Here is a 57,671-nt window from a genome sequence, read left to right on the forward strand (position 1 = left end):
CCTCCAGTTCTTCAAAGCGCTTCCGCTCGGCCCGTTGCCGACGAGCATCGCTTTTCTCAAAGGCGGCTGCACCGTTTTCGAAAAATTCTTTTTGCCACCGGTAAAATACCGTAGGATTGAGCAGATATTCGTCGCATAGGTCTGAGACCGACACTTTGTCAACAAGATGGCGCTTGATAATGGCAACCTTCTCGTTGGCTGAATAGTTTTTGCGTTTTCGTTTCATGGTGAATTCCTCCTTGTGAGTAAACTAACTCAAATGGGGGAATTCTCCAATTCGCGCTGAACCAAAACATGTTGATGTATTATGAACTCCACGTGTCTCATCATCACCATTTTTTTTGGGGGAAACAATTAATTCCTACAGAATGTTGAAAAAGCGGAAGTCTGGAGGTATAGTAGCCTCCGTCTTGCTCCTGTCTTAACGGTGGTGCAGTGTTCAGCGAATGTATCTCCGGTCGACAACGCGCAGTGGCCACGAATGGTTACGAAAGATCAGCGTACCCTTGAATGATGCTATCGAGCCGTCTGAATGAGTTCGTCCTGCTTGTAACGAAGTGAGCAATGAGTGTATGGAACAGGTGTCTTTCGTTTGGAGTTTTGCCGCTGCGTCTCAAGCACAATGTGGTGGAGGTCCTGAACGGGTATAGCGACACTATTGACGTGGACTGCATGGCGCAGCGAATTTTTGTGGGCACTTTCTGCGGGGCATGCTTATTAGCGGCGTGAGCTGTGGATTTTCTGCATAAAGGAATTACGCACCTTCGTAGAACAGAAGTATAAGATTTTCTTACTCAACCCCAAACCGGCCTGAGTCTACGGCCGGTTTTTTCTTTCATCACGCGACTATCATATGTGCGGAATCTGCGGTTTTAACTGGAATGATGAGATGCTGGCCCGTTCCATGGCGAGCACGCTTGCCCATCGTGGACCTGATCAGGAAGGGGTGTTTTGCGATGATCGGGTATCTCTGGCCCATCGCCGTCTGTCGATTATCGATCTGAGCGAAAACGGTCGTCAGCCGATGACCAACGAAGACGGCAGCGTGATCATCGTTTTCAACGGTGAGATCTATAATTTTGCCGAGCTTCGCGATGAACTGCAAAACAAAGGACATCGGTTCGCCAGCCGCTCCGATACCGAAGTGATCGTCCACGGCTATGAAGAATGGGGGGTCGACGCGATCAACCGGCTGCGCGGGATGTTCGCTTTTGCGCTGTGGGATACGAAGAAGAAGCGATTGTTGTTGGCCCGGGACCGGATCGGCATCAAACCGCTCTATTATTATCACGGCGCCGATCGTTTCATTTTTGCCTCGGAGATCAAGGCGATTCTGGAAGATCGGGGTGTCGAGAGGCGAGTCAATTTTCAAGCGCTCTACGATTATCTTGGTTTCGAGTTCGTACCTGCTCCGCAGACCATGTTCGAGGGTATCAGCAAGCTGCCGGCCGGACACTATCTCATTCTGGAAGACGGCCAAGTGAGCGTCAAGCAGTATTGGGATCTTTCTTTTCAGGGGCACGACGTGCCGCGGGATTTCGGTGAGGCCGTTGAAAAGATGCGGGAACATCTCGATTTTGCGGTCAAGTCGCATCTGGTGAGTGATGTCCCACTGGGTGTCTTCCTGTCGGGAGGTCTTGATTCCAGTTGCATCGTCGCACTGATGAGAAGGCATATCAACGGCCCGTTGAAAACCTTTACCATCGGCTACGAAGACAAGACCTTCAGTGAACTCGATTATGCCGATCTGGTTGCTCGCCACTGCGGAACAGAGCATCACGTCCTGATGCTTGACACGATGCGGCCGGAATACGTCGAGCAGACGCTGTATCACCTCGACGAACCGATGACCGATCTGTCTACCGTGCCGCTGTACCTGCTCTGCCGGCAGGCCAAAGAGCACGTGACGGTGTGCCTGTCCGGGGAAGGGGCCGACGAGAGCTTTGCCGGCTATGACCGTTTCAAGGCGAGCCGTCTGAACCGATGGTTCAGCCTGATGCCGCCGGTTGTCCGCAGGGAGATCATCGGCCGGATGGCCGCGCTGTTGCCGGATCAACCCCAGAAGAAAGGCGCCGTCAATATTCTCAAGCGTTTTGTCGAAGGGGCCAATCTCAATCCGGACGGCCAGCATCTCCGCTGGCAGTATTTTCTCAACGACCGTCTGGAAGATGGCCTGTTTAGCGAAGGCTTCAAGGCTGCCGTTCGTCGTGAGCCCTTTCGACAGGTAAAGGAGTATAGTGATCGCTGCGATGCCGGAAGGGATGCGCTGAATCGGGAGATTTATCTGGATATGCGCTTCATGATGACCGATTCGGTGCTGATGAAGGTTGACCGGATGTCGATGGCAAGTTCGTTGGAGATACGGGTGCCGCTGCTCGATCACGTGCTGGTTGAATATATGGCGGCTCTGCCGGGAGACTGGAAGCTGAAACGGATGACGACCAAATACATCTTCCGGGCTGCACTTGCCGGGCTACTGCCGGACAAGGTTGTTTATCGCGGCAAGCAGGGGTATAGTCTGCCGGTAAAGCATTTGCTGCGCGGTGATCTGAAACGGTATATGGTCGGTTTGCTGAAAGATTCTCGTTTGTTGCGGGAGCAGATGGATACCGCCTATATCGATCGACTGATCGATGAACATACCGCGATGAAGCACAACCACAACCATATTCTCTGGGCGCTGATCAACGTTGCCATCTGGCATAACCGGTTCTTCGATTGACCCCATGGCTGGAGGTCACCGTCGGCAACGAAACATTTCGCTTCGGCTGGAAAGAGCAGGGCAGAGCGATTTCGACGCAGGTGGCGGACCGGACGCCCAACATCTGTCCGGCCGGTGGAGATCCGGTTAAAGCCTGTTTTACTGTCGGCAGTTACAAGATGAGTCTGTAGTGATGGAAAAAACCCATGCAGCAGTAACCGGAAAGGGCTCGCCGTTGGCGAAGTATCAGCAGATCGTCGTTGGTAGTCGCTCGCTTGGTCGTCTGCTCTATTTCGAATTTTGCCAGCTGCTCTCCCTGCTGCCCGGGGCGCCCGGTATGATGCTGCGGAAACTGTTCTGGCCGCGACTCTTTGCCGCCTGCGGCAAAAAGACCGTTTTCGGACACGGTATCGTACTGCGGCATCCCGGCCGCATAAGGCTCGGCGATGCCGTGGTGATCAGCGAGTATTGCATTCTCGACGGCCGACACTCGCTGACGGATACTGTTATTGATGTCGGCGACGGGACGATCCTGTCCAACAACGTGATGCTCTCTTGCAAAGACGGCACCATCTCCATCGGGAGCCAGGTCGGCATTAACGCTTATACGGTGATCCAGTCGACCAACAACAATCCGGTTACCATCGGCGACGATTGCGTCATTGGTCAGCGGTGTCTGATGATCGGTGGTGGTAATTATGATATCTCCCAGCCCGGTGAATTGATCCGGAGTCAGCCGATCATGGCCGACGGCGGCGTCGCGGTGGCCGACAATGTCTGGCTCGGAGCCAATGTCACCGTACTGGGCGGAGTCAGCGTCGGCGAAGGCAGTGTTGCCGCCGCCGCTTCGGTAATCACCAGGTCCATCCCCGCTTTTTCCGTCTGCATGGGGGTGCCGGCCCGTGTCGTGAGACACCGATCGTAATATGCGCCGGCTCGCTCTTGTCGCCCTGAAACTGGCAGTGAGTCTGGGGCTGCTGTTCCTGCTCTATCGGCAGACGCCGATTGAGCAGATCAAGACATTGCTGGTATCGATAGAATTCGGCTATCTGCCGATCATCGCACTGCTGTTGCTGTTCAATACCATCATTTCCGCCTGGAAATGGCAGCTCTTTCTCAGGGCCGACGGCGTTGTCATCGGTCTTGGTGATCTGGTAGTCTCCTATATGAGCGGCACCTTTTGTAATCTGTTCCTGCCGTCCAATATTGGTGGCGACTCGTATCGGATCTACGATATCGCCCGGCGCAGCCGTGATGGGGCGCGCTCGGCGGCGTCGGTGTTTGCCGATCGGTTTTCCGGTTTTATCGCGCTGGTGGTGCTCAGCCTACTGTCGTCGGTGTATGTTTCGCTGCAATTTCGCTCGCCCGGCTTTATGCTGGTACCGCTTGGTTTGTTGGCTGCTTTTCTCGGTGTGCTCGTCGTCATTGCCCGGCAAACGCCGCTTCGCCGGCTGTTGGCGGTTTTCGGCCTGAATCGATTTGCCGTTATCGAGCGGTTGACCGAGAAACTGCTCATGTCGTTTGCCTGCTATCGGGCCAACACCGGACTGCTGGTGCAGGTAATGTTGCTTTCCTTCGCGTTTCAGGTTTCGCTGATCACCGTCGTCTACCTGATGGCCTGCGCTCTCGGGGCGCAGCTGCCATTTTTCTATTTTAGTGCATTCGTACCGCTGATCACCCTGATGGAGGCGCTGCCTATCTCCATCTACGGCGTCGGCATTCGCGATTACGGCTACGTCCTGTTCTTTACCAGGGTCGGTATGGGCGATATCGAAGCGAGGACCCTTGCGGTACTCTTTGTTGTGGTTGCGGTCTGTTATTCATTGATCGGTGGACTTTTCTTCCTGTATCGTATCTGGCAACAGCCGCGAGGTAATCCCACCGATGAGAAGAGGCGCCAGAGCGGTGATGCGCGATGATTGGGCAAGTAGAGGCCAAGCGATGATGCGGTTAGCTCCGCGGGAGGATCGGGTTTGAAAATTTCCGTCGTGATTCCGGTATATAACGAAGAACAGAACATCAGCCTGCTGTATCAGGAAACCAGGGAGGTTCTGGAGAGGCTCGATTGTTCCTCGGAGATCATTTTTATTGACGACGGCAGCAGTGACACGACATTAAGCGTGCTGCAGGCTATCGCCCAGGCAGATGACCGGGTGGTGGCGATCTCTTTCCGTCGCAATTTCGGACAAACGGCGGCGATGTCCGCAGGCTTCGATTATGCCACCGGCGAGGTGATTATTACCATGGACGGCGACCTGCAGAATGATCCCGCAGATATTCCCCGTCTGCTGCAGAAGATCGAGGAAGGCTACGATGTCGTGACCGGTTGGCGGTTCGACCGCAAGGACGCTTTTATCAACCGGCGCCTCCCGTCGATTATCGCCAACAAGATCATCTCCTGGACAACCCGGGTCTCTCTGCATGATTACGGCTGCACCCTGAAGGCCTTTCGTCGGGAGGTTATCAAAAACATTCGCCTCTACGGTGAAATGCATCGTTTTATCCCGGCGATCGCCAGCGGTATGGGCATTTCCTACACCGAGATCAAGGTCAATCACCGGCCGCGCCGATTCGGTACGACCAAGTATGGCATCTCGCGAACGATTCGTGTCATCCTCGATCTTATCACGGTCAAGTTCCTGCTCAGTTTCGCAACCCGGCCGATCCAGGTGTTCGGTCTGCTCGGCGTTGTTTCCGGCGGAGTCGGTTTTCTGCTGGCCCTGATCATGACCATCCAACGCCAGTTTTTTGATATGCCGCTGGCCGATCGGCCGCTGCTGCTGCTTGCCGTTGTCCTCATCTTCATCGGTATTCAGTTTATCTCGCTGGGGCTCATTGCCGAACTCCAGGCGCGAACCTACCATGAGTCGCAGCAGAAACCGGTCTATCACATTCGGGAAGTATTTCGCAGTTCCGCTTCGCACTCAAGCGAGTCTTCATGAGTTCACGGGTATCGACAGGGATTGACATTGTTATTCCCAACTGGAACGGCAAAATGCTGTTGCCGACATGCCTGAGGTCGCTGCAATCGCAACGGCGGCCGGAAATCCATATTATCGTCGTCGATAACGGTTCCACCGACGGTTCCGTATCGTTTGTCCGGGATACGTTTCCGTGGGTAGAGGTGATTTCGCTGCCTGAAAACAGAGGTTTTAGCGCCGCCGTTAATGCCGGTATCAAGGCCGGCAACCACCCGTGGGTGATGCTGCTCAACAATGACACCGAAGTGCATACCGACTGCCTCCAAACGCTTCTCGATCGGTGCCGGCGGCATGACGACGTGGAGATGTTTGCGTTGAAAATGTGTGGTTTCGAGCGGCGGGAAGTGCTTGACGGAGCGGGAGACGGGGTGCTGCGCGGCGGGGTCGGCTACCGCTTGGGTACGATGGAAATCGATGGTCCGGAGTATGATCTGAGCCGCGACGTGTTCGGCGCCTGTGCCGGAGCCGCGCTGTACCGGAGGAGCATCTTTGCCCGGATCGGTTTGTTCGACGAGGATTTCTTCGCCTATCTCGAGGATGTCGATATCAACCTTCGGGCGGTCCGGGCCGGGGTGCGCTGTCGTTATCTGCCGGAGGCCGTCGTCTATCATATCGGTAGCGCTTCGTCCGGTTCGAAGATCAACAGCTTCGTCGTGCGACTCTCAACCAGGAACAACATCTTCGTCATCGCCAAGAACTATTCGCCGGCGCTGCTGCTCAGGTTCTTGCCGGCCATTCTGGTCTACCAGCTGTTCTGGCTGCTGTTCGTGATCAAGAAACACCAATTTGTCGCCTATCTGCAGGGGTTGTGTCAGGCAGTGGTCAGATTGCCGGTTATGGTCCGGCGACGGGGGGTGCTGATGGACGTGCCCCGGCTCAGCGACCGCGAACTGGCCCGCCGGATCATCGAGTCGGAGCGACAGGTCGTTTCATCGATCATGGCCCGACGAGCGCAGCAGGGTAAAGGGAATCTGGCCCTGCGCTGGTACCTGCGGATATTCTGCTGATGAGTGATCGACCCGCTGCCCATATCTGTCCGGTGACGACCATTATCGTCACGCACGATTCACAGCCGGTGATAGGCCGCTGTCTGGCGGCCATCCGGGGCCAGATCGCACGGCCGGAACAGGTAGTTATCGTCGACAGCGGTTCACAAGAAAACAGCTATCTTCGGCGTTTGGAAAGTGACGATGTGCAGCTGCATTATGCCGACAATATCGGTTTTGCTGCAGCAAACAATCTTGGTGTTTCTTTGGCCTCGCCCGCTTCGCGCTACCTGCTTTTTCTCAACCCCGATGCCTTCATGTCGCCCGGCGTTCTCGCCGCGGCCGCGGCCATCATGGCCGAAAACGATAGGGTGGGCATCGTCGGCGGCCGGTTGACCGGGTATGACAGCGACCTGGATATACCGACCGGACGCCTCGATTCTACCGGAATCTTTCGCCGCTGGTACGGCAAGTGGTATGATCGCGGTCAGGGGCAGCCCGACGGTGCGAACTATCGCAGCGCGCAAACGGTACCGGCGTTGTGCGGGGCCTTTCTCTTCTGCCGGCGGCGGGCTGTGGATCCCGAACTGCCACAGCTCTTCGACGAAGCCTTTTTCCTCTACAAAGAGGATATCGATCTCTGCCTCCGGTTGCGCCGGCGGGGTTGGCAGTGCCGTTATGAGCCGAAACTGGGGGTATTCCACTGCCGGGGCTGGACTGCGGACCGCAAAAAGATGAGCCGTGGTGTGCGTCTCATGGCGGCCAGAAACGAGGTGCGATTGACCGTCAAGCATCGATCACCGTATATTGCCTGGGCACTGGCCAAATATCTGCTCGTCCGGGCGGCAGACCTCTGATTTACGATACGTTGACCATGACTGACGACACCCAGCAACAGGACCGTTCGGCAACGGCGACGATCTCGGTGATCATCCCGACCAAAAATGGTGCTGCGACGCTGCGGGAATTGCTTGCCGCGCTGCGCATCCAGACGCGTCGTCCCGACGAGATTCTGGTCATTGATTCCGCGTCCGATGATGACAGCGTCGCCGTTGCCGAAGCTTACGGGGCAATCGTGCACCGCATTGGCGCCGACGATTTTGATCACGGTGCCACGCGCAGTCTCGGAGCGAAGATGACCCATGGTGAGGTCCTGGTCTATTTTACCCAGGACGTGTTGCCGGCCGATCGGGCGGTGATCGAAAACCTCGTTGCACCGCTGCTGCGCCACAAGGACGTCGCCATGAGTTATGGCCGGCAGCTGCCGGCTTTTGGTGCCGATGAGCTGGCAGCGCATTTGCGCTGCTTCAACTATCCGCCGGAGCCTGCGATCCGGGAATTTGCCGATCGGGAACAACTTGGGCTGGCGGCGATCTTCGCCTCCAATTCCTGTGCCGCTTACCGGCGCAGCATGCTTGCCGAAACCGGCTTTTTCCCCGATGGACTGATTTTCGGTGAGGACACCTGGGTTGCCGGCCGGTTACTGATGTGCGGTTACAAGATTGCCTATGCAGCCGATGCTGCCGTTTATCACTCGCATAATCAATCGCGGCAAGATGAGTTTCGCCGCTATTTCGATATCGGCGTGTTGCATGAAACCGAAAACTGGCTGCTGACGACCTATGGTGGGGCCGGTGGCCGCGGTATACGCTACATTAAATCGGGAATTATCTCTCTTGGCGGTCGCCGAAGCTATAGTGCCCTGGCGGAATTTATGGTAAGAGTTGCCCTGAAATGGGTCGGCTATCAAATGGGACGCCGTTTTCGCCTGCTGCCGCGCAGCGTAGCGATTCGGCTGAGCCTGAATCGGAACTGGTGGAGCCGTCGCGCCATTGACTGACAGGTCCAACGGGACCTGCGAGACCGCAACAGAGATACGATAGATGATTTCAACCAATCTGCGCGAGCAGAGTTCCCTTATGGCCAGGCTCCTGCACCTGGTGGACTGCCTGCTGGTGGTCGGCTATCTCTGGGCGCTGGTAAACTGGTACCGGGTACCCTGGAGCGTTTACTATACCCGTCTGGCGATCATTACGTTCTGTCTGTGCCTGTTTTTCTTTCAGTCATTTCAACTCTATCGATCGTGGCGCGGCTGGAAGTTCTATCTTGAATTCTACGTAATTATCAAGGCGTGGGCGACAGTGATCGGCGTGCTGCTTTTCTATTTCTTCATCTTCAAGATCTCTATTGCTTACTCCCGTGTGGTGTTTCTGATCTGGTCGATCACCACCCCGGTGCTGTTGTTCTTCCTACATATGACGGCCCGCCGGATCCTTCGCTACTATCGGCGGCGGGGCAGGAATATTCGCCGGGCGGTCATTGTCGGGGCGGGCGATCTGGGTATCAGCCTGGCTAAAGAGTTGGAAACCATCCCCTGGGCCGGTATCGAGATCATGGGCTTCTTTGACGACAAGGTTGCCGAAGAACCGGAACTGACCGCCATGGGTAAGCCGGTGCTCGGCGATATTTCCAAACTCTCCGACTACCTGACCAGAAACGATATCGATTATGTCTATATAGCCTTGCCGATGCGGGCCGAGCGCAAAATATTCACCATCCTGCGCGAGTGCCGTTCGCTTGGCGCCCGCATCTACCTTGTGCCGGATCTCTATCTCTATGGTCTGCACCATGCCGAACTGCAATCGATCGGCAAGATGTTGATTCTCAATTTCAATCCGCATACCGAATGGAAACGGAGCTTTGATGTGATCTTCTCGCTGCTGGTCGTGATCGCTACGCTACCGTTGATGGCGGTCATTGCCGCGCTGATCAAGATTGAGGACCGTGGCCCGGTCATCTACCGGCACAAACGGATCACCGCCGCCGGTAAGGAGTTCGATTGTCTGAAGTTCCGGACCATGCGCGCCGGTGCCGATAGGGAACTGGCGGAGCTGCTCGCCGGAGACCCGCATCTCCGGGCTCAATGGCAGCAGACTTACAAACTGAAAAACGACCCCCGGATCACCAGAATCGGCAGGGTGCTCCGCCGTACCAGTCTCGACGAGCTGCCGCAATTTTTCAACGTGCTTCGCGGCGATATGAGCGTAGTCGGCGCCCGGCCGATCGTCGGAGGTGAGTTGCAGGAGTATTACAAGGAAAGCGCCGGACGCTATTGCTCGATGAAACCGGGGATCACCGGCCCCTGGCAGGTCAGTAAACGTTCCGATATCGATGATTACCAGCAGCGGGTAGACCTTGATGACTGGTATATTCTCAATTACTCGTTGTGGACCGACATCCGGATTATCATCCGGACCGTGTACATTATGTTTCGCGGCAACGGCGCCTATTGAGCACTTTGAGCGGTGTTGTGTAAACTCCGAATCGATCGGTGCTGCCGGAATACCGGCCAGTCTTGCCAGAGCCGTAAGAATGCCTATGATATAGCTGGTTATCTCACCATAAATGATCGACACAAAGGAGTCTCCCATGGACAGCAAAGCAGCACCGATCAGTATTTCACAGGTCAGGCAGGATGTGGCCTCGATCTTTCTTGCCAAGGTCTTTAACTGGATGGCGGTCGGCCTCGGTATCACCGGCCTGGTTGCCTACGCGACCGCCGCTACCGGATTGGCGGTGACCATTTCCCGGTCGCCGCTGTTTATCGTGCTGGCCATCGGCACCATTGGCCTGGTCTTTTTCCTGTCGGCCCGGATCAACAAGATTCAGGCCGGGACCGCTTCCGCGCTGTTTGTTGGCTACGCGGTGCTCAACGGACTGTTTTTTTCGACCCTGTTTCTCAGGTATACCGGATCATCCATTGCCGGCACCTTCCTGATTACCGCCGGTATGTTTGGGGCCATGGCCGTTTACGGACTGGTGACCAAACGTGATCTGTCCGGTTGGGGGTCGTTTCTGTTCATGGGCTTGATCGGTATCATCATCGCGATGGTCGTCAATATTTTCCTGCAGAGCCCGGCGGTCTACTGGGTTACCTCGATGATCGGCGTTCTGATCTTTACCGGGCTCACGGCCTATGACGTGCAGAAGATTAAACGCATGGGCGAGGAAGGGATCATGAGCCAGGGACAGGAGGCGATCGTCAAGGGTTCGATCATGGGCGCACTGGCCCTCTATCTCGATTTTATCAATCTGTTCCTGATGCTGCTGCGCTTTTTCGGCGGCTCCAGAAACTGATTCGCGCTTTTTTCCGTTACGGCCGGGTCCTGAGCGCTTTCAGAGGCCCGGCTTGCCGATGAGGCCGCCATGCACACCAGTTTTGCCGGGAAACGCATTGTTGTCGGAGTAACCGGCAGTATCGCCGCCTTCAAGGTCGCCGGCTGGGTCAGTACTCTGAGTAAAGAAGAGGCGCTGGTCGACGTGATCATGACCGTTTCGGCCAGGCAATTCATCACTCCGCTGACCTTTGCCTCTCTGTCCGGACGCCGGGTTTATGGTGATATGTTCGCCGACGAACAGAGCGGCTCGATGTCGCATATCGGCCTGGCCCGTGAAGCGGATTGTATCCTGGTGGCACCGGCGACCGCTCAGACCATCGCCCGTCTGGCGCACGGCATGGCCGATGACTTGCTGTCGACGACCATCCTTGCCGCAACGGTTCCGGTCATCGTCTGCCCGGCGATGAATGTGAAGATGTACGAGCATCCCGCCACCAGGCAAAACATCGCTGCGCTGCAGCAGCTGGGTTACCTGGTGATCGACCCGGAGAGCGGGGTGATGGCCTGCGGCGAACGGGGCAGCGGACGTTTGCCCGAATGGGATGTGGTCGAGGAATATGTTCTGCGAAAGCTTGCCGTTCAGGACCTGGCCGGTCAGGTTGTGCTGGTGACCGCCGGACCGACGCGCGAACCTTATGATCCGGCCCGTTTTCTCAGTAACCGTTCTTCCGGCAAGATGGGCTACGCCCTTGCCCGTACCGCCTTTCGCCGCGGTGCGGAGGTGATCCTGGTCAGCGGGCCGACCCACTTGAGCCCGCCGGCCGGGGTGCGGCTGGTCCAGGTGTCGACGGCACGACAGATGCACGAAGCGGTGCTGACCCATTATCAAGAGGCATCGGTAATCGTCAAGGCGGCCGCCGTGTCGGATTTCCGCAGCGCCGACGAGTATCGGGAAAAGATCAAAAAAGATCAGGGCGCACCGGTGCTCCGTCTCGAACCGAACCCCGATATTTTGCTGGAACTGGGAACGCTTCGTGACCCGCGACAGCAGCTGTTGGTCGGTTTTGCCGCCGAGAGTTCCAACTTCGAGCAGGAAGGGCGCAGAAAACTGGCGAAGAAAAACCTCGATCTGATTGCCGTCAACGATATCGGCAGTGCCCATTGTGGCTTTGAGACCGACGCCAATCGTCTGATCCTGATCGACAACGACGGGGTGACGGAATTACCGCACACCTCAAAGATGCGCAGTGCAGATCTGCTGTGGGACCATATCGTCGGCAACGGTCTGCTCCGGGAGCGACCGGTCCAGTCGCGCTGACCCGATGGCTGGACAAGTAACGCGGAGAGAATGGGATCGTCTGGGGAGCGTTCAAAGATAAGCAGGCTGCTGGCAGTCGGCAAAGAGTTTTTTTCCGGCGGCCTGACCCTATTTTTGCTTCGTCTTTGCGGGCGGAAACTGGTGCGCACCGGTGGCTGCCGGTGCTGTGGGGCATGCTGTGAGTGCATCAATCTGCGCGTCGGCGGCAGGTGGCTGAACTCGCCGGAACAATTCGAACGGGTCTGCCGCGATCATCCCGACTACCAACGTTTTACGGTCAGCGGCATCGATGATCAGGGACTAGTGCAGCTGAGCTGTACCTCGCTTCAGGATGACGGCCGGTGCGGTGATTATGAAAACCGTCCGGCGATCTGCAAATCGTTTCCCACCACGTCGCTCGTGCTCTGCGGCGGAGTTTTGCCGCCCGGTTGCGGTTTTGCCATCACCTCGGCCGTTCCGTTTGCCAAACGGTTGCGGACAGCGCACCGAAGAAATGCTCGAAAAAAAGATCCTTCTGCTTGAGCCATATTACGGCGGATCACATCGCCTGTTTCTCGACGGGTTGACAACCTGTCTGCCGGATCGCTTTGTCCTTCTTCATCTGCCGGCACGGAAATGGAAAATGCGGATGCAGCTTTCCGCTCCCTGGTTTGCCGCCCGGATAAAAGGATTACCGGTGCGAGAACGGGCATTTGATGCGGTGCTGGCATCGACCTTCACCGATCTGGCGGTGTTCCGAGCCCTGGTCGCCGGACTGCCCGGTTGGCGACCGGACTGCCGGTTTCTTGCCTATTTCCATGAGAACCAATTTCAATATCCGGGACGCCTGCCGAAAAGGACCAATCACCAGTTTACCGCAATCAACTTTACCACCGCGCTGGCCGCCGACGGTGTTGCCTTCAATTCGCACTATAATCGCCAGGGCTTTTTCCGGAACAGTTGGCTTTATGTCGAAAAGGCCGCCGATATCGATCTAGCCGATGAATTGACAGCGCTTGAGGAGAAGAGCCGGGTTATCTATCCCGGCATCCATTTTGGTGAAATTGATATGGTATCGACTGACACCATGCGGTGCGGGGAAATGCCACTGATTATCTGGAACCATCGCTGGGAGCATGATAAAAATCCGGAGGAATTTTTCGCGGTTTTGACCGCCTTACACCGGGACGGGATAGCCTTTCGCTGTTGCGTTCTCGGCCAGCAGTTTCGCGATGTGCCGCCATGCTTTGCTCGGGCGCGCCGGGAACTCGGACAACGGATCATCCATTTCGGCTATCTGTCGGAGCGAACGGACTACCTGGCGCTGCTCGCCCAGGGCGATATCGTCGTGTCCACCGCCCATCATGAATTCTTCGGGTTGGCCGTGATCGAAGCGGTACGGGCCGGTTGTCTGCCGGTCCTGCCGAATCGCCTGGCCTATCCGGAACTCTTTGTCGACACCTATCTCTACCCGGACGGTGGCCTTTATCAGCACCTGAAAGCAGCATTGCTGACCCGTCGCAGGCTGGGGGCACAGCGAGGCCGCGCCTTGACCGAACGCTTTTCCTGGCCTATGCAGGCCGGCGACTATCGTTGCTGGATCAACGGGGATTAAAAAAGATTCAAAAAAGCGGAGGAGTATGGCCGACAACATCGTACTGATCGGCTTCATGGCCGTCGGCAAAGGGCGTACCGCCCGGGAGCTGTCCAGGCAGACCGGTCGTTTTGCCGTCGATTGTGACGATTTGATCGAATCGCTGGTAAAAATGAACATTGCCGATATCTTTGCGACCCATGGCGAGCTGTATTTCCGGGCGCTGGAAGGGCGGGTGGCGCGATGGCTTGCCGAGTGCGTCAGCGCGACGATCGTCTCAACCGGTGGCGGTTTTGCGGCAGTCGCCGATCTGGGCAGGATCGGCACGATCGTCCATCTGCACAGCGAATTTGATGCGATTATTGCGGCGATTAGAGGTCATCCGCGGGCCAGGCAGAAAATTAAAAAGCGGCCGCTGCTGCAGGACCTGGACCAGGCGCGCCGTCTCTACGACCGGCGGCGACAGCTCTACCGGCAGGTCGCCGACCTGCAGATCGATGTGACCGGTCGCCCTGTTTCCCTGGTTGCCGCCGAAATCATCGAGCGGACCGGGTTGAAGGTGCCGCTTCCCGTCAGTGAGCGGTGAGCTGTCGCGCGAAATCGAGCATGCGCTGAATCGGGATCCGCGCCCGGGCGGCAAGCTCGGCTGACACCTGGATTTCATTGGCGCCGGTTTCCAGTACCGCGAGCAGGCTCTGCAGGGAGTTCATTCCCATCCACGGGCAGCGGGCGCAACTCAGGCAGGTGGCGCCTTCCCCTTCGGTTGGTGCCTCCAGTAACCGTTTGCCGGGTGCCAGCTGCCGCATCTTGTTGAAAATTCTTTTATCGGTGGCGACGATCAAGGTGTCGTTGGGCAGCGTTGCCGCCGCCTTGATCAGAGCGGTGGTGGAACCGACGACATCGGCCTGGGCGATGACCGCCTCCGGCGATTCGGGATGAACGAGAATTGCCGCTTCCGGGTGGAGCCGGCGGAGGCGCTGCAACGCGATTGAGCGAAATTCTTCATGGACGATGCAGGATCCCGGCCAGAGGACCATGTCGGCGCCGGTTTCCCTCTGGACGTAGCTGCCCAGGTAGCGGTCCGGGGCCCAGATAATCTTGTTGCCTTGTGCGGCCAGATGTTTGACGATCGGCAGGGCGATTCCCGAGGTGACCACCCAGTCGGATCGAGCTTTGACCTCGGCGCTGGTGTTGGCGTAGACGACCACGGTGTGTTCGGGATAACTGTCGCAGAAGCGGGCGAAGTCCTCGATTGGGCAGTTTTCGTCAAGTGAGCAGGTGGCGTTCAGGTCCGGCATTAGAACGCGCTTCTCGTTGCTCAGGATCTTGGCCGTCTCGCCCATGAAGCGAACTCCGGCGACGACCAGGGTGTCGGCCGGATGTTCACTGCCGAAGCGGGCCATCTCCAGGGAGTCGGCGACGCAGCCCCCGGTCTCTTCGGCCAGATCCTGAAGACGTGCATCGGTATAGTAGTGGGCGACCAACACCCCGTTCTGTTCTTTGAGCAATGTTGTGATGCGCGCCTTCATCGCCCGCTCGTCTTCGGGGGTCAGTTCCGGCCACTGGGGGTGAGGGGGGATGGAAATGGTCGGGGGATGGTAGGCGGCCAGGTGATCTTTTATATCGGACATCGCTCAAACTCTCTGAGGTGAACAGTGGGCAACAATAATGAGCCACGATGCATGGCGCCTCTGCCCAAGCTCTGCGTTACGCGAGAACAAGGTCTTCTCGCACTATCGCCTTTCTGCCTGCAGCACGGGAGCCTGAATTTTTCAAGCTCCCCTGAACTCGGGAGGCAAACCGCAACACTCACGTCAGCTTTTGCAGGCAAGCTGGCGATACAGGGGACCACTTTTTACTAGAAAATAGCCATTGCCGCAAGATCCTGCCCGTTTTTCCGAACATTTTCTCGGCATCTGCCTTCATCTTCAACGAGATTTTTTGATTTTCCCCACGACAGTGAGTCACAAGAACAATGAAAATCGGCTTCGCGGCCGATAAGGCCGGCCGGTCTTCGTGGGGAAAAAACGATTTTCGCAGCTGAGCAGAGAAGTGCCACCCGAGCGCCTCGCCGGCACAACTCGATACCAGGCCTGGGTGCAGAATAGTCCGTCCAGCATCTGGCTGTCGATAGGAATGGAGAAACACTCTTTGCTCTTGCGGAAAACCGTTATATCATGAATACAATCCGAACCGGCTGCTCCGCTGCTTTCCATCTTCCGAGCGGAGAAACGAGAAATTGAGGCGGGCGCAGCGCGGTACACACGGCAAACGAATCAATTATTGTTAAGGAAACCGTAATCTTGCAAATATCACACACTGTCGTCGGCATGATTTCCATCGTTGCCGCTGCCGTTTTGTGGGGGACAACCGGTACGGCGCAAGCACTGGCGCCGATCGAGAGTACACCGCAGATCATCGGCGCGCTGCGTCTCCTGGTCGGCGGAGTTGCCCTGGCGTTGGTCAGCTTAATGCGCAACGGTCCGTCGTTGGCCGCCATGCCGGTATGGCTCGCTGTCGGCGGCGGCCTGTTCGTGGCGCTCTATCAGCTCTGTTTCTTCTGGGGAGTCGCGTTGACCGGAGTTGCCGTCGGAACCATGGTCGGCATCGGTTCGGCACCGGTATTCGCAGGAGTCCTCGACACGTTGTTCATGAAAAGGCGACCGTCCGGCCAGTGGTACGTGGCGACACTGATGGCCCTGCTTGGCTGCATTATCTTGCTCGGCAATTCCGGACGGATCGAAGTTCATCCCTTGGGCATCGGCCTTGCCGCCGGTGCCGGACTGGCGTATGCCGTCTACACCATGTTCATGAAGAAGCTCCTTCCCGGCCGGCCGCCCGAATCGGTGGCGGCGGTGGTTTTTTGCATCGGTGCGGCGGCGCTGCTGCCGTTTCTCTTTACTGCCGATCTCTCCTGGATCGCCCGTCCTGCCGGATTGGCCGTGGTCATTCACCTCGGGGTGCTGGCGACTGCTCTTTCCTATTTCCTGTTTTGCCGGGGCCTTGAACACGTCCAGGTATCGACCGCCGTTACCCTGACCCTGGCGGAACCATTTACCGCCGGTCTGCTCGGTGTTGCGGTCCTCGGCGAACAGGTCGGCGGTGTCGGCTGGATCGGCCTGATTCTGATACTTTCCGGGTTGATTGTGCTGGCGCTGCCGTTCGGCCGGGCCACGAAGCTGAGCTCCAACCAAAGCTAGTACCGGGGCGGATATGACCAGGCAGGCGAAAGCCATGGTTTACGGCCTCACGGCCGTCCTCTGCTGGTCGACGGTGGCCAGTGCGTTTAAAATCAGTTTGCGATATCTGTCGGCAGCCGAACTGCTGTTTTATGCGACCGGTAGTTCGATCGTCCTGCTTTCAATCATCCTCCGCTGTCAGGGAAAATTTTTTCTGGTCAGGCAGGCCGACGGCGCCACTTGGCTACGATCGCTGGCGTTCGGGGCCGTCAATCCGTTCCTCTATTACCTGGTCCTGTTCAAGGCGTACGAAGTATTGCCGGCGCAACAGGCCCAGCCGATCAATTTTACCTGGGCCATCACGCTGACGCTGCTGTCGGTGCCGCTGCTCGGTCATCGTTTGCGCCTGCTCGAGCTGGCAGCTGTGTTGATCAGTTATTTCGGCGTCTATATCATTTCCAGCGAAGGGAACCTGTTCTCGTTTTCTTTCGCCCATCCGGTCGGCGTCGCATTGGTTCTGTGCTCGACGCTGATCTGGGCATTTTACTGGATCGCCGCGACCCGCGATGAACGTGACCCGATTGCCGGACTGCTGCTCAATTTTATCTGCAGCCTGCCGCTGATCGGCGGCTATCTTCTCGTCTTTGAGGAATTCAGAATGGTTCCGCTGGCCGGCCTGGCCGGTGCCGTTTATACCGGTTGCTTTGAAATGGGGATCGCCTATGTGGCCTGGCTGATGGCGATGAAGCTGACCAGCTCGACGGCACGGGTGGCCAACTTGATTTTCCTGGCACCGTTTCTGTCGCTGATTCTGATCCATTTCATCGTTGGCGAAGATATTTTGCCGTCATCTCTGGTCGGCTTGGTTTTTATCATGGCCGGGCTGATGGTACAGTCCCTTGCCGGGAAAAAGCGACTTCACAAGGACAGGTCTTGATCGCTTCGGGAAATCCTGGTTAATTCGGGAGGCTAGAAAGCACCGCGAATATCTGCTATGCTGTATCCGAAGGGATCCCTGAAACGCTGCCGGCGAGATCGATAACCGGTCGGCAGGCGGATATCTGCCCGGCTGCAGGCGAACGTGCCGGTCCGACAAGAGCTTTACCCCATCAGACAAAGTGAGCCAGGCAATGGAAGAACTTTCTAAATCACAGCGGGCACGATCCGCCATAGCCGCGTTCAAAACCCTTACCGATGCCCTTATCCTGACCGGATCCTATCAGCCGTCCGGAACCACCGGCCGCAAGTTGGAGGAAGCCTTGCGGCAGTTCAGCCCGGAGATCTACGGCTCGATGTCCGACCAGCGGGTGGTCGAACTCAAGGGACTCGAGTATGTCATCGACCGGTTGCCGCGCGGTATCGAAGAATGCAACAAGATCGTGCTGACCGCCCAGGAGGACCTGGAAGGGACCTCGTTCGAGGAGATCCGACCGCTCAAGCGGCGGCGGCTGTCCTATGTGGTGTCGCGCAAGGAGATCTGTTTTGTGATAACCAAGGGATCCACGGAAATCTATGACATCCTCACGCACCTGACGTTTCTCAATATCGAGGCGCAGAAGATCAGGACCCAGATCAACCGCCAGGGAAGCGAGGCCAGCCTGGAGTGGAGGGCCCTGCAGGAGATTGTCGACATCGAGGAGTTGGCAGAGGGGCCCGAGTTTGACCAGGCTCTCTGGAACCTTTCCATCATCCTCGGGCGCACCTATCGTGAGACGAGGCAGACCTATCACTACCTCGATCAGAACCGGGTCAAGGGCTTCAATAACGGGTTGTTTCGCATTATTCAACGACTCGGCAGCCGCATCCTTCGGGAGGAAGGGGGCGAGGAAGATCGGCTGACCATCTATTTTACGCCGTCGCTGCAGGATATTCTCGGCCATCATCGTTACGCCTCGCACTGGGCAATCGCTATCAAACAGCGTCTCTCAGCGCTGGCCTTGCAGGATCGGTCGATCCATGTCATCAGCGCCAATATGCACTCGTTTAGAAACATTATCTATGGGTATGGTGCCCTGCAGGAGATCGGCGTCAAGCCGGCCGACGATCTCTACGAGATGATTCATCAGCTTCGGGAATGCGACGCGGATATCGAGCGCTACGCGGCATCGTTTGGCTATACCAAACACGAGGATTCTTCAGGGTCCAATATCGACGTGCAGATCATCGATACCGGGCGCCTCACTGAAGCCTGCGTTCATCAAAACGTCCTGCTGTCCTGGGACTATATCAAAAAAGATCAACCGGTGATCCTGGTGATGGATTATGCCTTCGGTGCCCAGGCGTATGAAGTCATGGACGAGTTGCTCAGTCCCTTCGTGTCCGATCGCGGCGAATGGAACCTGCGCATCGAATCGATTTCAATCATGGGCAAGGCCGGCATCCTGCCTGGCAAGAAAGGTGATATCATGCTGGCCACGGCCCACGTGATGGAGGGAACACCGCACAACTATATCCTCGACAACGATCTGTCGCCTCACGATTTCAGCGGTGATCTTGACGTCTACTGCGGTCCGATGGTTACCGTCCTCGGAACCTCCCTGCAGAATCGTGATGTGCTGGAACGGTTTCACTCCTCGTCCTGGCGGGCGGTCGGTATCGAGATGGAAGGGGGGCATTATCAGCGGGCAATCAATGCGGCGATTATCCAGCGCCATATCCCGAAAACCATGAAAACGAGATATGCCTATTACGCCTCGGATAATCCGTTGATCAGCGGTGAGACGCTGGCCTCCGGCCCGATGGGTGATGAAGGGATCATGCCGACCTATCAGATTTCCAAGGTAATTGCCGAGAAAATTCTGCGTACCGACCATGTCCCCTAGCAAAGGTCCGAAAAGGATTTTTTACGCGTCACCGCTGCTGTTTGCCAGTGCCTGCGTATTGCTCACCGTCATCATCGGTGTCTTTGCCGTCAACAACGTGCGGCGGGAGAAACAATTGATGACCGCGGCCTTGTCACAGGAAGGGCAGGCGATTCTCAATCTGGTTGCGGCGAGTACCCGGGCTTCTCTGCGAAGATCGCTGATGCGCGGAGAGCTCGATGAACAGGTATGGCAGCAGACAATCCGGCAGGCCAGTGAAAACGGTTCGGACCACTCCGGAATCGACGCCCTCTATCTGGTGACGATGGCCGGCGATATCGTCGTCCACAGCGATCAGACCAGGGACGGCACGATAGTGGCCGATGAGATGATCGCCTTCCTGAGGCAACACGATGCACGGCAGGAACCGTTTCGCATCGTCAGCGGCGGTGACGGCCGGGAGGTCTTTCAGGTCGCGCTGCCGTTTGCCGTGGCCACTAACAACCAAATGATGCCGCACCCAATGGGACGCGGGAGGCAGGGGCGGCCGCTGGAGAGACTCTCGGCGCCGGATTTCCAGCGGTTTCTCGACCGCATCGGGCACCGCGAATACTTCTGGGTCGTCGAGCTTGGCCTTGAGACGTTTCACCAGGCCGTGCGGCAGCAGTTCATTCAGGTCGGTGTGCTGTCGCTCGTCCTGCTGCTGGTCGGTATCGGCGGTATCCTCTCCTTGATGACCTTGCAGGGGTTGCGCGGATCTCAAATCCGTTTGACGAAAATACGCGAATTTACCGATCTTCTCGTTTCTTCTTTGCCGGTCGGTTTGATCGCTACCGGGCCGGATGGCCGGGTGCGGACCTGCAACGCCAGCGCCTGTTCCATGTTGCGGCTGGAAGAAAAGCAGGTTCTGGGCAAACCGTCCGTTTCCGTGTTGCCCGAACGGTTTCGGGACCTGCTCTCTCCTGGGCAGATCATGACTGAAAAGACCCGGTGGGAAGTGACCCTGCCAGAGCGGGCTGGCGGAGCGACATCGCTCCATATCGTCAGGCTACCGCTCGAGGATCCGGATCGTGAGCAGGCCGGGATGCTCTTGCTGATTCAGGATCTCAGCCAGATTCGGGCGCTGGAGAGCGAATTGGCACGAGTGGAGCGAGACGCGGCTATCGGGAAAATGGCCGCCGGTGTCGCCCATGAGATCCGAAATCCGCTCAGCTCCATCAAAGGACTGGCCATTTTGCTCCAGGGGCGGTTGCATCAGGATGCGCTCGGCAGGGAAACCGTCGGTCTGCTGGTGACCGAAGTTGAACGGCTCAATCGCAGTATCGGTGAGCTGCTTGATTACGCCCGGCCGACGCAATTGCAGATCGCTCCGGTTGAGATAGATGCCGTGGTGGCCAAGGCCGTTGCCTTGCTGCGATCCGATGCGCTGGCAGCTGGTATTGAGGTAAAAGAGCACTATCGCTGTGGTGGTCGACAGCTTGCCGTCGACCAGGACCGGCTCATCCAGGTGGTGCTCAACCTCGGGCTTAACGCGATCCAGGCCATGGACCGGGGCGGGGTCCTGACTGTTGCCACCGATCGGGAAGGAGACAGGTTGAAAATAAGCATTATCGATGACGGTCCGGGAATTGCTCCCGAGCTGCTCGAAACCGTCTTCGATCCCTATGTCACCACCAAGCCGGAAGGAACCGGTCTCGGGCTGGCGTTATCCAGGAAAATCATTGACGATCACCACGGCAGGCTCACCCTGGACAGTACGGTGGGACAAGGGACCTCGGCCGTCATAGATCTGCCTTGCTAGCGAGTCGGCAGATCGGGCGATGATGGGGGTGGCGACGGGGGGTGTTCGGTGGCGGGCGGGGCGGTGGTAAACAACGTTTTGATTTTTGCAAAGATCAAGCAGATACCGCGCCAGAGCTTGGGGATCAGCCAGATCGACAGAATAATGAAGAGCACGAGGAGCACGAGAAACAGCGCCGGATAGTGCAGGGCGACGAACAGTCCGCCGATGACGCCGATATCTTCCGCGATGGAGGCTGCCCAATTGGTGAAGGGCTCCGGGGAGGTGTTGATCAAGACCCGTGAGCCGGCCTTGATCGTATGGCTGGTGGCGCTTATGGTGCCGCCGAGAATGCCGGCCGCGACGACGATAGCCGGATTGACCTCGCCGACGGCGCCGGCGGCCAGCATAACGCCGGCGGGGATACGGATAAAGGTGTGAATGGTGTCCCAGCCGGTGTCGACGCCCGGTGTCTTGTCGGCAAAGAATTCAACGGAATACATCAGCACCGCGGCGCCGATCACCAGCGGGTTCTGCAGGACCACCAGGGTCTCCGGCAAGACGATATTGCCGCTGCTGCCGAGCAGGCCGAGTACGCCGATCGTTGCGTAGAGATTGATGCCACTGGCCCAGGCGGCCCCCATGGTCAGTGCGATTGTCGCAATCACCTGTTGGTATGCGTCCATAATCCCTCCGCGTCTGGGTAGTACGTGGCGGTGCCCCGGAACGTATCATTGTGAAGATGTTTCAATGCGCCTTCCCGCCGGTTCACGGCTCAGTTTCCTGGTTGAGGCACTTGTTGAGAAATTCGCACTCCAGGGGTGACAGGTCGAAGTTCAGTTCGACGTGCTGAAGCAGGTCATGTCTCGATTTCTCCGGATATTGTTCCAGCAGATCGGCAAAGGCTCGGACGGCTTTTTTCAATTTGTCCGAGGCCAGCGGTGAATGGCACGGTGGCGAAGTCATGTTGTTACGCTCCCTGGCATGGTTTCAACACGACGCCGGCCAACGGTGGAACGGTGATCAGCGTGTGATAGTCGGCGCGGGCATGCGGCTCCGGGTAAGCGGTAAACGGCTGTTCCGGACAGATCGAACTGCCGTCGTAGATGGCGCTGTCTGAGCAGAAAACTGCCCGGTAATCGTTTCCCGTCGGTAGGCCGAGGCGATAGCCGGAGATGGTTTGCGGTGTGAAGTTGAGCAGACAGACGAGATGATCTTGCCCATCTGCGGCCAGCCGGGCAAATGAAATTATCGAATTGTCCTGATCTTCCAGGTCGATCCAGCTGAAGCCGCGGTAATCGTTGTCGAGTTGCCAGAGCGACGGGTTGGCTCGGTAAAAATGATTGAGGTCGCGGACGAAATCGATCAGCGAACGATGATCGCCGTCCTGTTCCGCCAGATGCCAGTCCAGACTGCGCTTGCAATACCATTCGGAGATCTGCCCGAATTCGCCGCCCATGAAGAGCAGCTTTTTGCCGGGGTGAAGATACATGCTCAGCAGCAGCAATCGGAGATTGGCAAATTTCTGCCAGCGGTCGCCCGGCATCTTTTCCAGCAGTGAACGTTTGCCATGTACCACCTCGTCATGCGACAGCGGCAGCACATACTGTTCCGAAAAGGCGTACATCAGGGAAAACGTCAGTGCGTTGTGATGAAATTTTCGATAGAGCGGATCTTTGCTGAAATAGCTGAGGATGTCGTTCATCCACCCCATGTTCCACTTGAAGCCGAAACCAAGCCCGCCTTGGTCTGCCGGCTTTGATACGCCGTAGAAACTGGTCGATTCCTCGGCGATCATCAGGGTGTTGGGAAAGCGGTCATAGATGATCGAGTTCATGTGTCGAATAAACTCGATGGCCTCGAGATTCTCTCTGCCGCCATAGCAATTGGGCACCCACTCCCCATCTTTCCGAGAATAGTCGAGATAGAGCATTGAGGCGACGGCATCGACTCGCAGGCCGTCGATATGATAGCGATCCAACCAGAACAGGGCGTTGGCAATCAGAAAATTGCTAACCTCGCGGCGCCCGTAGTTGTAGATCATTGTCCCCCATTCCGGGTGGGCTCCCTTGCGCGGATCCTCATGCTCGTAGAGAGCGGTACCGTCAAAGCGGGCCAGGCTGTGGTCGTCTCTTGGGAAATGGGCCGGCACCCAGTCGAGAATGACGCCGATGTCGTTTTGATGGCATTGATCGACAAAGTACATGAAATCGTCCGGTACTCCGTAGCGACTGGTCAGGCTGAACGGCCCGGTGACCTGATATCCCCAGGATTCGTCCAACGGGTGTTCCATGACCGGCATCAACTCGATATGGGTGTAACCGAGGTCTTTCACGTAAGGAATGAGCTGGTCGGCAAGTTCGCGAAAGGTCAGGAAGCGCTCTGGTTGATCGGGGTCGCGGCGCCATGATCCGGGATGCACTTCATATATGGCGACCGGCCGGTTATAAGGTTGGTTGGCCCGTTTTCCCTCCAACCAGGCTTGGTCGTTCCAGTTATAACGGTTGAGATCGCGGACGACTGAGGCGGTTTTCGGTCGCAACTCGCCGAAGAATTGATAGGGGTCTGATTTTTCACGAATCGTTCCGTCTGCGGCTCTGATGGAAAAGCGATACAACTCGTCCTCAACGACTCCCGGGATAAAAAGCTCCCAGATGCCGGAACTGCCAAGGACCCGCATCTGGTGTACCCGGTTGTCCCAGCCGTTAAAATGACCGATAACGGAAACGGCTCGGGCATTGGGGGCCCAGACGCGAAAAAGGGTGCCGCTGACCCGGTGGTGCAGGCCGAGTTGGGCACCCATCAGGTTATAGAGTGAATAGTTGGTGCCGAAGTTGAAGAGATATCGATCCTGATCGGCAAGGAGCGGCGGGAAGCGATAGGGATCGTTGATTAGGTGCTGGACTCCGGAGCGATAGGTAACCCGATAGCGATAGTCAAACGGATCGAGATCTGGAAAGGCCAGATCGGATCGAGGCAGGCTGATGCTGAAGAGTCCGTCCGGATGGGATCGTTCAAGCGGATACTCGTTGTCACCGCTGATCAGTTCGGCGGTCTCGGCATGGGGGTGCAGACAGCGAAAGATAACCCAGTCGGTTCTGTCCGGGTGGTTGTGGACGCCGAGGAAGTGGAACGGGTCGTAGGAATCGGCGGCGAGGATTGCAGCTTGCAGGTCATTCATAGAAACCACGTGGTAGAAAAAAAGATTCAGGCCGATCAGTACCGGCAATGATGGAAGAATTTTGCACAGCCTGGCGGGGCCTCCAATCAAATAGTAGGGTATAGCAGCGAAAATGTCATGGACAAAAGAGGTTTTTTTCTGTCAAGAATACGCCATGCTACCACAGAGAACCACGATTCCGCTGCGTTCCCCGCAGCGACCCTCTTGACGGTGGCAGTCCCTATTTGATACGCTTAAAGCAGAAAGACAACGTCAGATCACGTTTCTGCAGGGGTGCCAAAATGGTTGCCGAGAAAACGCCTGTCATCGATACCCTAACGGGTTCATTCCTGATTTCGACGCCGAAGATGCCCGATCCCCGGTTCGAAGAGCAGGTGATTTTTATCTGTGCACATAGTCACGAAGGGGCCATGGGGATTGCCGTCAACAAGCCGAACCCGTTTTTCAGCCTCAGCGAGATTTTACGCACCGCCAACCTGCCGGTTCCCGATGGAGAATTACCGCCGGTGCATATCGGAGGCCCCGTCGAACTGGAGTCGGCCTTTATCCTCTATCAATCCGACTACCAGGCGGAGCACCGGCTGGAGATTTCGCCGACCATTTCGCTTTCCCGAGAGACTAAGATCCTTGAAGACATTGCCTTCGGGCGAGGCCCAGACAAGTACCTGTTTTTGCTCGGTTATGCCGGTTGGGGGCCGAGGCAGCTGGAAGGGGAGCTCCTGGCCGACGGCTGGCTGACCCTGCCCGCCGATGACCATATCATCTTCGATGTCGCCGATGAAGAGAAGTGGCGGATGGCGGCGATGCTTTATGGTATCGATATCTCAACCTTCGGGGACATGATCGGCTACGCTTGAGCGGCGTTGTTCACCTTCCTTAAGCTGGCGTCGCGAGATGTCTCCCCCGGCGCTATTTCAACTGCGGCATCTTTTTTCCGGATCTGGTATCATCGGTGCGGTCGTTTTTTGGCAGTGGCCAAACCAGATATCAGGATCCGGATCATGGAAGAGCTCGAACAATTGTTTACCTGCCGACAATGCGGTTTCTGCTGTCATGGTGAAACCACGGTGTCACTCGATGCTGCCGATCAGCAGCGGATGGTCGATTATTTGCAGCTGCCGCGCGATGAGGTAGCCCGTAGGTATTGGCGGGTCTCCGGATCGGTAGTACAGATGCGTATCGTCGACCACCACTGCATTTTCTATAATAACGGTTGCTCCGTTTATTACGGCAGACCGTGGCGGTGCGCGCAATGGCCTCTGGTGCCGGCGCTGCTGCTCGACGAGGCCAATTACCAGGCCATCAGCGAATCGTGCCCCGGTATTACAAAAGAACTGTCGTATCACCACTTCTGCAGTATTCTGAAACGCGTGCTGGACAGGAAATCGTCAAGAGAAGAGCACCGCTGATGAAGCTGGAAGTTCTTCTGCTGGGTAAGACCAAAGAATCCTATCTGGCCGCCGGGATCGATGACTTCAGGGCGCGACTCGGACACTTCTGTCCGGTAACGCTGACCTATTTGAAAGGAAAAGCAACGAGCGGCAAAACCGCCCAGGAAATCAAAGCGATGGAAAGCAGCGCTTTGAATGATCGCATTGATGCCGGGAACTGCTATCGCATCGCCCTGGATCGTTGCGGGCGCCAATTCAGCTCGGAGCAACTGGCCTCATTGCTGGAGGATTTGCTCGGCCGGGGGGTAAAGAAGACGGTCTTCGTCATCGGCGGACCGCTCGGTCTGGCCGATGAGCAACTCCGGGCGGCGGACCTGGTGCTTTCCTTGTCCCCGATGACCTTTACCCACGACATGACCCGCCTGCTGCTGCTTGAGCAATTGTATCGCGCTTTTTCCATTCGGGCCGGCACCGGTTATCACAAATAAGGGGGGAGATAGACGTCGAAGCGGCTGCTTTTTCCGTTTATCGAAAACGATGCGGGGGCGGACGACAGCGGCGGCGCCCTGAGTGGTCGTTTGACGGCGATCCGGGCGGGATCGGCCTTTTTGGCGGCGGCCAGCAGAGCAGGACTGTCAGAATCATCGCCGACGATTGCCCGGAGCAGACGCATTTTCTGTTTGTTCAGTGCGGATTTCCTGGTTGCCGGATACATCGGGTCGAGATAGATAGTGGCGAACGACCGGCCGGCGGTATCGAGGAACCTGGTTGACTCGGCCAGGTGCAGGCTGATCCGCTCGGCGACCAGTGGCCCGATCAGCGGGTGAGCTGCTGCCCGTCGCAGCCCGTTGTCGAGTAGGGCCCAGATAATCGGTGATCTCTCGACGAGGACAACCCGGCAACCGAGACAAGCCAGGACAAAGCCGTCTTCACCAAACCCGGCGGTGACGTCACAGACCTCCGGCCTCACCCCTTGCTTGATACCGACCGCCTTGGCGAGCGGCTGACTGATCCGACGATCACTAAGGAACCGATAATAGGAGGGACCGGCCAGGAAGTCGACACTGAGGGGATGGGCTGCGGCGGGCAGGGAGTTGTCGTGCAACTGAAGGCGGTCGTTGTGGTAGGCCAAGAAAAGTCCGGAGGTGTCGTCTTCCGCCACCCTGAGAGGGAGCCCGAGCGTGTCGGCAAGCTGCTCGGCGCAAGCGAGATCTGCGGCGCGGTCCGAGACGGCCCTGATAGTGATGCGTTGTTTGATATCCATTGAAAAATGATTTAAGTAGTGGGGTGACCCGTTGACCGTCCCTGATCAATCGTACCAGGAGGATACTGAGATAGATGCCAGAATCAAACCCCGATGTCCAGGTTGTTGCGATCATCCCGGCCCGTTACCAGTCAAATCGGTTTCCCGGTAAACCGTTGGCGTCGATCTGCGGCAAACCGATGATCCAGCATGTGGTGGAGCGTGCTCGTCGGGTCCCGCTGTTGTCCAGAGTGGTGGTCGCCACCGATGACCGGCGCATCGCCGATACCGTCGCCTCGTTTCAGGCCGAGTGCGTGATGACGCGGGGAGATCACGTCTCCGGGACCGATCGATTGGCCGAAGCGGCGGAACTGCTCGGGATTTCCGAACATGACGTGATCGTCAATATCCAGGGAGATCAGCCTCTGTTCCCGGTTGAAGTGATCGAACAGGTGGTCTCGCCGTTGCTCGACGATCCGGCACTGCCGATGTCTACGTTGATCTACAAGATCGTCAGGAAAGAGGAGATCTTCGATCCCAATCATGTCAAAACGGTTTTCGATAAAGAGATGCATGCGCTGTACTTTTCGCGGTCGCCGATCCCGTTTCAGCGCAATCCGGACGAAACGGGTCCTTCCTACTATAAGCACCTCGGCTTTTATGCCTATCGCAAAGGGTTTTTGCTGACGTTTGTTGCGTTGCCTGAAGGTGAATGGGAGCATTACGAAAAACTAGAACAACTCCGTGCCCTTGAGTATGGCTACAAAATCAAGGTAGTCCTGACAGAGCATGATTCCATCGAGGTCGATACCAGGGAAGAGTTGGCGCGGGTGGCGGCGTTGCTTGGAAAAGAAGCGGCAGCGATCGGTCAGCTGCACCCTGCTTCGTGATTATCCGGACAAAGATGTGCCAATGAGCGAGGATTTTATCAAAAAAAACAGGGTATTGCTCAGAGAACTCGGCACCAGACAACTGGCTCCGCTCGATTTGCTGTCCCATCACGACCTGCGGGAGAAACTGGTCGATCTGGTACTTAATGACGGGCCGAGGCTGGTCGATCTCCCATCGAATTCGCTGTTCGGCGAACTTCGCCAAAACCTGATCGAGGCCAGGACCGACGACCTGCGGGTCGTGGTCTTCGGCGGCGGTACCGGTCTTTCCAATATTATCGGCGGTGATTGCCGGCAAAGAGGTTGGGCGAGACGGCCATTCGAGGGCCTCAAACACGTTTTTCCGAGGACGACGGCGGTGGTCTGTGTTACCGACGACGGCGGATCGACCGGTGAGTTGCTCAAGGACGTGCCGGTCATCGCCGTTGGTGATATCCGCCATGTGCTGCTGAGTTCGATCCAGTTGAAACAGCTGCAATTACGCTATGAATTGACCGTTTCCGAGGCGACCGAAGTGGCCGGCGATCTGTCGGCGCTCTTTAACTATCGCTATAACACCAGACCGGCATCCGTGGAGGATGTGCTCAACCAATGCGGGGCGACGCTCGACAGCCTGCCGCCCGAGATCAAGGACTATGTCGCGCAGACACTGTCCTTCTGTTTTACTGACAGTCTTTGCCGGCGTGTCCTGCAGCGACCGCATTGCCTCGGCAATCTGATCATTATGTCGGCGATCTGTCGCCGCCTGCCGGATGATGTGCTCCAAAACGACCCGAACGGAATCGCCGTCAGGTACGGCCAGCACATCTACGATGCAATCGCCGAGTGCGCACTGTTGCTCGGGGCGGGTGAGGATGCCGTCATGCCCTGCACGGCCACACCGGCACAATTACGCTTTCAATACAGTGACGGCGTTCAGGTCACCGGAGAGAGAAAATCCAGTGAGGCACGGCGGGGCTTTCCCGTCGATCAGGTCTTTGTTGATTTCTGCGACCACCCCTTTGTTCCGGAACCACTGCTTGAACGGATCGGCTCAGCCGATATCCTGATCATGGCGCCCGGCAGTCTCTATAGCTCGATCATTCCGGTCATGCAAGTTCCCGGTATCGCCGCGGCGGTGAGGAGAAACCGGCGAGCGCTCAAGCTGCTGATCGCCAACCTCTGGGTTCAGGACGGAGAAACGGACCGAAGCAATCTCGACCCGGAGCGAAAATTTCATGTTTCGGACATGATCAGGGCCTATAACCGGAATCTGCCCGGGGGCGTGCGAGGACTCTTTGACCAGGTCCTCTGTCTGTCCCTTCAGGATATCCCCGGGTCGGTTATTCAGAACTATGCCGTGGAAGGGAAAAGTCCCATCTATCTGGATCGGGAGGTCTTGAAGCGACACGGGTTTGCGGCGATCGAGTGCGGCTTTTATTCGAAAGCGGCCCTTCATGAACGGCAGGTCATTCAGCATGATCCGCAGATCGTCGCCCAAACCGTCAAAACACTCTATCTCGCCGAACAATTGGCCAGTCACCCGCCACCATCCGACGACCCGACAGAACTCACCACCGACGGTGTCGGACATCTTGCCAGTCGCTATACAACTTGTCTACCGGCGATAAAATACCAGCAGGTTAGTAGATGCCTGGCCGACCTACCGTTTTCCTTCCGGCCGGCCGGTAACGATTGCCTTGATGAACAGCGGATTCGCGAGGAGCTGGTGGACATGATCTGGTATCACCAGGACATCCCGCTCGCCCATTTCGCAACGATCAACGGCATTACCTGTGTCCAACGGGACCATTGGCGCCGTGACCAACGATGGGACAATGTCTTTTCTTTCTACGATCCTCAAGACAGGCAGATCTATCTCCGCCGGGATCGTGTGGATGACAAAAAGCAGCTCGAAGTTGCCTTCCTGATCGCTGTCGGTCAGGCACTGCTCGGCAACTATGCGCTGGAAAAGAGAATGGAGCCGCTGCAGTGCGGCCCCATCGTCCTGGGCAACATCTATCATCTGCTGCTGCGCCCGATTGAAGAGCGCTCTTGTTATTTCACCGATAAAGAGCTGCGCGAGTTTCTTGCGCTGTCACGGATGAAGGAGGTGACTTCCTGCCATTTCACCAGGGTAGTCAACAGTGAGGAAGGGTTCACTCCGCCCGGCTTGTTGATGGGACTGATGTACGCCTGGTATCTGGACAACCGCCTGGCCAGCCATATCGAATATAAAATGTCCATTCTCAAAATGCATCAGACCGACCTGATTCCCGAACAGATAAGGACCAGGGATCGACGCGTGCGTCTGACCACCTTTTTCCGCCAGTCGGTCTTCGGCAAGCAGCAGTGAGTCGGGGCGCCTGACCGGCGGTATGGCAACCGTGGCGGGACAGGGCTTAACCGGTCTTCCGCCAACAACAAGGGATCTTTTGCTCACGATGGTGATTTTTGTCGTTTATCGTGACCTGCCGTCAGGGAAGTAGGATTGGAATCAACAATGAAAATTCTCATTATCGACGACAAACCGGCAATCAGAGATATCCTTCGGACTTGGTTCGAGATGGAAGGGTGGACGGTTTATGAGGCGGAAAACGGCCGGGACGGGGTGCAGTTGCACCGGAAAACGCCGGTCGACCTGGTGGTCTGCGACCTGATCATGCCGGTACAGGAAGGGATTGAGACGATTTCCTCGTTTCGGCGGTCGTTTCCCGAGGTCGGCGTCATTGCTATCTCCGGCGGCGGGCGGTTGTCGCCGGACCAGTATCTGGAAGTGGCCCAGCTTCTCGGTGCCTGGAAGATTTTTCGCAAACCGTTGGCAATCGATCAGATGCTTGCTGCTGTGTGGCAGTGGCGGGCAATAGAGGGCCGCGGGGAGAGCCAATGAGCAGCGGGCAACCCAGAGCCCTGGTCGTCGACAATAACCCGGTCCTGCTGAAGGCGATTTCAACCTTGGTGCAGCGGGAAGGGTGCCTGGTGCACACCGCCGAGAACGGCCTCGAGGCGCTGGAAATTTTCAAACGGGAGCCGGTGGACATCGTTTTTACCGACCTGGTGATGCCACTGGTGAGCGGCGAGCAGCTCTGCCGAGTGATTCGCCAGACCCCGGATCGCGGCACGGTATTCATCGTCGTTATTTCGGCCATCCCGATAGCTGAGGCAAAACGGATCATGGCCACCATCTCCTGCGATCTGTGCATCGTCAAGGGCAGTCTGGCCGAGATGCGCAGCAATATTCACGAAGCATTGGAGCGATTTAGTCGCCAATCCGTTGCCGCTGACAAGGTGCTTGGCGACCAGGCCGGATTGTTCGAACGTCAGGGAGGCGAACTGTCCATCGCAGGTGAAATCCTGGCGGAAAAAATGCATCGGGAGGAAATTGTCGCCTCGCTGTCCGAAGGAGTGATCGAACTCAATGAGCACGGCAAAATTGTCGATATCAACAGGGCAGCTCTGGATATCCTCGACTGCGAAGTCGCCGGGATCATCGGTTCCGATCTGGTCGCGATCGGCTGGGGCGAGCATGACGAGACGATTGCTTCCTGGTTGAACGGAGAATTGCGCGGCCGAGGCATGAAGCCGTTGACCATCGGCGATGACAGACCGATCAGGCGGCATAACCGGGTGCTGGTAGTTTCCCTGCTGGCCGTTGCCGGAGCGAGCTATTTCGGTATCTGTATTATCCGCGATATCACCCGGCAATACCGGGCTGAGGAGTATCAGCGGAAACTTGATCGGGCTATCCGACTGGTGAAGAAAATGGACGCGTTGAGCGGAATGGCCGGCGGCGTCGCCCACGATTTCAATAACCTGTTGGCCGTTATCTGCGGCAGCATCGAAGTGGCCGAGCTGGCCCTTGACAGCGGCGCTGCCGATCAGGTCAGGGAAAAGCTGGAGCGGGCCAAAATGTCGGCGCAGACCGCCGTCGAGCTGGTTAGAAAAATCTCCCAGTCTTCGGCGTATGGAATTATCGATCGGGAAACGAGCGATATCGATTCGGTCCTGCAGCACGCGGTGGCCAGCTTTTCCGCCGATCCGGCACCGACCGTCGAGATTGTTCTTGAAAGCGGTGACGTGTCGGTTTCAATTGACCGGGAGCAGATTGTCACCGCCGTTGTCAATGTCCTGCGCAACAGCGCAGAAGCCGGGGCGACCCGGGTGACGATCAGCGGGCATCGGGTCCGCTTCGCCGAGCCGCTCGTTGTTGCCGGTCAATACGTACCGGCCGGGAATTATCTGCAGCTCGATCTGACCGATGACGGCGGTGGCATCGAGGCCGGCCATATCCCGGAAATCTTCGATCCGTATTATTCCACGAAGCAGCGGGGCGTCGTCAAAGGAATGGGGCTCGGTCTGGCGGTTGTCTACTCGACCTTGCGTAATCACGGAGGCTACGTCGTCGTCACCTCCGAAATGTTCCGGGGAACCACGGTATCGTTTTACCTGCCGCTGCTCTTAGAGCAGCAGCAGGACGCAGCGACATCCGTGACGCATGTCGGAAATAGCATTCTTCTTGTCGAGGGCGATGAGCAGACCGCTCTGGTCGCCGCGGCGATGATCGAATATCTTGGCTTGGAAGTGGTATCGGCGGCCACCAGCGAAATAGCGCTGGCGCGTTATCGTCAAGCGATCGGGAATGGCGCACGCTTTGCCGCGGCGCTGATCAACCTCCGAGAAGAAGAAGACGCTCGGGCGGTCGAATTGTGCCGAAACCTGCGGGCAATCGATGCGGATGTGCGGATTATCGCTACCAGCGGTACGCCGGTCGGTCCAGTGATGTCGCACTGCCGTGATTACGGTTTTTCAAATGCCCTGCCGAAGCCCTATACCCTCGATGATCTGCGCAATATCCTGGCGCTCGGTCGGGGAGGCGGTGTGAGTTGACCCAGATCTTGTCACGTCCCTTGGCCGGGATGTCTTATCGCTTATTCATAATCAGGATGCCGAGAATAAAAGCGGCCAGGCCGAGGGCCCACTGGTTTTGATGCAGCAGAATCAATGCGCTGATCGATAGCAGGACGCCCAGACTCACTTTGTTCATCGTCGCCCCCGGTTGCTTGCCGGCGCCGACGGACAGACGGACAATACCTCCTGCCAGGCCCGGTCGATAATCTTCTCCGAGACTTTTTCGCTGGTCTTCAGCTCCGGAGAGAACACCGATATTCCGAACTCGACAACCAAAAAGCGATATCGGCGGTAGGCCGTTCGGCAGGACGAATCGGCGTCATATACTGCACTTGAATAGTTTTCGCTGTTGCCGAGATGTGGCAGAAACGGACGCTGTTTTTCCCGGTCCCGAATCAGGTTGTGGGAAGCCCGTTCGATCCGGATTTTCAGGCCCTTGAGAAAACGACCGAGGTGATCAAAATCGCTGCTCCGAGCGTGTTCCAGGAAGTCGGTGGGCAAGAGCAGATCAAGATGGCGTTGCAGATCGCTGCAGGCCGTTTCACCACTGGGGATGTCGCGCCTTATCTTCTCGATGAGCGTTGCCGCCTCGCGGCGTTGTCGCAATACTGCCATGATGCTGTCAACGAGGTGTTGTCCGCCGGCAAAAAAGCCACTGTGGCGTATCTGATCGAGACGTCGTCGATATTCATCCTCGGCTTGGAAGATATCGAAATCTACCGGAAACAGCGCATTGAACACAAAGCTAAAGATCGCTTCCCGGGCGTTGCCGCCCGACCCGAGTGATGAACTGAGCCAGTTCGACGATGGGCCGGAAAAGGCCGTCTTGAGATAACGTTTCAGCTGGCGGGACTGATCCTGGAAGCTGATTTGCAGCAGATAATGCACCCCTGTTGCGGTGCGGCGCCGGGCATCGTCAGAGTCGGGGAGATAGATCACTCGTACGCCGTTTCCTCCGGGTATCGGTTCAAGGGCAGGGAAGAGCGTACCAACGGTCAGGCCGGTTTCAGAGATCAGGTGCAAACGGGGTTTGACCGAGGCAAACTGCCAGGAGTGAAAAACGGTGTCGGCCAATTCCCGGGTCAGTGCCTCGTCGTCGGGGTGCAGACGACCAGTCGCCCGTTTCGCCGACGGCTGGCCGGAGTTACGGCGCAGGGAATCAAGGTTTCTGCCGGAGCGGCTCTCACTGCCGCTTTGATCGACAACGACAAAGCGCATGCGCAGATGGTCGGGCAATTCCATCGGCCAGTCGCCCGGCTGAATGGTCGTGTTGTAGAGCTTGGCGATGGCCTTCGTCATTTCTTTCAGATAGGAACCTTTGCCGATGGGCATCTCATCAAGGAGTCGCGCAACCGTTTCGTTGACCGGGATGAGTCGTTTCCGGAGTCGCTTCGGCAGCCCCTTGATCAGCAAAGCGGTCTTCTCCGGCAGCAACCCCGGCACCAACCAGTCGAAGAGCTCGGCTTTGAGGCTGTCCAGCAGGTGTTCCGGAATGAGAGCGGTGACACCGTCATCCGGGCTGCCCGGCTCGAAGTGGTAGCGCAGTTCGATAGCGATCGAGCCGTGGTGGATGGCCGGCGGGTAGTCGATCAGTTCTTTGTCACCGGGCGCCCGTAGCAGGATGTCGGCCTCGGTCATCAGCAGGTTCTGCTCGCCGTCACGCTTGATGGCTTTGATCAGAGACTGCCGGTCGTAGACCGAAGGAGGCAGTCTGCTGTCGTAAAAATCAAAGATAACGCCGTCATCGACGATGACATCTCGTTTACGCAACCGGGCTTCAGCCTCTCGCCATCGAGTCAGCAACTGCTCGTTGTCTTTGAGAAATCGAAAGGAACCGCTGATGTGACCGTCGATCAGGGCCTGCTGGATGAAGATTTTTCGCGCTTCGGCTCGATTCTTTTCGTCCCGGGAGCCGAAATTAACCGTCCGGCCGCTGATCAGGACCAGCCCGTAGAGGGAAACGGTTTCATCGGCGATGACCCGACCGGTCTTCTTCTGCCAGCGCGGGTTCGTCCAGGAATAGCTGCAGAAGGCGGCGGCCGCGGATTCGATCCATTCCGGCTCGATGGCGGCGACGGTGAGCGCGAACAGGCGAGACGTCTCGATAAAAGAGCCGGCCATGATCCACGGCCCCCCCCTGGTGTGCTGGTGACTGCCGGGAAAGATCACCAGTTCGCGGTTACCGATGCCCTGATAGTTCGGGCCGGTTGTCTTGCGCGCGCACTGCCGGAACAGACCGGCGAGCAGTGATCGATGCACGGCCTCGTAGGAGGCTTCAACATCGTTTAAGGTGAACCGGTGTTGTTCGGTCAGCAGACGGCTCAATTGCTCGTGCAGGTCGATCCATTCCCGCATCCGTTGGAAAGACAGATAATAGCGGCCGCAGAATCGCTTCAACGCCGACCAGGAAAAGCTGCCTATTTCGGCAAAACACCGGTTCCAGATGGTCAGCAGCATCAAAAAATCCGACTGCGGGTGCTGAAATGCTGCGTGTGCCTGATCGGCGAGCTGTTCCTTGTCGGCCGGACGAACCCGCGGGTCCTGGATGGCCAGAGCCGCGGCGATGACGACAATTTCTCTGAGACACTTGTTTTTTTCCGCTTCAATGAGGATCCGGGAGATGACCGGATCGATCGGCAACCGGGCCATGATCGATCCGTTGTTGGTAAGGTGTCCGTCGTCGGTGAGGGCGCCGAGTTCATTGAGCATGCGATAGCCTTCCCGGATTGCGCCCGGTTTGGGCGGATCGAGGAAGGGAAAAGCAAAGGGGTCGCCAAGTTTGAGCGATACCATCTGCAGGATGACTTCGGCGAGGTTGGCGCGTTGGATCTCTGGAACGGGGAATTGTGGGCGATTCAGATAGTTCTCCTCGCTGTAGAGACGCAGGCAGATGCCCGGTCCGATCCTGCCGCAGCGACCGGCGCGCTGATCGCAGTTGGCTCGGGAGATTGTTGTTACCGGCAGATTGGTGGTTCGCGCCCGGGGATTGTAGACGGCGATACGGGCAAGACCGGAATCGATGACGTAGCGGATTCCGGGGACGGTCAGCGAGGTTTCCGCGACATTTGAGGCAACAACAATCTTTAGAGACTGCTGCAGCTTGAAGATCTGTTGCTGGTCGGCGGTCTGCAGCCTGCCGAACAACGGCAGGACACGGCGCTGCGGCAGACGCCCGCGCAACACCTCACAGCAATTTCTGATATCCTTTTCCGTCGGCAGGAAAATCAGGATGTCGCCGGGCGGATAGGATGAGCAGAGCTGTGCCGCCGCGTCGACGCAGGCGTCCACGTAGGAGCTATCCTCGTCGGTTTCGTCGGGGTGCTGATAGAGGATCTGAACCGGGTAGGTTTTACCGGTGACCTGCAGTATTGGCGCCTGACCGAAATGAGCAGCAAACGCGCTCGTGTCGATGGTCGCCGAGGTGATGATGAGTTGAAGATTGTCACGCTTCTTCAGCAGACGGTGGAGGTAGCCGAGCAGGAAGTCGACGTTGAGGTTGCGTTCGTGCGCCTCATCAACGATAACACAGCGATACCGGTTGAGAAACGGATCCTGCCGGGTCTCTGCCAACAACACCCCGTCGGTCATGAATTTGATCCGGGTATTTCGTGTCGTCCGATCGTGAAAGCGAATTTTGCTGCCCACCAGATAGCCGTGACCGCCGAGTTCTTCTTTGACGCGTTGGGCGACCGTTGTCGCGGCAATGCGGCGCGGTTGTGTACAGCCGATCAGGCCGGGCTGGTCGAAGAACAGATCGAGGCAGATTTTCGGCAATTGAGTGGTTTTACCGGAACCGGTCTCGCCGGCGATAACGACGACCCGATGCTCTTTGAGAAGTGCCGTGATCTCGGGGATGAACGGGGTGATCGGCAGCGTTGATGGGTAGGAGAACTCCATGAAAACGATGGCTGAGACAGTGCTTTTATGGTAACAATCCGATTCCTGAGAAATGGTTGCTATACCATATAATCGTTTCTGCTGTCATTACGAAAGGGGAGAAGTCCATGGACATCCGTAAAGCAGTTATTCCCGTTGCCGGACTGGGAACCAGGTTCCTGCCGGCAACCAAGGCCATACCGAAAGAGATGTTGACCATCGTCGATCGGCCGACCATCCAATATATTGTCGAAGAAGTAGTTAACTCCGGGATTGAGCAGATCATTTTCGTCACCAGTGAGGGGAAGTCGGCTATCGAGAACCATTTCGACTATAATTTCCATCTGGACGCCGTCCTCCGGGAAAAGAACAAGACGACGCTCGGCAAAGAACTCGACATGATTTCAAACCTGATCGATATCGTCTCGGTACGACAGAAGAAACCGCTTGGCCTTGGTCACGCCATCTGGACGGCCCGTCATATCGTCGGCAATGAACCGTTCATGGTCTGCCTCGGCGACGACCTGGTGCTCAGCGATGTGCCCTGCGCCCGACAGATGCTTGAGTTGTATCGCGACGTGGGTGAGTCCATCGTTGCCGTGCAACGAGTGCCGCATGAGCAGACGTACCAGTATGGTATTGTCGAAGGAGAGGCCAACGGTCGTGATCGAACCTACAAAGTCTCCCGGATGGTCGAAAAACCCGCGCCCGGTACGACCGATTCCGACCTGGCGATCATTGGCCGATATATCCTGAAACCGGACATTTTCGACATTCTCAGCAACACCACGCCCGGGCACGGTGGTGAGATCCAGTTGACCGACGCCTTACTCGCCCTGTGCAAACGACGCGAGATGTATGCCTATGAATTTGAAGGTACCAGGTATGATGCCGGGGATAAACTCGGCTATCTGCAGGCAATCGTCGCGTACGGATTGCGTCACAACGAGCTCGGACCATCCTTCAAGAGTTTTCTGCAGGAGACGATTGCGTCGTTATGAGGTGTGTGGAGGTTGCCGTTGCCGCCCCGGTCAGGCAGACCTACTCCTATCTGCTGCCGGATAATCTGGTCGACGAAAAAGAGCCGGACCGGACCCTGGTCGGGCGCCGGGTATTCGTCCCGTTCGGAGGTGGCCGGGCCAGCGGTTATATCCTGACGGACGGACAACGCCAGGACGTCTCGATCGACCTCAAGGAGGTGTTTGACCTCATCGATGCGGTGCCGTTGTTCCCTGCCGCCATGGTCGAGTTGTTCCGCTGGCTGGCTGCGTATTACCACTATCCCCTCGGCCAGGTGATCAAGACAGCGCTGCCCGGCGGCTTGAAGGTCAGTGTTGAGCCGGTCATATGCCTGACAGAAAATAAGGGCGCTGGCGAGGCTGAAGACTGGTCGACCGGCACACCTACCGAAGGTTGGTTGGCCAGACTTATGTCCGGCGGTTCCCTGTCGCCGCGGGAGAGCAAGAAGGTGCTCGCCGACAGGCGCGATAGGGCAACGGTCAATCGACTGATCGATGCCGGGGCGGTACGCGTGATCAAACGGTGCAGCAAGGATTCTGTCGGCAAGAAGCTCGAACGCTGCTACCGAATCGACGAGGAACTGAGTCGGGAAATTGGCGGTGCTGCGGGTGATCCCGCGGCAGCTGCGTCGGTCGAGCGGTGGGTGCTGGCAAAGATCGGCCGAAAGCCGGGCCGGGCCGAGGTCAAAACCCTGCTGTCCGTGGCGGCGATCGGTACCGGTAGCGGCGCCGCCGATGTCCCGCGCCGGGAACTGGCGGCAGAGTATCCCTACGGGGCGAGGATCATCGAGGCCCTGGCGGCGGAAGGCCTGGTCACCGCTCTGGACCGCCGGGTTTATCGCAGCCCGTTGGGCGACCTGTTGCCGTTTTACCCCCGTATCGAGCACCACAGCGATGAGCAGCGGGCGGCCATAGATACGATCGTGGATCCGCTCGAGCGGCAAGCCTATCGCACCTTCTTGCTGCACGGCATTACCGGCAGCGGCAAGACCGAGGTCTATCTTGCCGCTGCCGAACGGACATTGAAAAAGGGGCGTGGAGTGTTGGTTCTGGTGCCCGAAATAGCCCTGGCCACCCAACTTGAGGCGCATTTTGTATCTCGCTTCGGCCCGCTGGTGGCCCTGCTTCATTCCGGATTGTCGCCGGGCGAGCGGTTCGATGAATGGAGCCGGATCCTCTCCGGCGCCGCGAAGATCGTCGTCGGCGCACGATCAGCCGTATTTGCACCGCTGCCCGACCTCGGTCTGGTGGTCGTCGATGAGGAACATGACGGCGGCTTCAAACAACAGGACGGCCTGCGCTATCAAGCCCGTGATGTCGCAATCGTCAGGGCGAAAATGAATGACGCGGTAGTAATTCTCGGTTCGGCGACCCCGTCGGTAACCAGTTATCAACACGGGCGCAGCACCAAGTACGAGCTGCTGCAGCTGACCCGGCGGGTAGGCGGTCGAAGCCTGCCCGAAGTGTCGATCGTTGACATGAAAAAGCAGCAGCGGCAGGGGGCAGGACTGTTTCATCCGGAATTAAAAGCGGCCCTGCAGGAGACGTTTGACCAGGGAAAGCAGAGCATCCTGCTGATCAACCGGCGGGGATTCTCATCGTCAGTTGTGTGTCTCGACTGCGGTACGATGGTCGAATGTCGTCATTGCAAAGTGACCATGAACCTGCATAAACGACCGCATTTGCTGCTCTGCCACTATTGTGGTTACCGGCTCCCGTCTTCGACGAATTGCACGATCTGCGGTTCGACCCGGTTGCACCCCGTCGGGTTCGGTACCGAACGGGTCGGTGAGGAAGTGGCGGCGTTGTTGCCCGAGGCGCGGATCGCCCGACTCGATTCGGATATCGCCGCCGATCGTCGCACGTTTCTCGGTCTGCTCAGGGCGGCCGGCAAGAGAGAGCTCGATGTGCTGGTCGGCACACAGATCCTGGCCAAAGGGTTACATTTTCCCGACGTGACCCTGGTTGGAATCGTGCTGGCTGACAGCGGGCTCAGTTTTCCCGATTATCGCGCCGCCGAGAAGACCTATCAACTCATAGCCCAGGTTACCGGGCGAGCCGGAAGAGGCGATACGCCCGGTCGGGTAATCATCCAGACCCTGCAGCCGGATCATTACGCCATCGGACTGGCGGCCGAACACCGTTATACCGATCTGGCCGAACAGGAGGTGAGGATCAGGGCGTCCGCCGGTTTTCCGCCGTTCGCCAGGCTGGTGTTCTTTCTCGTTGAAGATCGGCAGGAGTCGCGGGCGCGCGCCAGGGCAGAGGATATCGGTCGGGGAGCGCGGCAGTGGATCAGTGGCAATGCGCTGTCCTCGCAGATCTCCGTGCTCGGGCCGGCGCCGGCGGCGATCGAACGGTTGCGCGACCAGTATCGCTGGCAGATCCTGCTCAAGTCGACGGATACGGCCAACCTGCACCGGCTGACCGATTTCCTGGCAGCATCTTTTCAGCGATCGGGGGGGCAGCGGGTGCTGATCGATGTCGACCCGGAAAATATGCTCTAACCCCCAAGACGGTACGCCACAAGTAACGATGAAAATCGGGCGTCATGGTCGGAAGGGCTGGTTAGTGAAAGTGAGCGGGGGGACAGGTTAAAACCTGTCCCCCCGATGATCGAGATGGGCGATACAGCCGGAGAGCTGCAGCTGGAGGAAGAGCCGACCATCAGTCTGGAACACCGATTTTCATAAAAAACCTCGGCCCGGTCGGTTACGGGTCGAGCGGTGTTTCCTGGCGGAAGAAAAATGGCCGCAGCGAGTTGAGATTTTCGTCAATTTCCATCGGTAAGATCTGGGCCAGGCAATTGAGAATGACGATGGCGTTTTTGTCGGCGTCGAGTTCCGCCGCGTAGCGAATTCGATTGAGCATCCCCTCGTTAACCTGTTCGATCTGCCGCCAGTATTGTTTGATACGATCAAGGTGATAATCAGGCTTTCCGCCATCCGTTTCGATAAAATACTGACGCAGCAGATAGACCGACACGATGCGGAACATCGATTCGTCAACGGTTGCGAAGGGGAGATGAAACCTGGCCATCGGACGAAGGATATCCAGGGTCGGACAGCCGCTGGTGGCCATGATGATGCCCATGATCGAGCTTAAACCGTCCTGGACGATAGTCTCTTTGATGGTTGTTCGTTCCGTGGTGATGCACGAAACCGTGCATGATTCATGCGACAGGATGTCTCTGAACGCAGTGACCAGATCGGCGATGTTGATCGCCACCGGGCAATGGCCGATTCGCTCGCGATCCAGCCGGCAGCAAGTGCATTGGTGGGTGGCCAGTTTGGTCCATTCCGCTTTGCTGTTCGAAGAGGGGCGCATCAGCGAGGTCGCCGGGTCGAGTCTGATGAGAAAGCGCTTTTTCGTCCCGTTGGCCAGATCGAAACTGTAATTAATAGTGATATCGTGTTGATCCATGGTCGTTTCAGGCGGTAGCCGGAAAATTTTTGGATGATGAACAATGATCTTGCAAGGTATTCTGCATGACGATTGGCTATCCTTTATTGATGGTTGGTGGTCTTCGTCGGTTTGCGTCCGGTTATGCTAAAGCCGATACCATTTCTTTTTCGGGGTCCACAGACAGACCCGGTTTCGTCCCTGGCGCTTGGCTTCGTAGAGTGCCTGGTCGGCCCGGCTGATCATCAGTGATTTGGAAAAATCGTCCTCAACGCCGGGGCGACTCGAACAGACACCGAAACTGGCGGAGACATGGTGCTTTTCAGAGTCGACGAGAAATTCGTTGTCGTCAATTTCAGCCCGAAGTTTTTCGGCGACGAGCAGCGCGGTATCACCATCAGTGGCCGGGAGGATAACACCGAATTCCTCGCCGCCGTAACGGGCAAGGGTGTCGTAGGTGCGCAGGTGAGATTTGAGCAGTGAGCTGAAATCTTTAAGGATCTCATCGCCTAACTGATGGCCGTAGGTGTCGTTGAACATTTTGAAATGATCGATATCGATGAACAGCAGGGACACTGAGGCGTCCTGTCGGATAGAGCGGTCGATTTCGCGATCAAGGGCCGTCTGGAAATAACGGTGGTTGTAAATCTCGGTCAGCCCATCGATATGGACGAGATTATCGAGAATCTTGTTTTTTTTCTCCAGTTCCCGAGTAAGGTTTTCCAGTTCGATCTTAGCGGCGACCAATTGCTTATTCATCTGGTCGTAATCCAGATTGAGCAGGCTGAGCCGGATATTTGCCTCTTGCAGGATCTCCTGGATGGATTTGGTGTGTTTCATCTTCAGGCCGAAGTATGCACCGGCCTGGACGACACTGATATGGACTTTCTCCAGGATGTCCTCGATGTCCTCGTTAGTCAGTCCAAGAAGCTTTTTTGCTTCTTTGCGAAATTGCTTGTGGTATTCTTCCGGCTTGCTGGAAAAGAGGATATTGATCAGCAGATCGGAGAGATAGACGGCCTTGATCGTGGCCAGAATGGTCCGGTCGCCGTCCTGGTAATCGGCCGGACGATGATGAAACCGGAGCGGTTGCAGCAGGGTTTCCGGGAAAGACCAGTGTTTGGCGACTTCATAGCCGATGTGGCAATGGGTGATCCCGAGCAGCGATTGTTCGGCATTGAGCAGGTCATATTGATTGTCCGCAACCGCCTCGATAACCTGTTCGTAGGTGTCGGGAAAGGTGCGGGCAAAGATCAATTCCCCAAGATTCTGCAGGAGCCCGGAAATGAATACCTCCTCCGTATCGACCCCCTTGACCTTTTCCAGAATCAGTTTCGAGGCGACGGCGGCAGCCAGCGACCTCTCCCAGAATTTGGCGAAATCAAAGCGGCTCTTGCGCGATCCGTTACGAATCGAGAGGAAGGAGAAGGAGAGGACGAGACTTCGCACCGCGTTGGTGCCAAGGATCGATACGGCCTGTTTGATGGAGCCGATTTGTTGCGGAAAACTGTAAAAGGATGAATTGGACACCTTGAGTATTTTTGCCGACAGCGATACGTCCTGCGCGATCAGATCGGCGATATCGGTCAGTGTCGTATCTTCCCGAGAAGTCAGCGTAATGAGTTTGGAGGCGACCGTCGGCAGGGTTGGCAGCTCATCGGAGGCGAGCACCGTTCTCAATAGTTCGTCGTGATCCATAAAAGTCCCGTACTGCTCGTGATTGTGGAGGCGATCTCGGTTCGTCCCGCAAGCATGCGCCCACCGCCGCCACGGTGCCGCCGGAGGGCGGCGAGGAGAGCGGGACAGATAACGAGCAGCAGGCGCGTGATAGATGTTGTCACCTACTATATCGTTTTCGAATCAAACGTTGCAAGTTTTCACGTTGAAAAATGAGTCGGGGGCGGGGGCGGTTCGGGATAGCTGCAGAGTTCACCACGATAGGATTGAAACCGGAAGATATCATGGCTTGCCACCTGATATTCGGGAGTCAGCGGGATTTTTCCACCTCCCCCCGGTGCGTCGAGGGCGTACGTGGGGATGGCCATGCCGGATAAATAGCCGATTAATTCTCGCATAATGGCTCGGCCTTCTTCGATGGTCGTCCGGAAGTGATCGGTGCCGTTGGTCAAGTCGGCCTGGAACAGGTAGTATGGTTTGACCCGCAGACGCAGCAGGCCGCGCAACAGGTCGCGCAGGATCGCCGGCGAATCGTTGACTCCCCTGAGAAGAACGGTCTGGCAGCCGAGGGGAATGCCGGCATCGGCAAGGCGGTGGCAGGCGAGTTGCGCTTCGTCGGTCAACTCCGCCGGATGGTTGAAGTGGGTATTGATGAAAAGGGGATGGTACCGCTTAAGGGTCCGGCACAGTTTCTTGGTAACGCGCATTGGCAGGGTACACGGCACTCTACTGCCGATCCTGATGATTTCCACCGAAGGGATGGCCCGCAGTGCGGCAAGTATCTCGTCGAGCCGGTCGTCGTCGAGCAACAGCGGGTCGCCGCCGGAGAGCAGCACGTCTTTGATTTCCGGGTGATCTTTCAGGTAGTCAAGACCGGCGGCAAACGACGAATCGCCTCCCGGCATGCTCGGCCGACCGACGTGCCGTTTGCGGGTACAGAACCGGCAAAAGAGCGCGCACTGGTTCGTAACCAGAAAAAGGACACGGTCCGGGTATTTGTGCACGATACCGGGGACCGGGCTGAGCGTTTCTTCGGCGAGCGGATCGGGGATCCCGACAGGATCGTTGAGTTCCTCCGGACGGGGAACGGCCTGCAGAAAAAGCGGCAGACCGGTTGTCCGGATCAGTTTCAGGTAATAGGGATTAATGCGGAGCGGATAACGCTCGATGACCGCAGCGACGGCCGGATCGATCCGGCCGGGAAAACAGTGGCAGAGCTCTTCGTAACTGGTAATGCTTTGACGGAGCAAGTGTTTCCAGTGTGTCATCGGAATCGGTAAAAGAAAGAAGGGAGGCAGTCTCAATCCGACGGCACGCTGACGGTGTTGAGAATAGCGGTCAGCGCCTGCCAGTCGGTTGCTTGGTAGATGGCTGCACGAAAACGAGCTGCACCAGGCATGCCCTTGTAATACCTGCCAATATGGTTTTTTATGGCACCGAGATGGGTGGTGTTGCCATGCTCTGCTATCAGGGTCATATGCTGCCGGGCGGTGGCGAGGATGCCTTCAGGCGAGCCGGGTCGACCGGCAGGGGAGAATACCCAGGGATTGCCAAGCGCCGCGCGGCCGATCATCACTGCGTCGCAGCCGGTTGCAGCCAGTCGTGCCTGTGCCTGGTGGTAATCGCTGATGTCTCCGTTGCCGATCACCGGAATAGAGACGGCCTGTTTGACCCGGGCGATCTGGCGCCAGTCGGCCTGTCCGGAAAAACCCTGTTTCCAGGTTCGGCCATGAACAGTGATGGCGGCGGCGCCGGCGTCCTCGGCCATGCGGGCGAACTCAGTAACGTTGATATTGGCGCGATCCGGTCCGATCCGACATTTAACGGTAACCGGGCAGTCGGCTGCCGCCACCACCGCTGAGATAATTCGTTCGGCCAGTTCCGGGTCGTTCATCAGGGCGGCGCCACCGCCTCGTTTGGTTACCTTTTTGACCGGGCAGCCCATATTGATATCTATCAGGTCCGGATGATAATCGTTGAGCCGGTCGGCGGCCGCTGCCATGATCGCGGCGTCGGCCCCGAAGAGTTGGAAAGACACTGGCCGCTCCTCGGGGTAACTGACGAGCAGCGCATTGGTGGCCGCCTGGTCGTAGGCGATTCCGTGCGAGCTGATCATTTCCGACACGCAGAGGGCTGCGCCGTGCCGCCGGCACAACAGCCGGAACGGCAGGTCGCTGTAACCGGCGAGTGGAGCAAGAATTAATCGTCCGGAGAGAGGCACGTTGCCGATGGACATGATCTCGGATAATACGTGAATGCGAAACGCTGCACGAACGACCGGCCCGAAGGGCCGATGTCTACTCACGCCGGCCTGGCACGTGCAGCGGCCGGAGGCCGGCGTGAGCGTTCAAGAAAGCCGGTTAGTCAGGGCAGTTTGGAAATCTGTACCAGGGAGCGTTGGTAGATTTTCTGCGCCATGTTTTCGATGATGGTTTCCAGAGCCCGGTCGCCATTGTCCCTGGTCAGTGCTGAATCGGAACTGACCCGGAAATCCTCGATCCATTCTTCCGAGGATTGCTCGATCAGCACCTTGTCGGTGCTGAGCTCCTTCAGGATATAGCGTACCCTGAGGCGCAGTTTGACGGTCGAAGCGGCATTATTGGCGCCATAGGTGAGGCTCGGCAGATTGTAGGAGATGATCTCGCCGGCCAGGATCAGGTCGGCCCCCTCCTTCTGCTTGGTAATGGAGATGGAGCCGGATTTCTGGAACCATCTGATCAAGGCCTGGTAGATATCGGCATCGAGTTGCAGCTCACTGGTTCGGTTTTTCCAGGTGGTCACGTAAATGGATTTTTCCGGGCCGGAATAGACATAGGGATTGCGGTATCCGCAGCCACCGAGCAGAAGGGTGGTTCCCAGAACAACCACGAAGAAACGAACGAGCAGTTTCACGGCAGGACTCCTTTCTGATGGGTTGAAAACGACAGCGACTGTCGTCTTACCGCCGGCAGCCAGCGGCGCCGGAACTGTTTTATACTAGTATTAAACAACGATATTAACAAGTTTCTTCTTGACGACGATGATCTTTTTGATCGCTTTGCCCTCGATATAGCGGACCATATTGGCATCGGCTACGGCCTGTTCACGGAGCGACTCGTCACTGATGTCGGCGCCAACCTGCAGACGTGACCTGACCTTGCCGTTGACCTGGAGAACAATGGTCAGTTGATCTTCACGAGCCGTCTTCTCATCGAAGGACGGCCAGGATTGATCCTCGAGCGTATCGGTGAAAGCCATGATGCGCCACATCTCCGAGCAGAAATGCGGCACCATTGGGGAGAGCAGGACCAGCATGGTCCTGATGACTTCTTCAATGACAGCCGGGGTTGCCTGTTGCGGCTTCGTTTCGTCGGTCGCTGCGGACAGCGCATTGAACAACTCCATGACCGCACTGATGGCGGTATTGAAATGGAAATCGTTGTCGATGTCGAAGCTCACCTTCCTAATGGTCTGATGCAGTTTTCGTTGCAGGTCACGATCACTTTCGTCGGGTTCTGCGGCCGGGGCTGCGATGGTGCGGTGTTCGGCGAGATGGGCGATGGTGCGATAGACCCGATTGAGAAAGCGACTGGCCCCTTCGACCCCTTGGGCGTTCCATTCCAGGTCGCGTTCCGGCGGGGCGGCAAACAGGCTGAAGAGGCGAACGGTATCGGCGCCGTACTGACCGATCAACTGATCGGGATCGACCACGTTTCCTTTGGACTTTGACATCTTGGCCCCATCCTTGATGACCATTCCCTGGGTCAACAGATTGGTGAATGGTTCATCGATGTTCAAATAGCCGAGATCGCGCAGCACCTTGGTGAAAAAACGTGAATAGAGCAGGTGCAGAATGGCGTGTTCGACACCGCCGATGTACTGGTCGACAGGCAGCCAGTAGTCGGTACGACGGTCGAGGATGGCGTCGTCATTGTCGGAACAGGCAAAGCGTGCGAAATACCACGACGACTCGACGAAGGTGTCCATGGTGTCTGTTTCGCGCTGGGCCGGTCCGCCACAGGACGGACAGGTGGTATTGATGAAGTCAGGCCGGCGGCTGAGCGGGGTGCATTCCTCGGCGCCGGTATCGGCGCCGTCCGGCAAGCGGATCGGCAGATCTTCGAGCGGAACCGGGACCACGCCGCAGCTCGGGCAATGAATCATCGGGATCGGCGCTCCCCAATAGCGCTGCCGGGAGATCCCCCAATCACGCAAACGATAGGTGGTGTGGCTTGTGCCGCAACCGATGTCTTCGGCATGGACGATGATGGCGGCCTGTGCCTCGATGGAGTCCATGCCGTTGAAGGTGCCCGAGTTGACCAGGCGACCGGGCTCGGTGGCGGCGGCCGTCATCTGGTCGGGATCGAGTTCGGTGTCGGGCGGGATGACCACCGGCACGATGGGCAGCGAGTAAGTCCGGGCGAATTCGAAATCGCGCTGGTCGTGCGCCGGGACGGCCATGACGGCGCCGGTGCCGTACTCCATCAGCACGAAGTTGGCAATGTAGATCGGTACACGCTGATTGTTGAACGGATTGCGGCAGTAGCGGCCGGTAAACATCCCTTTTTTGTCGAGTTCGTCGGTTACCGGGCGCCGCCGTTTTTCATCGGCGATGGCGGCGATGAAGGCCCGCAGCTCTTTTTCCCGGTTACCGCCACCAATCAGGGTATCGACCAAGGGGTGTTCGGCGGCGATCGACATGAAGGTAACACCGAAAATGGTGTCGGGGCGGGTGGTGAATATGGCGAGCTCTTCATCACCGCCTTCGATCGGGAAATTGCAGATCAGACCGGTCGACTTGCCGATCCAGTTATGCTGCATGGTCACCACTTTTTCCGGCCAGCCGTCGAGCGTGCTCAGGTCTTGGAGGAGTTCGTCGGCGTAGTCGAGGATCTTGAAGAACCACCCGTGCATTTTTCGCGGTTGCACGAACGCGTCGCAGCGCCAGCAGGTTCCTTCGATGACCTGCTCGTTGGCCAGTACGGTCTGACAGGTATCGCACCAATTGACCGTGGTGATCTTACGATAGACAAGCCCACGGTCATACATTTCCAGGAACAGCTTTTGTTCCCAGTGGTAGTAGCCGGCGTCGCAGGTGGCGAATTCCCGATCCCAGTCATACGAGAAACCGAGCTTTTTTAACTGGGACTTCATGTAGGCGATATTCTCGTAGGTCCACTTGGCCGGGTGGGTTCGGTGTTTCTGAGCGGCATTTTCGGCGGGCAACCCAAATGCGTCCCAGCCCATCGGGTGGAGCACGTTGTAGCCACGCAATCGCTTGTAGCGGGCAACCACGTCACCGATCGTATAATTCCGGACATGTCCCATGTGGATGCGACCCGATGGGTAGGGGAACATCTCCAGCACGTAATATTTCTTTTTCGCCTCGTCTTCGACGACGCGAAATGTCTTATTGGTTTCCCAATACTCCTGCCATCGTTTTTCCACGGTGCAGAAATCGTATTTCTGTGGAAAAGGGCTGTCCTCACTCATGCCTTTTTTCTCCTGCAGCTGACTGGTCTGTGGTTGCTGGAAGTCGACGGGCGATCGACCCGTTTCATGACGATTCGTCGTAGGAACTGAGATTTTCGAACATCGTGTACTCTTTTTTGAAAAACAGGCGAACCAGCCCGGTCGGCCCGTTTCGCTGTTTGCCGATGATGATCTCGGCGATATCTTTATTGGGATTGTCTTCTGCCTTGTTGTAGACCTCATCCCGGTAGATGAAGCAGATCACATCGGCATCCTGCTCGATGGCGCCGGACTCGCGCAGGTCGGCCATCATCGGCCGTTTGTCGGTCCGGCTTTCCAGGCCACGGTTAAGCTGGGACAGGGCCAGTACCGGTACGCCGTGTTCCTTGGCAAGTGCCTTGAGCGAGCGGGAGATATCGCTGATTTCCTGGGTGCGGTTCTCGGCGTTGCGCCCCCGCATCAACTGCAGGTAATCGACGATGATCAGGCCGATATCATTTCGGGCCGCCAGTCGCCGTATCTTTGAGCGCATCTCGAGGACGGAAAGGGCCGGGGTGTCGTCGATATAAATGGGAGCGTCGGAGAGCATGCCGACAGCCCGGGTCAGGTGCGGCCAGTCTTCGGTATGCAACCGCCCGGTGCGGATCCGTTGCGAATCGATATGCCCGACGGTGCTGAGAAGACGCATGGCCAGTTGTTCTCGGGACATCTCCAGGCTGAAGACGGCGACACCGGTCTTTTCGACGAGCGCGGCATGCTGGGCCAGATTCAGAGCAAAGGCGGTCTTGCCCATGGACGGCCGAGCGGCCAGCACGATCAGATCCGACGGCTGCAGGCCGGCGGTCAGTTTGTCGAGTTCGTAGTAGCCCGTCGGTACCCCGGTAATCAGTTCCTTGCGCTTGTAGAGTTGCTCTATCTTGTCGAAGCAGCCGGGGATGACGCTTTTCAGGGGTTGGAAGACGGTGGTGTCCTTCTTGCCGGCGATATCGAAAATCGATTGTTCGGCGTCATCGACCAGTTGATCGATATCATCCTGTTCCTCGAAACAGCGGTTGGCGATATCGCTGCTGGCGTTGATCAGGTTACGCAGGACCGACTTCTGGCGAACGATTCGGGCATAGGAGGCGATATTGGCGGTAACCGGCACGATCGAAGTCAACGACGCCAGGTAGGAAGCACCGCCGGCGGCTTCAAGCCGGCTGGTGTCGTTGAGTAGACTGGTGATGGTGACCAGATCCTGCGGTTCGTTGCGATTGAAAAGCTCGATCATCGCCGAGAAGATGATCCGATGACTGTCACGATAGAAATCCTGGGCGGAAACGATATCGACCACCGTCGCGAAGGCCTTGTCCTTGAGCAGAATCGAGCCGAGCACCGATTGTTCGGCCTCGACGTTGTGCGGCGGGACACGGCTCCCGGCCGGACGGCTGGGAGCTGTTGCTGACGAGAGTAAATCATTCATAGGCATCTGCTTCGAGGGGACCACAGGTTGCTGTCTAATACAACGTCTCTTTGCTGTCAAAACAAAAACACACCGGGACAGCTGGCCAACTGCCGGTGTGTTCATATTTCGTCTCCGCCGCCCCGGAATTGTCCGGCCAGGATGTGTCGGCGGCGGACAAGCGAGGCGCCGGACGGCGTGCCGGATGTCAGGCGTCGCTCTGCTGAGCACTTACCTTAACGGTGATTTCAGCAAACAGGTCGAAGCCGACCTTGACGGAGACCTGACGTTCGCCGAGTGATTTGATCGGTTCGCTCAAAATGACCTGCTTCTTCTCTACGACGATTTTCTTGTCGGCTAGTTTTTCGCAAATATCGTTTACGGAGATGGAGCCGAACAACTTGTCGTCATCGCCGACCAAGGCATCGAATTCAAGGACGACACCGTTGAGTTTGTTGAGCGCAGCCTCTGCCTGCTTCTGCTCTGAGGCAAGGCGGGCCTGGATCTCAGCCCGGTGTTTCTCAAGGACGGCAAGGTTGGTCGGGGTGGCGAGGACCGCTTTGCCCTGCGGCAGCAGATAATTCCTGCCGTAGCCGGGTTTTACCTTGATGATGTCGCCTTCACGGCCCAGCTTTTCTATGGTTTGTTTCAGTATGAGTTCCATGGTTGATTCCTCATATCGGGTTATGCTTGACGATTCTGTTAAGCAGTGGTGTTTCTGTTACGGTCGAACATCGTCCTCCGGCGGCGGGTCGCTTTTGCCGAGCCGTCTCATGTCGAACCAGACATCGGCCAGGCCAACGCCGAGCAGCAACATAGCGCCGAACGATTGAAAGAGCATCATGCCGTAAACGAAAAAGCGCAGTAGCAGGGGAGTTTTCCATTTATGCAGAAAAAAGGCGAGAATGGAAAACCCCTGCAGGACATAAACCAGGCTGAGCAGTATCAACAGGTTGATGCCGACCAGACGAATTGTGCCGAGCGGTAGTAAAGAGAGCACTGCGGCGCCGATGAACAGCCAGACCAGACGATCCGGAAGGTGCCATGTGGTGTGCTCCTCCCATGGCTGATACCCGGTCAGACGGCGGATCAGTCGGTTGCCGGTCAGCATGGCCAGCCAGGAGACAAACATTGCCATGCTGGCGAAAAGGGATGGCAGGATATTGGGCAGCACCGTTTTCATCTGATAAAACGACTGTTCCAGCAGGGCCATCGTGTCCGGTGCAAACGCTTCGCTTTGCCGGTATGATGCAAGTGCCGCCTCGATATCGTGGTCGAGGGAGCCGAGAAAGGCACTGATCGGGTTGACACCGGAAAATAGTGTTTGGCCGGCGATCAACAGCAAGCAGCAGGAAAGCAGCGCCACGGTGCCCTTCAGACCGGACATTGCCGGGCCGTCATGCTGCAGGGCGGAACTGGCCAAGGTGTAGCCGGTCGGGATGAGCAAGCCGGCAAGAACAATCGTTCCCCAGGCACCGATCAGACCCCCGATTACGGCGGCGATGAGCAGCCCGGCAAGCACCAGGCGAAAGCCGTGCTCCCAGCGATACATGGCAAAGAGCACCGCTGTCGGCAGCATAAAATACAGCCAGCCGAAGAAGGCTCCCTGCAGGCCGGGCAACAGGATGAGCAGGGCAAACAGCAGAACGAACTGCACTGCCCGGTTGTTCCCGATAGGACCTGATTCTTGGTCGATCACTGCCGCTCCTGTCGCTGCTTCCATTTAACCCTGGGTATTTCCTGAATAGGGGAGCAGGGCTATTTGGCGGGCACGTTTGACGGCTGAACAGAGCTGGCGCTGGTGAGTAGCGCAGGTACCGAGGATTCTTCTCGGAATGATTTTGCCCCGTTCGGTAACAAAATTGCGAAGTGTCTTGTGATCTTTGTAGTCGATGGTCAAGTCCTTATCCATGCAGAATCGGCAGACTTTTTTTCGGGAAAAGAGTTTTCTTTGTGGTCGTGCGGCCATGATGTATCTCCTTGGGCTCCGGTTTCGACGGGTGAGCGATTATTGTTCGTCCTCGTTTTCGGTATCTTTGCTGTCGTCGGCATCATCCGCTGCTACCGGCGAATCCTCGGATTCGTCATCCTGGTCGGCAGCGTTTGCCTTGGCGGCAGCCGTTTCTTGCGCGGCAGCTATCTCCTCATCGCTGATGGAATCAGAGATTTTTACCGACATGTACTTGAGTACCGCATCGTCGATCCGAAATTTTCGCTCGATCTCGGCGACGGCTTTCGGAGTCCCGGCGAAATCGCAAAATACATAAAACCCTTGAGTTTCTTTCTTGATGGGATACGCCAGCTTGCGCATGCCCCACTTGTCAAGCTGGATGATTGTTCCCTGATCACCGAGCACGATGTTGTTGGTGTTCTCGATTGCCGTGCTGATCTCATTCTCGCTCAGGGACGGGCGGAGAATATAGACCTGTTCATACCTTCTCATGCGATCCTCCTCGTGGACGTTTTGCGTGGCGGGTCATGCCGCCGTTCGGCCCTCGCTTTCCGTGTATCGTGCAGAGAGCGAGGAGGGATACGAGTGGACGGATGGGGGTCATCCGTCCACCGACAAACTTCCAATTGTACTGCATTATGGTCGGCTGAGTCAAATGATTTCTCGGAATCAACTGGTAGATACTGTACCGACTCGGGCAGGTATCTGCCTACCATGCGTGGTGATGGCGCAGTACCATGTTTTGCGGCGCCGACGCTCTTGGCGATAGCTCAGCTTTTCTCTGCTTTTTCCTGAGCTTTGATGTGCTGCCACTGCTCGGTCAGGGCCGCGTCGTCGAGAATCGGGGCGCCGGCGAAGACATGGGGATGCCGTCTGATCAGTTTTTCATTGATGGCCGTCAGCACATCGTCGAGGGTGAAAGTCTGCTCTTCAGCGTTGATTTCTGCAAGCATGATGATTAAATATAAGAAATCACCCAACTCTTCACAAAGGTTCTGGCGATCGCCTTGGGCGATCGCGTCGGTGATTTCGCCAAACTCCTCGTTGAGATATGTTGCCAAGGAATCGGTTGTTTGCCGGCGGTCCCAGGGACAGCCGGCCTCGCCCCGAAGGCGGTGAATCGTCGATAGGAGCTTCTCGAAATGGGTCACGGTCTCTTTCATAACATACTCATGGGCAGACAACGGTGGTGTACCGCCGCTGAAGAAGATCGGCGACATCCCGGAAATTACGTGGAGATCTTCGGAAAACGCCGAAAAAGGTTGACAATTATCACCTGACCAACTATGTAGTCTAGGCGCGGCACGGTTAATGCCGGGGCAATTCCAGCCGGAACGAGACTTCGTCGGTTGACATTCGGACGGAGCGATTCTGCAGAAACCGGTTGACGACCATAACAAAACAGAAAAGAGAGGTTTTGCAAAGTGATTGTGGCAGATAAGAAACAAAAGCTGTTGTTGGAAAAACACAAAGACATTGCTCGTATCGATCAGGAATCGAAAAGAACTCACGGTTGGTACGTGCGGGTCCGTTACAAAGGAAGAACCCATTCCAAATTCTTCTCGGATCGCAAGTGTGGCGGCCGCTATTCGAGCCTGCTGTCAGCGATTTCCTGGCGGGACCAGACCGAGAAAAAGCTTGGCAAGGTCCGGACAAACAAGCATATGGTTACCGTCAGCAATTCCGGTACCGGAGTGGTCGGTGTCCGTCTCAACGAGAATCTGAATCGCTACGAGGTCAGTTGGGTGACGCCGCAGGGCAAGCAGGGAAAGACCTCGGTATCGATCAAGAAGCATGGGAAAAAAGCCGCTTTCGAGCGGGCCTGTGAAATTCGTCGAAGCCGAGAGACTGCCAGACTCGGCGTTTAACCGGCTGATCGTCGGCGATCCGTTCACCGACAGGTGTTTTTCGTGAAAACCACAATTGCACAGGTGCGTGTGTCCTCGCAGATGGGGATGTCAGGCTATTTAACATCTTGACAGAAAGTTATAACGACTGATATAATCATCCGTTTGAGTCGTTTTCTTTTTAATATGGTATGAATCGTTCTGGACAGATGAGGCACTCAATATGTATGCAATTATAAGGACAGGCGGGAAGCAATACCAGGTTGCCGCCGGAGAGCAAGTACGGGTTGAAAAGCTCGCAGGCAATGTCGGCGACACGGTCGAACTCGAAGATGTCTTGATGGTAGCAGACGGCGATGATATTGTTGTCGGCAGGCCTGTCATTGAAGGCGCCAAGGTGGTTGCGACTATTGCTGAGCAGGGAAAAGATAAAAAAATCAGAGTCTTCAAAAAGAAACGCAGAAAAGGTTATCGTCTCACTAGGGGACATCGTCAGACCTTCACGGCGTTGAAGATTGCAGAAATCAACCGGTAAGCAAGCGGGGTGACCTTCGGGGTCCCGACAGTGATAAGGAGTAAGTTATGGCTCATAAAAAGGCAGGCGGCAGTTCCAGGAACGGCCGCGACAGCAGCGGCCAGCGCCGCGGTGTAAAGAAATTCGGTGGAGAGTTGGTACGGGCCGGCAATATTATCGTCCGGCAACTCGGTACCAAGATCCATCCCGGCACCAATGTCGGGTGCGGCAGGGATTACACGCTGTTCGCCAAGGTCGATGGGGTTGTCACCTTTGAAGAATTCGGTAAGGATCGAAAGCGGGTCAGTGTCTATCCGGCTGCCTAGCGGAGGATGATGTAGAGAACGCGATCCCGCGCTCCTTTCTTTTTTGACTCGATCATCGCGATAGGCGGTGGTCGAGTTTTTTTTTCAGGGCAAGATCGTTCGTCGTTTTCGTCGAGGACAGCGAGCGTTCTGCATTGTCTTGACCAATACACTTTTTTGTTCCGCTCGGGCAAACAGATGACCATGTCTTTCGTCGATGAAGCAACATTTCACATAAAAGCTGGAGACGGCGGCAACGGCTGCGTCAGTTTCAGGCGTGAAAAATATGTCCCGAAAGGCGGTCCGAATGGCGGCGATGGTGGACGGGGCGGGATCGTTATCATCAGGGCCACTCGAGAGTTGCATTCCCTGATCGACTTTCGCTACCGCAGTCATTTCAAGGCGGAGCGGGGGCAGCACGGCCAGGGAAAAGACAAGCACGGCGCCAAAGGCGGCGACTGTCTGATAAAAGTTCCGCTCGGTTCGGTAATTATGGATCACGAGACCAACGAAGTCCTGGCCGATCTGACGGAGGACGGCCAGGAGTTTGTCGCCGGCGAGGGCGGCAAGGGCGGGTTGGGCAACATGCATTTTGCCAGCGGTGCCAATCGAACTCCCCGATTTGCGACAAAGGGAGGCTCCGGCGAGGAGCGTTGGTTGCGTATCGAGCTGAAACTACTCGCCGATGTCGGCCTTGTCGGTTTGCCCAATGCCGGCAAGTCAAGCCTGCTGGCCAGGCTGTCCGCCGCCAATCCCAAGGTGGCCGATTACCCGTTCACCACCTTGGAGCCACAACTCGGCGTACTCCAGCAACGTTTCGGCGCACCCTACATCATTGCCGATATTCCCGGTCTGATCGAGGGCGCGCACCAAGGCGTCGGCCTCGGCCACGCGTTTCTCAGACATCTCGAGCGAACGACGGTGATCGCCCATGTACTCGATATCTCCACCGACAGTTACCGCCGGGACTTTCAGGTCATTGAGCAGGAGATGGCGGCCTATCAGGCCCGTATGGCGCGCCGGGTCAAATGCGTCGTGTTGAACAAAATCGATCTTGTCGATCCGGAGATGGTCGACGAGATCGCTGCCGAGTTTTCCCGGCAGGGCTTTCGGGTCAACAGGATTTCCGCTTTGACCGGAGACGGGGTAGACGATCTGAAAAAGACGCTGATAGAAATTCTCGAGGGAGCCGACGGCGAGGCCGGCCGTCGGGCTGACCTGTAGCAGAGGTGCGGCATGATCTCAATGGAAGAGGGCCTCTATCTGCGACAGACACTGTTTGACAAAGCACAGCGGATCGTCATCAAAGTCGGCAGCGCCGTACTCACCGGTGAAAACGGTCTGGATGCAGTCATAATCGGCAATATTGCGCGGGACTTGTCGTTTCTACACAATACCGGCCGCGAGGTGATTCTCGTCAGTTCCGGGGCTGTGTCTGCCGGCCGGAAAAAAATAGCGATCGATGACACCATGGTGCTCGGCTTGAAAGAAAAGCAGGCCCTGGCGGCTATCGGTCAGTCGTGTCTGATGCAGGCCTATGATGCGGCCTTCGGCGCGTTTGGCAAGAACATCGCCCAGGTGTTGTTGACGCACCGTGATCTGGCCAAACGGGACCGCTATCTCAACGTCCGTAATACGCTGTTTACCTTGCTGAAATGGGGAACGATACCGATCATCAACGAAAACGACACGGTTTCGGTGCAAGAGCTGCGCTTTGGTGATAACGATACCCTCGGGGCCCATATCTGTAACCTGATCGAAGCAGATATGTTCATCTGCCTGACCGATGTTCTTGGCCTGTATAGCGGTGATCCGACCGCCGATCCGCAGGCTCGCCCGCTCTACACCGTCGTCGAGATTACCCCTGAAATCGAGCAAATGGTTACCCACGTCAAAAGTTCGCTCGGTACCGGCGGTATGCAATCGAAGCTTAAAGCCGCAGGGATCGTCGCTTCCGGCGGCGGCAGTTCTTTTATCGGTCCCGGACGGCAGCACGATATTCTGCGCCGGCTGTTCAGCGGCGAGTTGATCGGCACCTTTTTTCTGCCGAAAAAAGAACGAATCAACAGTAGAAAACGGTGGATTGCCTCGGTGCTCAAGCCGCAGGGAGCGCTCGTGCTCGACGATGGCGCTTGTCGTGCGCTGCTGGAGCGGGGAAAGAGCCTGTTGCCATCGGGAATTGTCGAGGTTGTCGGTGATTTCGACGTCGGTGATGCGGTACATTGTCGCAACGGCCGGGGAGAGGCGATTGGGGTTGGGTTGATCAATTATGGGGCGGCGGAAATCAGAAAGATCATGGGCTGCCATTCCAGCCGGATCGAAAGCATTCTCGGTTATCACGACAGCGAAGAAGTCATGCATCGGGACAACATCGTCCTGCTGCGCCCCCGGAAAGAGCAGTTGCAGGAGTGAAGCATCGGGAGACTGGAACGGGGTTGCGCTTCTCGGTTGCCGGCGGTACGATAGGTTCTCAGCGGACAGTTGCACAAACGGGCGTTACAGCACAGGCTGACGCCGAACAAACGACAGCGGATCGAGGTCAACAGTGATCTCTCTTTCCGCTGGGCAGGAGACCACCCATGAACCAGGCGGAAATCGACACGATCATTGCAGACATGGCCGTACGGGCGCGACGTGCCGCACGGCACCTTGCCATCCTCGATACGGCAACCAAAAACGCAATCCTGAAGCGTGTTGCCGAACAAATCCGGTTACAGACGGCACGGATTCAAGAAGAAAACGGCAAGGATCTGGAAGAGGGCAGAAGAAAAGGACTGTCTGGCGCGATGCTCGACCGGCTTACCCTTACCGACCAGGGTATCGACTCGATGTGCGATGGTTTGTTGGAAATTATCGAATTGCCCGATCCTGTCGGTCAGGTGGAGCAATTGCGAAAACGACCCAACGGCCTGCTGGTCGGCCGAATGCGTGTTCCGCTCGGGGTCATCGGTATGATCTACGAATCGCGGCCGAATGTGACCGTCGATGCTGCCGCGCTCTGCCTGAAAGCCGGTAATAGTGTGATTTTGCGGGGTGGTTCGGAAGCCTTGCGCTCCAATCTGATCCTTGCCGATATTTTGCGGAGAGCAGTTGCTGACAACGGTGTCGAGCCGGACGTGGTGCAGGTGGTGCCGACCGTCGATCGGCATGCCGTGCTGG

53 protein-coding genes (1 of these 53 running past the window's edge) are annotated in these 57,671 nt (G+C 56.9%); 33 read left to right on the plus strand and 20 right to left on the minus strand.

The annotated features are described in order from the left end of the window. Positions 1-226 (minus strand): transposase (locus BUC26_RS12525; RefSeq protein WP_073376525.1); only part of this gene is annotated, 226 nt, incomplete at its 3' end. Between the two features lie 627 nt (positions 227-853). On the opposite strand from BUC26_RS12525, the gene asnB reads away from it, so the two are divergent. From asnB to BUC26_RS12590, 14 genes are all read left to right on the plus strand, one after another. Further along, entirely contained in the window at positions 854-2,722 is a 1,869-nt protein-coding gene (asnB, locus tag BUC26_RS12530) for an asparagine synthase (glutamine-hydrolyzing) (protein WP_073376527.1), read from the plus strand. Next, positions 2,719-2,892 carry a hypothetical protein gene (locus BUC26_RS23410; protein ID WP_153307081.1) on the plus strand — a complete coding sequence of 58 codons (174 nt, stop codon included), beginning with the start codon at positions 2,719-2,721 and terminating at the stop codon, positions 2,890-2,892. Before asnB ends, BUC26_RS23410 begins: the two co-directional genes overlap by 4 nt. 2 nt (positions 2,893-2,894) lie before the next feature. Then, positions 2,895-3,626, plus strand: a complete 732-nt coding sequence (locus BUC26_RS12535; protein WP_073376529.1) for an acyltransferase — start codon at positions 2,895-2,897, stop codon at positions 3,624-3,626. 1 nt (position 3,627) lies between these two features. Next, on the plus strand, positions 3,628-4,620 hold the full coding sequence (locus BUC26_RS12540; protein WP_073376531.1) for a lysylphosphatidylglycerol synthase transmembrane domain-containing protein: 993 nt from the start codon (positions 3,628-3,630) through the stop codon (positions 4,618-4,620). 54 nt (positions 4,621-4,674) lie between these two features. After that, positions 4,675-5,643 carry a glycosyltransferase family 2 protein gene (locus BUC26_RS12545; RefSeq protein ID WP_073376533.1) on the plus strand — a complete coding sequence of 323 codons (969 nt, stop codon included), beginning with the start codon at positions 4,675-4,677 and terminating at the stop codon, positions 5,641-5,643. After that, positions 5,640-6,689 (plus strand): glycosyltransferase family 2 protein, encoded by a 1,050-nt coding sequence (locus BUC26_RS12550; RefSeq protein ID WP_073376535.1) that lies wholly within the window; start codon positions 5,640-5,642, stop codon positions 6,687-6,689. Before BUC26_RS12545 ends, BUC26_RS12550 begins: the two co-directional genes overlap by 4 nt. Then, positions 6,689-7,525 carry a glycosyltransferase family 2 protein gene (locus BUC26_RS12555; RefSeq protein ID WP_073376537.1) on the plus strand — a complete coding sequence of 279 codons (837 nt, stop codon included), beginning with the start codon at positions 6,689-6,691 and terminating at the stop codon, positions 7,523-7,525. Before BUC26_RS12550 ends, BUC26_RS12555 begins: the two co-directional genes overlap by 1 nt. A 17-nt stretch (positions 7,526-7,542) precedes the next feature. Continuing rightward, positions 7,543-8,508 (plus strand): glycosyltransferase family 2 protein, encoded by a 966-nt coding sequence (locus BUC26_RS12560; protein ID WP_073376539.1) that lies wholly within the window; start codon positions 7,543-7,545, stop codon positions 8,506-8,508. 43 nt (positions 8,509-8,551) lie between these two features. Then, positions 8,552-9,961, plus strand: a complete 1,410-nt coding sequence (locus BUC26_RS12565; RefSeq protein ID WP_073376541.1) for a sugar transferase — start codon at positions 8,552-8,554, stop codon at positions 9,959-9,961. A gap of 136 nt (positions 9,962-10,097) precedes the next feature. Further along, positions 10,098-10,805: a Bax inhibitor-1/YccA family protein gene (locus BUC26_RS12570; RefSeq protein ID WP_073376542.1), complete on the plus strand. Its 708-nt coding sequence runs from the start codon at positions 10,098-10,100 to the stop codon at positions 10,803-10,805. 69 nt (positions 10,806-10,874) lie between these two features. Further along, the gene (gene coaBC, locus BUC26_RS12575) at positions 10,875-12,104 is read left to right on the plus strand and encodes a bifunctional phosphopantothenoylcysteine decarboxylase/phosphopantothenate--cysteine ligase CoaBC (RefSeq protein WP_073376544.1); all 1,230 of its coding nucleotides are present in this window, start codon (positions 10,875-10,877) and stop codon (positions 12,102-12,104) included. A 30-nt stretch (positions 12,105-12,134) separates the two neighbouring features. Then, the gene (locus BUC26_RS12580) at positions 12,135-12,626 is read left to right on the plus strand and encodes a YkgJ family cysteine cluster protein (protein ID WP_073376546.1); all 492 of its coding nucleotides are present in this window, start codon (positions 12,135-12,137) and stop codon (positions 12,624-12,626) included. Next, positions 12,598-13,698: a tRNA-queuosine alpha-mannosyltransferase domain-containing protein gene (locus tag BUC26_RS12585; protein ID WP_073376548.1), complete on the plus strand. Its 1,101-nt coding sequence runs from the start codon at positions 12,598-12,600 to the stop codon at positions 13,696-13,698. The genes BUC26_RS12580 and BUC26_RS12585 overlap by 29 nt, the downstream gene beginning before the upstream one ends. A gap of 25 nt (positions 13,699-13,723) precedes the next feature. Beyond that, entirely contained in the window at positions 13,724-14,263 is a 540-nt protein-coding gene (locus BUC26_RS12590; protein ID WP_073376550.1) for a shikimate kinase, read from the plus strand. Here BUC26_RS12590 and nadA read toward each other — a convergent pair. Further along, the gene (gene nadA, locus BUC26_RS12595) at positions 14,250-15,308 is read right to left on the minus strand and encodes a quinolinate synthase NadA (protein ID WP_073376552.1); all 1,059 of its coding nucleotides are present in this window, start codon (positions 15,306-15,308) and stop codon (positions 14,250-14,252) included. The two genes, BUC26_RS12590 and nadA, sit on opposite strands and share 14 nt — an antisense overlap. A gap of 672 nt (positions 15,309-15,980) precedes the next feature. On the opposite strand from nadA, the gene BUC26_RS12600 reads away from it, so the two are divergent. From BUC26_RS12600 to BUC26_RS12615, 4 genes are all read left to right on the plus strand, one after another. After that, on the plus strand, positions 15,981-16,877 hold the full coding sequence (locus BUC26_RS12600; RefSeq protein ID WP_208609787.1) for a DMT family transporter: 897 nt from the start codon (positions 15,981-15,983) through the stop codon (positions 16,875-16,877). Positions 16,878-16,890: 13 nt separating this feature from the next. Then, positions 16,891-17,793 (plus strand): DMT family transporter, encoded by a 903-nt coding sequence (locus BUC26_RS12605; protein ID WP_073376554.1) that lies wholly within the window; start codon positions 16,891-16,893, stop codon positions 17,791-17,793. Positions 17,794-17,986: 193 nt separating this feature from the next. Next, positions 17,987-19,678 carry a DUF6909 family protein gene (locus BUC26_RS12610; protein ID WP_073376556.1) on the plus strand — a complete coding sequence of 564 codons (1,692 nt, stop codon included), beginning with the start codon at positions 17,987-17,989 and terminating at the stop codon, positions 19,676-19,678. Beyond that, the gene (locus BUC26_RS12615; protein ID WP_073376558.1) at positions 19,668-21,458 is read left to right on the plus strand and encodes a two-component system sensor histidine kinase NtrB; all 1,791 of its coding nucleotides are present in this window, start codon (positions 19,668-19,670) and stop codon (positions 21,456-21,458) included. The genes BUC26_RS12610 and BUC26_RS12615 overlap by 11 nt, the downstream gene beginning before the upstream one ends. On the opposite strand, the gene BUC26_RS12620 is transcribed toward BUC26_RS12615, so the two are convergent. The 3 genes from BUC26_RS12620 to glgB all read right to left on the minus strand — a co-directional run bounded on the left by BUC26_RS12620 (position 21,455) and on the right by glgB (position 24,618). Next, complete coding sequence (locus BUC26_RS12620; RefSeq protein WP_073376560.1) at positions 21,455-22,123, minus strand: DUF4126 domain-containing protein; 669 nt, start codon at positions 22,121-22,123, stop codon at positions 21,455-21,457. The genes BUC26_RS12615 and BUC26_RS12620 overlap by 4 nt on opposite strands. A gap of 82 nt (positions 22,124-22,205) precedes the next feature. Further along, complete coding sequence (locus tag BUC26_RS12625; protein ID WP_073376562.1) at positions 22,206-22,403, minus strand: hypothetical protein; 198 nt, start codon at positions 22,401-22,403, stop codon at positions 22,206-22,208. A gap of 4 nt (positions 22,404-22,407) precedes the next feature. Continuing rightward, the gene (gene glgB / locus BUC26_RS12630) at positions 22,408-24,618 is read right to left on the minus strand and encodes a 1,4-alpha-glucan branching protein GlgB (protein ID WP_073376718.1); all 2,211 of its coding nucleotides are present in this window, start codon (positions 24,616-24,618) and stop codon (positions 22,408-22,410) included. A gap of 281 nt (positions 24,619-24,899) precedes the next feature. Here glgB and BUC26_RS12635 point away from each other — a divergent pair, with 281 nt between their 5' ends. The 3 genes from BUC26_RS12635 (at position 24,900) to BUC26_RS12645 (ending at position 26,497) form a co-directional block, all read left to right on the plus strand. Further along, positions 24,900-25,475: a YqgE/AlgH family protein gene (locus BUC26_RS12635; RefSeq protein ID WP_073376564.1), complete on the plus strand. Its 576-nt coding sequence runs from the start codon at positions 24,900-24,902 to the stop codon at positions 25,473-25,475. A gap of 144 nt (positions 25,476-25,619) precedes the next feature. Continuing rightward, positions 25,620-26,027, plus strand: coding sequence for a YkgJ family cysteine cluster protein (locus BUC26_RS12640; protein WP_073376566.1), 408 nt, complete (start codon positions 25,620-25,622; stop codon positions 26,025-26,027). Then, positions 26,027-26,497: a 23S rRNA (pseudouridine(1915)-N(3))-methyltransferase RlmH gene (locus BUC26_RS12645; protein WP_073376568.1), complete on the plus strand. Its 471-nt coding sequence runs from the start codon at positions 26,027-26,029 to the stop codon at positions 26,495-26,497. Before BUC26_RS12640 ends, BUC26_RS12645 begins: the two co-directional genes overlap by 1 nt. Here the strand turns inward: BUC26_RS12645 and BUC26_RS12650 are convergent. After that, positions 26,488-27,273, minus strand: coding sequence for a class I SAM-dependent methyltransferase (locus BUC26_RS12650; protein ID WP_073376570.1), 786 nt, complete (start codon positions 27,271-27,273; stop codon positions 26,488-26,490). The genes BUC26_RS12645 and BUC26_RS12650 overlap by 10 nt on opposite strands. Before the next feature lie 74 nt (positions 27,274-27,347). On the opposite strand from BUC26_RS12650, the gene kdsB reads away from it, so the two are divergent. From kdsB to BUC26_RS12670, 4 genes are all read left to right on the plus strand, one after another. After that, a complete protein-coding gene (gene kdsB, locus BUC26_RS12655) occupies positions 27,348-28,142 on the plus strand; it encodes a 3-deoxy-manno-octulosonate cytidylyltransferase (protein ID WP_073376571.1) in 795 nt (264 codons plus the stop codon). Positions 28,143-28,164: 22 nt separating this feature from the next. After that, positions 28,165-30,477, plus strand: a complete 2,313-nt coding sequence (locus BUC26_RS12660; RefSeq protein WP_073376720.1) for a gluconeogenesis factor YvcK family protein — start codon at positions 28,165-28,167, stop codon at positions 30,475-30,477. Between the two features lie 147 nt (positions 30,478-30,624). Then, entirely contained in the window at positions 30,625-31,011 is a 387-nt protein-coding gene (locus tag BUC26_RS12665; protein ID WP_073376573.1) for a response regulator, read from the plus strand. After that, positions 31,008-33,008: an ATP-binding response regulator gene (locus BUC26_RS12670; RefSeq protein WP_073376574.1), complete on the plus strand. Its 2,001-nt coding sequence runs from the start codon at positions 31,008-31,010 to the stop codon at positions 33,006-33,008. The genes BUC26_RS12665 and BUC26_RS12670 overlap by 4 nt, the downstream gene beginning before the upstream one ends. A gap of 34 nt (positions 33,009-33,042) precedes the next feature. Here the strand turns inward: BUC26_RS12670 and BUC26_RS24420 are convergent, their stop codons facing one another. Both BUC26_RS24420 and hrpA read right to left on the minus strand, forming a co-directional pair. After that, on the minus strand, positions 33,043-33,165 hold the full coding sequence (locus BUC26_RS24420) for a hypothetical protein (RefSeq protein ID WP_279626293.1): 123 nt from the start codon (positions 33,163-33,165) through the stop codon (positions 33,043-33,045). Continuing rightward, positions 33,162-36,926, minus strand: a complete 3,765-nt coding sequence (gene hrpA / locus BUC26_RS12675) for an ATP-dependent RNA helicase HrpA (RefSeq protein WP_073376576.1) — start codon at positions 36,924-36,926, stop codon at positions 33,162-33,164. The genes BUC26_RS24420 and hrpA overlap by 4 nt, the downstream gene beginning before the upstream one ends. Positions 36,927-37,033: 107 nt before the next feature. Here hrpA and galU point away from each other — a divergent pair, with 107 nt between their 5' ends. Next, positions 37,034-37,906: a UTP--glucose-1-phosphate uridylyltransferase GalU gene (gene galU, locus BUC26_RS12680; RefSeq protein WP_073376578.1), complete on the plus strand. Its 873-nt coding sequence runs from the start codon at positions 37,034-37,036 to the stop codon at positions 37,904-37,906. Next, positions 37,903-40,431: a replication restart helicase PriA gene (gene priA, locus BUC26_RS12685; RefSeq protein ID WP_073376579.1), complete on the plus strand. Its 2,529-nt coding sequence runs from the start codon at positions 37,903-37,905 to the stop codon at positions 40,429-40,431. Before galU ends, priA begins: the two co-directional genes overlap by 4 nt. A gap of 205 nt (positions 40,432-40,636) precedes the next feature. Here the strand turns inward: priA and BUC26_RS12690 are convergent, their stop codons facing one another. From BUC26_RS12690 to BUC26_RS12745, 12 genes are all read right to left on the minus strand, one after another. Beyond that, the gene (locus BUC26_RS12690; RefSeq protein WP_073376581.1) at positions 40,637-41,347 is read right to left on the minus strand and encodes a DUF6901 family protein; all 711 of its coding nucleotides are present in this window, start codon (positions 41,345-41,347) and stop codon (positions 40,637-40,639) included. 126 nt (positions 41,348-41,473) lie between these two features. Beyond that, positions 41,474-43,024, minus strand: coding sequence for a sensor domain-containing diguanylate cyclase (locus BUC26_RS12695; protein ID WP_073376583.1), 1,551 nt, complete (start codon positions 43,022-43,024; stop codon positions 41,474-41,476). Between the two features lie 179 nt (positions 43,025-43,203). After that, positions 43,204-44,271: a KamA family radical SAM protein gene (locus BUC26_RS12700; protein WP_073376585.1), complete on the minus strand. Its 1,068-nt coding sequence runs from the start codon at positions 44,269-44,271 to the stop codon at positions 43,204-43,206. Between the two features lie 32 nt (positions 44,272-44,303). Continuing rightward, the gene (gene dusB / locus BUC26_RS12705; RefSeq protein WP_244155850.1) at positions 44,304-45,308 is read right to left on the minus strand and encodes a tRNA dihydrouridine synthase DusB; all 1,005 of its coding nucleotides are present in this window, start codon (positions 45,306-45,308) and stop codon (positions 44,304-44,306) included. A gap of 59 nt (positions 45,309-45,367) precedes the next feature. Beyond that, positions 45,368-45,895 carry an LPS assembly lipoprotein LptE gene (gene lptE / locus BUC26_RS12710; protein ID WP_073376589.1) on the minus strand — a complete coding sequence of 176 codons (528 nt, stop codon included), beginning with the start codon at positions 45,893-45,895 and terminating at the stop codon, positions 45,368-45,370. A gap of 90 nt (positions 45,896-45,985) precedes the next feature. Continuing rightward, positions 45,986-48,475 (minus strand): leucine--tRNA ligase, encoded by a 2,490-nt coding sequence (leuS, locus tag BUC26_RS12715; RefSeq protein ID WP_073376590.1) that lies wholly within the window; start codon positions 48,473-48,475, stop codon positions 45,986-45,988. Positions 48,476-48,539: 64 nt separating this feature from the next. Beyond that, positions 48,540-49,916 carry a replicative DNA helicase gene (dnaB, locus tag BUC26_RS12720; RefSeq protein ID WP_073376592.1) on the minus strand — a complete coding sequence of 459 codons (1,377 nt, stop codon included), beginning with the start codon at positions 49,914-49,916 and terminating at the stop codon, positions 48,540-48,542. Positions 49,917-50,103: 187 nt separating this feature from the next. Continuing rightward, on the minus strand, positions 50,104-50,559 hold the full coding sequence (gene rplI / locus BUC26_RS12725) for a 50S ribosomal protein L9 (RefSeq protein ID WP_073376594.1): 456 nt from the start codon (positions 50,557-50,559) through the stop codon (positions 50,104-50,106). Between the two features lie 57 nt (positions 50,560-50,616). Beyond that, on the minus strand, positions 50,617-51,618 hold the full coding sequence (locus tag BUC26_RS12730) for a DUF2232 domain-containing protein (RefSeq protein ID WP_073376596.1): 1,002 nt from the start codon (positions 51,616-51,618) through the stop codon (positions 50,617-50,619). Beyond that, a complete protein-coding gene (rpsR, locus tag BUC26_RS12735) occupies positions 51,619-51,864 on the minus strand; it encodes a 30S ribosomal protein S18 (RefSeq protein ID WP_073376597.1) in 246 nt (81 codons plus the stop codon). 39 nt (positions 51,865-51,903) lie between these two features. Next, positions 51,904-52,338 carry a 30S ribosomal protein S6 gene (gene rpsF / locus BUC26_RS12740; RefSeq protein ID WP_073376599.1) on the minus strand — a complete coding sequence of 145 codons (435 nt, stop codon included), beginning with the start codon at positions 52,336-52,338 and terminating at the stop codon, positions 51,904-51,906. A gap of 278 nt (positions 52,339-52,616) precedes the next feature. Then, positions 52,617-53,009 (minus strand): MazG nucleotide pyrophosphohydrolase domain-containing protein, encoded by a 393-nt coding sequence (locus tag BUC26_RS12745; RefSeq protein ID WP_073376601.1) that lies wholly within the window; start codon positions 53,007-53,009, stop codon positions 52,617-52,619. A gap of 267 nt (positions 53,010-53,276) precedes the next feature. Between BUC26_RS12745 and BUC26_RS12750 the strand changes: the two genes are divergently transcribed. From BUC26_RS12750 to BUC26_RS12775, 6 genes are all read left to right on the plus strand, one after another. Then, positions 53,277-53,714 (plus strand): AP2 domain-containing protein, encoded by a 438-nt coding sequence (locus BUC26_RS12750; protein ID WP_084540650.1) that lies wholly within the window; start codon positions 53,277-53,279, stop codon positions 53,712-53,714. A gap of 202 nt (positions 53,715-53,916) precedes the next feature. Continuing rightward, positions 53,917-54,228 (plus strand): 50S ribosomal protein L21, encoded by a 312-nt coding sequence (gene rplU / locus BUC26_RS12755; RefSeq protein WP_073376604.1) that lies wholly within the window; start codon positions 53,917-53,919, stop codon positions 54,226-54,228. Between the two features lie 47 nt (positions 54,229-54,275). Beyond that, positions 54,276-54,533: a 50S ribosomal protein L27 gene (gene rpmA, locus BUC26_RS12760; protein WP_073376606.1), complete on the plus strand. Its 258-nt coding sequence runs from the start codon at positions 54,276-54,278 to the stop codon at positions 54,531-54,533. Between the two features lie 177 nt (positions 54,534-54,710). Beyond that, positions 54,711-55,736, plus strand: a complete 1,026-nt coding sequence (gene obgE / locus BUC26_RS12765; RefSeq protein ID WP_279626294.1) for a GTPase ObgE — start codon at positions 54,711-54,713, stop codon at positions 55,734-55,736. Positions 55,737-55,748: 12 nt separating this feature from the next. Beyond that, complete coding sequence (gene proB, locus BUC26_RS12770; RefSeq protein WP_084540641.1) at positions 55,749-56,924, plus strand: glutamate 5-kinase; 1,176 nt, start codon at positions 55,749-55,751, stop codon at positions 56,922-56,924. Positions 56,925-57,091: 167 nt separating this feature from the next. Continuing rightward, positions 57,092-57,671 carry the start of a glutamate-5-semialdehyde dehydrogenase gene (locus tag BUC26_RS12775; protein ID WP_073376607.1) on the plus strand. Its footprint extends 686 nt past the window's final position, so the window shows 580 of its 1,266 coding nt (coding positions 1-580); it begins with the start codon at positions 57,092-57,094; its stop codon lies off the right edge, out of view.

Origin of the sequence: Desulfofustis glycolicus DSM 9705, assembly GCF_900130015.1 — a bacterium.
In the GTDB taxonomy this organism is placed as follows: domain Bacteria; phylum Desulfobacterota; class Desulfobulbia; order Desulfobulbales; family Desulfocapsaceae; genus Desulfofustis; species Desulfofustis glycolicus.

Excerpts from the sequence above, each read along its gene's own strand:
- kdsB (WP_073376571.1), top strand. The coding sequence starts at position 27,348 with ATGCCAGAATCAAACCCCGATGTCCAGGTTGTTGCGATCATCCCGGCC.
- coaBC (WP_073376544.1), top strand. The coding sequence starts at position 10,875 with ATGCACACCAGTTTTGCCGGGAAACGCATTGTTGTCGGAGTAACCGGC.
- proB (WP_084540641.1), top strand. The coding sequence starts at position 55,749 with ATGATCTCAATGGAAGAGGGCCTCTATCTGCGACAGACACTGTTTGAC.
- BUC26_RS12590 (WP_073376550.1), top strand. The coding sequence starts at position 13,724 with ATGGCCGACAACATCGTACTGATCGGCTTCATGGCCGTCGGCAAAGGG.
- asnB (WP_073376527.1), top strand. The coding sequence starts at position 854 with ATGTGCGGAATCTGCGGTTTTAACTGGAATGATGAGATGCTGGCCCGT.
- BUC26_RS12690 (WP_073376581.1), bottom strand. The coding sequence starts at position 41,347 with ATGGATCAACACGATATCACTATTAATTACAGTTTCGATCTGGCCAAC.
- BUC26_RS12615 (WP_073376558.1), top strand. The coding sequence starts at position 19,668 with ATGTCCCCTAGCAAAGGTCCGAAAAGGATTTTTTACGCGTCACCGCTG.
- BUC26_RS12535 (WP_073376529.1), top strand. The coding sequence starts at position 2,895 with ATGGAAAAAACCCATGCAGCAGTAACCGGAAAGGGCTCGCCGTTGGCG.
- BUC26_RS12670 (WP_073376574.1), top strand. The coding sequence starts at position 31,008 with ATGAGCAGCGGGCAACCCAGAGCCCTGGTCGTCGACAATAACCCGGTC.
- BUC26_RS12645 (WP_073376568.1), top strand. The coding sequence starts at position 26,027 with ATGAAGCTGGAAGTTCTTCTGCTGGGTAAGACCAAAGAATCCTATCTG.
- leuS (WP_073376590.1), bottom strand. The coding sequence starts at position 48,475 with ATGAGTGAGGACAGCCCTTTTCCACAGAAATACGATTTCTGCACCGTG.
- BUC26_RS12540 (WP_073376531.1), top strand. The coding sequence starts at position 3,628 with ATGCGCCGGCTCGCTCTTGTCGCCCTGAAACTGGCAGTGAGTCTGGGG.
- BUC26_RS12635 (WP_073376564.1), top strand. The coding sequence starts at position 24,900 with ATGGTTGCCGAGAAAACGCCTGTCATCGATACCCTAACGGGTTCATTC.
- BUC26_RS12560 (WP_073376539.1), top strand. The coding sequence starts at position 7,543 with ATGACTGACGACACCCAGCAACAGGACCGTTCGGCAACGGCGACGATC.
- BUC26_RS12665 (WP_073376573.1), top strand. The coding sequence starts at position 30,625 with ATGAAAATTCTCATTATCGACGACAAACCGGCAATCAGAGATATCCTT.
- dnaB (WP_073376592.1), bottom strand. The coding sequence starts at position 49,916 with ATGAATGATTTACTCTCGTCAGCAACAGCTCCCAGCCGTCCGGCCGGG.
- BUC26_RS24420 (WP_279626293.1), bottom strand. The coding sequence starts at position 33,165 with ATGAACAAAGTGAGTCTGGGCGTCCTGCTATCGATCAGCGCATTGATT.
- BUC26_RS12695 (WP_073376583.1), bottom strand. The coding sequence starts at position 43,024 with ATGGATCACGACGAACTATTGAGAACGGTGCTCGCCTCCGATGAGCTG.
- BUC26_RS12550 (WP_073376535.1), top strand. The coding sequence starts at position 5,640 with ATGAGTTCACGGGTATCGACAGGGATTGACATTGTTATTCCCAACTGG.
- rpmA (WP_073376606.1), top strand. The coding sequence starts at position 54,276 with ATGGCTCATAAAAAGGCAGGCGGCAGTTCCAGGAACGGCCGCGACAGC.
- BUC26_RS12700 (WP_073376585.1), bottom strand. The coding sequence starts at position 44,271 with ATGACACACTGGAAACACTTGCTCCGTCAAAGCATTACCAGTTACGAA.
- BUC26_RS12640 (WP_073376566.1), top strand. The coding sequence starts at position 25,620 with ATGGAAGAGCTCGAACAATTGTTTACCTGCCGACAATGCGGTTTCTGC.
- hrpA (WP_073376576.1), bottom strand. The coding sequence starts at position 36,926 with ATGGAGTTCTCCTACCCATCAACGCTGCCGATCACCCCGTTCATCCCC.
- BUC26_RS12570 (WP_073376542.1), top strand. The coding sequence starts at position 10,098 with ATGGACAGCAAAGCAGCACCGATCAGTATTTCACAGGTCAGGCAGGAT.
- rpsR (WP_073376597.1), bottom strand. The coding sequence starts at position 51,864 with ATGGCCGCACGACCACAAAGAAAACTCTTTTCCCGAAAAAAAGTCTGC.
- BUC26_RS12620 (WP_073376560.1), bottom strand. The coding sequence starts at position 22,123 with ATGGACGCATACCAACAGGTGATTGCGACAATCGCACTGACCATGGGG.
- priA (WP_073376579.1), top strand. The coding sequence starts at position 37,903 with ATGAGGTGTGTGGAGGTTGCCGTTGCCGCCCCGGTCAGGCAGACCTAC.
- BUC26_RS12650 (WP_073376570.1), bottom strand. The coding sequence starts at position 27,273 with ATGGATATCAAACAACGCATCACTATCAGGGCCGTCTCGGACCGCGCC.
- BUC26_RS12585 (WP_073376548.1), top strand. The coding sequence starts at position 12,598 with ATGCTCGAAAAAAAGATCCTTCTGCTTGAGCCATATTACGGCGGATCA.
- rplI (WP_073376594.1), bottom strand. The coding sequence starts at position 50,559 with ATGGAACTCATACTGAAACAAACCATAGAAAAGCTGGGCCGTGAAGGC.
- obgE (WP_279626294.1), top strand. The coding sequence starts at position 54,711 with ATGACCATGTCTTTCGTCGATGAAGCAACATTTCACATAAAAGCTGGA.
- galU (WP_073376578.1), top strand. The coding sequence starts at position 37,034 with ATGGACATCCGTAAAGCAGTTATTCCCGTTGCCGGACTGGGAACCAGG.
- BUC26_RS12745 (WP_073376601.1), bottom strand. The coding sequence starts at position 53,009 with ATGAAAGAGACCGTGACCCATTTCGAGAAGCTCCTATCGACGATTCAC.
- rplU (WP_073376604.1), top strand. The coding sequence starts at position 53,917 with ATGTATGCAATTATAAGGACAGGCGGGAAGCAATACCAGGTTGCCGCC.
- BUC26_RS12565 (WP_073376541.1), top strand. The coding sequence starts at position 8,552 with ATGATTTCAACCAATCTGCGCGAGCAGAGTTCCCTTATGGCCAGGCTC.
- glgB (WP_073376718.1), bottom strand. The coding sequence starts at position 24,618 with ATGAATGACCTGCAAGCTGCAATCCTCGCCGCCGATTCCTACGACCCG.
- BUC26_RS12730 (WP_073376596.1), bottom strand. The coding sequence starts at position 51,618 with ATGGAAGCAGCGACAGGAGCGGCAGTGATCGACCAAGAATCAGGTCCT.
- BUC26_RS12610 (WP_073376556.1), top strand. The coding sequence starts at position 17,987 with ATGGAAGAACTTTCTAAATCACAGCGGGCACGATCCGCCATAGCCGCG.
- rpsF (WP_073376599.1), bottom strand. The coding sequence starts at position 52,338 with ATGAGAAGGTATGAACAGGTCTATATTCTCCGCCCGTCCCTGAGCGAG.
- BUC26_RS12555 (WP_073376537.1), top strand. The coding sequence starts at position 6,689 with ATGAGTGATCGACCCGCTGCCCATATCTGTCCGGTGACGACCATTATC.
- BUC26_RS12605 (WP_073376554.1), top strand. The coding sequence starts at position 16,891 with ATGACCAGGCAGGCGAAAGCCATGGTTTACGGCCTCACGGCCGTCCTC.
- BUC26_RS12660 (WP_073376720.1), top strand. The coding sequence starts at position 28,165 with ATGAGCGAGGATTTTATCAAAAAAAACAGGGTATTGCTCAGAGAACTC.
- BUC26_RS12625 (WP_073376562.1), bottom strand. The coding sequence starts at position 22,403 with ATGACTTCGCCACCGTGCCATTCACCGCTGGCCTCGGACAAATTGAAA.
- BUC26_RS12580 (WP_073376546.1), top strand. The coding sequence starts at position 12,135 with ATGGGATCGTCTGGGGAGCGTTCAAAGATAAGCAGGCTGCTGGCAGTC.
- nadA (WP_073376552.1), bottom strand. The coding sequence starts at position 15,308 with ATGTCCGATATAAAAGATCACCTGGCCGCCTACCATCCCCCGACCATT.